The organism is Streptococcus oriscaviae (assembly GCF_018137985.1).
GTDB lineage: Bacteria > Bacillota > Bacilli > Lactobacillales > Streptococcaceae > Streptococcus > Streptococcus oriscaviae.
Genome location: NZ_CP073084.1, coordinates 980,418 through 1,038,088, shown reverse-complemented (window position 1 = coordinate 1,038,088; position 57,671 = coordinate 980,418). Strand labels below are relative to the sequence as shown.

Genomic DNA, 57,671 nt, shown 5'->3' with positions numbered 1-57,671 from the left:
ATTTTGTTTAATGATGTTTCGCATTTTTTTAGATAAACGGATGGAGTAAGGAATGCGAGTCAAGTCTTCCATCAGGACAATATCAGCAGATTCTATCGCAATATCTGTACCGCTTCCCATGGCATAGCTGACATCGGCCTGAGCTAAGGCGGGTGCATCATTGATCCCATCGCCGACCATACCAACGGATGAAAATTCTTTTTGTAGGCTCTGAATGACAGAAGCCTTATCTGTTGGCAGGCAGTTGGCAATCACGCGTTCAATTCCCAGCTGCTCAGCTACATAGCGGGCTGTTTTTTCTTGGTCGCCCGTCAGGAGAATAGGTGTCACCCCCATTTCTTTCAACTGAGCAACGAGCGTCTTGCTCTCAGGTTTTAGGCCATCTTCCACCAGAAAAATAGCTACCAGCCTATCGTTTTGGCTGACATAGACCAGGGTTTTGCCACTGCTTTCAGCGTCGTGAATAGTCTGAGCAAGCTCATCTGACGGTGGGTTTATCAGGTCCTTCCCTACAAAATCCTTCTTGCCGATTTTCCAGAAATCCCCCTGATAGCTAGCTGTAAACCCATTACCAGTGATGTCTTGGATGGTGTCAAGGGGAATGGCAGAGCTGTCAACGGTGTAGGCGAGCAGAGCTTGAGCGATAGGGTGGCTGGATTGTTTTTCAACAGCTTGAACAAGCTGTTTGATAACTTGTTGGTCCCCCAGATAGATGGCATTTGTGACTTGGGGTTTCCCTAGGGTAAGTGTTCCTGTCTTGTCAAAGACGATGGCCTCAAGATTGGCGATTCTATCTGCAATGTTGCCACCTTTGATAATCATACCTTTTCGTGCAGCACGACTGATGGCAGAAAGTGTCGCCGGTGAGGAACTTGCAACGAGCGCACATGGAGAGGCAATCGTCAGAAGAATCATGCCGCGATAAAAAGCGGTCAGCCAATCCCAGCCGAGTGCAAAGTGGACAAAGAGAATAAAGAGGGGAACGATGAGCAAGACTGCCTTGACATAGCTGTCTTCCATATTTTCAATGAAGGTAGCTGTTTTGGACTTGGATTCTTGGGCGTTTTCAACCATTTGAACGATTTTGTCAAAGAGGGCATCCCCTTTTTCGGCGGTAACTTGAATGGTAATGGTCGGACCTTGGTTGATGGTTCCGCCAGTAACCGCCGCACCTTCTGTCTTCTCAGCAGGTAGGGGTTCACCTGTAATCATGGATTCGTCAAAGACGGAGTGGGGGCTCAGGAGGGTGCCGTCCATAGGCACAGTGTCTCCTTTGCGGACTTGCAGGAGGTCTCCGATATGGATGGCATCTGTTTCGAGGACACTGATTTTGCCGTCAGCTTCAATCTTGCGGGCTGTTGGGGGTGTCAGGTTCATGAGGGCAGCAATGGCGTTGCGACTTTTTTCCATGGCCAACTCTTCTAAGGTTGAAGATAGGGAAAAGATGAAGATGAGGAGAGCTCCCTCCATCCAGTAACCGATGATACCAGAGCCAATGGCTGCCAAAATCATAAGCAGATCGACGGAGAGATGCTTGTCAACTAGTAATTCAGTTATCCCTTCCTTGGCGGATTGGTAGCCTCCAATGGCAAAAGCGATGATGAAAAACATCGCTGCAGTACTATCGGAAGTGGTCTGTAAGAGCGCAATGCCGATTAAGATGAAGAGGAGGCAGATGCCGGTTGTTAAGATATGTAGGTGTTGTTTAATCGATGAAACGAGTGTCATGAGTTGTCTCCTTAATTAGAACAATTCTTGTTAATTTAATTATAACAATTATAAATAAAAAGCCAAGTTATTTTAGAATTATTCTAAATAAGATTTGTCAGACATTTTTTAGAAAAAGAAAAAGGCCCCTGATAAGGGGCGTTGGCAAGGGATACAGAATGTATATCAGACTGGCTATCCACCGAAGAGAAAGTTTAACTCTCCAAGGCTTGGCATTCAGGGCAGATACCGTAGATGGTCAAGAGTTCCTTGGTGATGCGGTAGCCTGTCTGCTCATGAGCTTCTCGTTTGAGGCTGGGAATTTCTACGTCCATGAAGTCAGTAATCTTTCCACAACGTTCACAGATAACGTTGAGGTGTTCATGTCCCATGAAGTCGTAATAGGTCGTGTTATCATTGGCCCGTTTGAGTTCAGTGACAAAGCCTTCTTCCAAGAGAACCTTGAGGTTATTGTAGACGGTTGCAAGACTCATGTTGGGATAATTGGGCAGAAGGTCTTTATAAATCATTTCTGCACTAGGGTGGTCGTCGCTATCGATAATATACGACACAACCGCTTTTCTGGTTTCTGTGATGCGGATACCTTTTTCTTTCAGATGGCTAATAACGTGCTAGTAGGCTGTTTGGTTGTCAGCGTTGAGATGAGAGTGGAGTTCCATGTCTGCCTCCCTTTCCATAGATTTTTATAAAGATTCTAATCTGGTAGTTTCTTTCATTATACACCTTTTTTTTCAAAAGTGCGAATGAAAATTTTCCTGACATCTGTGCTAGGACAGATGATGGATTTTTGACTATATTTGAAGGTCTATTCATGATACAATCAGACCATGACAAGATATAAAGCTATTATTTCCTACGATGGGTACAACTTTGCAGGTTTTCAACGCCAGCCTAATGCCCGTACGGTTCAGGAAGAGATTGAAAAAACATTGCAACGGCTCAATCGTGGTCAGGCGGTGACCATTCATGGAGCGGGACGGACAGACAGCGGGGTTCACGCCTATGGTCAGGTCATCCATTTTGATTTGGAGGGCGAGCGGAATGTGGAGAAGCTCCGCTTTGCTCTGGATACCCAGACGGCAGAGGATATTGATGTGATAGCGCTGGAAGAGGTGGCGGATGATTTTCATTGCCGCTATGCCAAACACAGCAAGACCTATGAATTCTTGGTGGATATTGGTCGACCAAAAAATCCTATGATGCGTCATTATGCAACCCACTATCCCTATCCTTTAGATTTTTCTCGCATAGAAGAGGCTATCGGCTATCTGGAGGGGACACACGATTTCACAGGTTTTACCGCTTCTGGAACAGCTGTTGAAAACAAGGTTCGCACCATCACAGCTGCTAAGGTTCGGTTGGATAGAGAACGCAATTTTTTGATTTTTACCTTCACAGGAAATGGCTTTCTTTATAAGCAGGTTCGCAATATGGTGGGAACCCTCTTGAAAATCGGAAACAATCGGATGCCGATTGAACAAGTAGAGCGTATCTTGGACGAAAAGGATCGGAGTCTTGCGGGGCCGACAGCAGCAGGCAATGGTCTATACTTAAAGGAGATTATCTATGAAGAATAACTATATCTTAGCCTTGTCCGGCAATGATATTTTCAGTGGTGGCGGACTTCATGCTGATTTAACGACTTATACGGTTAACAAGCTGCATGGTTTTGTCGCAGTCACTTGCCTGACAGCCATGACAGACAAGGGATTTGAGGTCATTCCAGTCGATGAAGAGGTGTTTTCTCAGCAGTTAGCTAGTTTGAAGGATGTTCCTTTTTCAGCTATTAAGATTGGGCTTTTGCCAAATGTTGACATAGCAGAGCAGGCCTTGGAATTTATTCAGGCTCATCAGGAGATTCCAGTGGTGTTAGATCCGGTTTTGGTCTGCAAGGAAAGTCATGATACGGAGGTTAGCCAGCTACGGGATGAACTCTTGCGCTTCTTTCCTCATGTAACCATCATCACGCCAAATCTGGCAGAAGCTCAGCTATTGACCCAAAAGGACATTAAAACGGTGGAGGAGATGAAGCAGGCGGCCCATGCCTTGTATGAACTGGGAGCAAAATATGTGGTCATCAAAGGTGGCAATCGCTTGAACAAAGATAAGGCCACAGATGTTTACTACGATGGTCGAGAGTTTCTTGTTTTGGAAACTCCAATCTTGGCTAGCAACAATATTGGAGCAGGTTGTACCTTTGCCTCCAGTATTGCCAGCCAGTTGGTTCTGGGAAAAGAACCGCTTGAAGCGGTTCGGTTATCGAAAGAATTTGTTTACCGCGCCATTGAGGCGTCTGATGAGTATGGGGTGATTCAATATGAGAAATAAGAAAACACAGGAATTGGTTTTACTAGCAATTTTGACAGCTGTAACAGTCGCTTTGGCCTACTTCCATGTGCCAACGCCAACGGGCATGGTTACCTTATTAGATGTGGGAGTCTATTTTACAGCCTTCTATCTAGGTTCAAAAGAGGGAGCCATTGTTGGGGGCTTGGCAGGGCTGTTGATTGACTTGTTGCTGGGCTACCCTCAGTGGGCCTTCTTCAGTCTGCTTTTCCACGGTGCTCAAGGTTACTTTGCCGGTTGGACAGGAAGGAAACGACTTCTAGGACTCGTGCTTGCAGCAGTGAGTATGGTAGGGGGCTACTTCTTAGCGGGCAGTATCCTCTACAATGTGGCAGAGGCTTCTCTCAGCTTGTTGGGGAATACCATGCAGAACCTAGTTGGCTTAGCGGGAGGTTATCTTCTGGCTCAAGCTGTTGAAAGGATGGGAGCAAGAAACCATGCAGTTAATCGGCATTAAGGAACAAACACGCGCACTAGCAGAAGAAGTCTTGGATTTGAGTCAGTTGCAGTCGGGTCAAATTTTTGTATTGGGTCTATCTTCCAGTGAGGTTATCGGTGGCCATATCGGTAAAAACTCCAGTCAAGAAGTGGGGGAGGTAATTGTAGATACGTTATTGACCGTCTTGCAACCGAGAGGGATTTACCTAGCGGTTCAGGGCTGCGAACACCTCAATCGTGCCTTGGTGGTTGAGCGAGAGTTGGCCGTTCAAAAAGACTTGGAAATCGTCAATGTCTTACCGACCCTTCAAGCAGGCGGATCAGGTCAACTTGCAGCCTTCAAGTACATGAAGGACCCCGTAGAAGTGGAATTTATCACAGCCCATGCAGGAGTGGATATTGGTGACACAGCTATCGGCATGCACATCAAACATGTTCAAGTACCCTTGCGCCCCTCCATCCGCTCAGTCGGTCAAGCCCGTGTGACAGCTCTGGCTAGCCGACCAAAACTCATTGGTGGCGCGCGTGCGGGTTATTTGGCAGATAGGATAAGGAAGGATTAGGGAGTCAGCTAAGCTGGCTTTTTTTCTACACGGAAAGGCTCTATAATATAGCAACTTATGCTATAATATAACCAAGAAATCGTATTTAACCCCTCAAAGGAGGTTTTCATGAAAAAACGAACAAAAATAATCGCAGTTGTCGTTGCCCTAATCGGAGGAGGCATTATGCTTAACAATAATTATAAAATTAACGGGAATATATTTGATTTTACCTCCCGAGAAGACCGCCAGCTAGCCTATCTCAAGGAACATGAGCAGGAGATTATTGATTTTGTGAAATCAGTAAATCCTAAAGTGGAGTCAGTTCAGATTGACTGGAATGATGTCCGCTGGGGAAAAGGTGGACATATGTTTGAAACCACCTATACTATCAGTATTTATGGTGGATTTAATAATATTGACGATTCTAGTTGGGGAATCTTTGTTTTTTATAACAATGATAACGGAGAAATTGATATGAATACTCTCAGTCAAGGTGGGCATTTGAGAATTGGAGGTGAGATATTTGAATAATTTACAAAATTTTAATAATCTTTATCTTAACTTAGCACAAGGGGCTTACCCTGAAACACCTAAACAATTTCCCGTAGAAAAATTGAACTCTAGAGAACAATATATATTAAAATCAGGACAATCTTTGCAATTCAATTTTTCAAGTGATGCTATTACTGACAACGGCCAAACCATCCCCGGCGGTCAGCCCCTCCCCAATGATGGGATTGTCTATTTACAGCCGGATGTACAGCTGAAAGCCATCCCCGTTCAAGATGGCGTTACGATTCAAAAAGGGCTTCTTACCGATCAAATGGCCGGATTCAACGCTTACTTTCTGACCGACACAGCTGAATTAAATGCAGAAACCCGAAATACCTATCTAACCATCCGAGGAAGTGATGGGAGTTTCAATATCCTAGACCCCATCAACTGGAATGACTGGCTGGGAAGTAATCTGGTTTTCACCTTGGGGGATAAACAGGTACCTCCAAACAAAAACGTTTAAACAAATCATCCTCTTAAGCTAGCAAAGCTTATTTTTTTATGCTATAATATTAACAAGAAATCGTATTTAACCCCTCAAGGAGGTTTCCATGAAAAAACGAACAAAGATAATGACAGTTGTCGTTTCCCTAGCCCTAATCGGAGGAGGCATTATGCTTAACAATAATTATAAAATTAACGGGAATATATTTGATTTTACCTCCCGAGAAGACCGCCAGCTAGCCTATCTCAAGGAACACGAGCAGGAGATTGTTGATTTTGTGAAGGCGCAAAATCCCAAGATAGAATCGGTACAGATTGATTGGGATGAAACTTTTTGGGGAAAAGGTGGAGGTATGTTTGAAACCACCTACTATATTCGAGTTTTTGGAAAATTTAATAATATTGAAAATTCTAGTTGGGGAGTACAAATTTATTACAGCAATGAAAGTGGAAAAATAGACATGGATACACTCGGACAAGGGGGACATATAAGGATTGGAGGAGATATTTTTGAGTAATTACTTAGCAAATTTTAATAATTTATATTTAAACCTTGCTCAGGGTGCATATCCTGATGCACCTGTATTTTTTCCTCTTGATGACCTAGAATTCAAGGATAGAGACCAATTACTATCTGGAAATTCACTACCATTCGACTTTTCAAAAAGTAAGAACCATAATGGGCATCATTACCCCGGCGGTCAGCACCTCCCCAATGATGGGATTGTCTATCTACAGCCGGATGTGCAGCTGAAAGCCATCCCCGTTCAAGATGGCGTTACGATTCAAAAAGGGCTTCTTACCGATCAAATGGCCGGATTCAACGCCTACTTTCTGACCGACACAGCTGAATTAAATGCAGAAACCCGAAATACCTATCTAACCATCCGAGGAAGTGATGGTAGTTTCAATGCTCTAGACCCCAGTAACTGGAATGACTGGCTGGGGAATAATCTGGTTTTCACTTTGGGGGATAAACAGGTACCTCAATCTCATCTAGCAACCGAAGGGATGAAGGCAAAGATTGCGGAACTCAGGCAGCGCGCTCCCAATGCCAAGCTCAATATTACCGGACATTCCTTGGGAACGATGGTTTCCGTTCATGGTTTGGCAGGTCTAAGTATGGACGAACTTGAGATGGTAGAGGAAGTCGTCCTTTTTAATGGCCCAGATACACTGAACAGCCTGAACCAGATGGGTGTTTCTTCCGAGAAAATCAAGGCTATTTCAGAAAAGGTAACCTATTATGTCAACCCCTTTGATATGGTCAGCATGCTTAACCGAACAGAGCCTTTTGAACAACAACTTGGAACGGTCAAGGTGATTATTCCTCTACATTTCACGAGTTCCTTTGACAATCCGAGCTCACATATGTTTGGAGGCTACCAGCTAGATGCTTTTGGCAATCCTTTAGTGGCTTCGGAAACTTTTCATCCGGAGTTTCTCGTAGCAGGACAAAAATTGGCCAAATTGAATCAAACAGCCATTACCCTCCTGCGCTCTCAAGGTGTTTCAGATGATATGAGGAATTTTCTTTTTCGCGGAAGGCTTGACTATAAGTTACTCTTTGGTGCAGAACTCTATGACTACTATCAAAAGGAGTATCAAGCTATTATCGCTGAAACTAGGTTAGCAGCAATCAAATGGAACAAGGAAAACATTCCGCTTTACCATAGTCGCATCCGTTCTGCCACAGGGAGCCAAAGAATTCAATTGCGCTCTGAGCTGCTTCAAATCTCTGCCCAACAAGCAATTTTTGAAAGTGAAGATCAGGTTAAGGCTACGAAACAGCTGGTTGCTCAGGCGAAAGAGGAAGTCCAAGCTCTTATACAAGACACCTACACACAGGTTTATTCTATGACGAACTATCTCAGTGCTTGGGAAATTGAGAATATCCTGTCTAGCTTTCAACTAGATGATGTTTGGAATCACGGGATTGAAATGGAAACCATAGCAGAGGCAGAACGCTATGGCCGAGATGTATCAGAATTTTCCAGTCGCTTGGTCACTGCAGCTGAGAGGTTGGAAGAGGTCGACCGCCAAGGGGCCATATTTTTTTCTTCTTAAGGAGAAAGGTTATAAATGAATGGATATGATAATTACAACAGCTGGTTTAGTCGATATGAAGAATACTTCATCCAGCAGATGAAAATACAAGAAAGGATTGCCGTTCAAGCTGTGGCTCAGGCAAAGCAACAACAGTGCATAGTGAAGGGAATCCAACTAAGTCTGTCATTGGAGGAGGAAGCAAGGAAGATGAAAGACTATGTATCGAGAACCTTTGTAGCAAACATCCAAGAAGGGTTTGAAGGAGCCGCTGCGGACAGAGCCCAAGAATACCTGAAGCAAGAGATGAAGAAACCGGTGTTGAAAAATCCGATTACCCCTTAGGAGGAAGGGAATGGTTGATTATAAAAAACTTCAAGCTATGGAAGCAGCCTATGATAGCAGACAGCGCATGTTTAAACAGATTGAAGATGGTTTGGAAGATTTTCAGCGTCACTTTCGGATGAGAACCGATTTTTTAATTGACCAAATCTACGATGCTTATCGAGGAGAAGAGATTCCTCAAGATAGTCATCATTTTGTCTATCAGTTGCAAGACAGGGTAGACATCTTCTATCGCGATACCATGACAGAACACGATCTCCTTGACGAGCAGCGGCAGGTTGAAAAGAAACGCTTTGAGTATGAACTAGAAGAAGCCTATCGGGAAAAGGAGGATGAATGATTTGTTTTATTCCAAGTAAATGACTTAGTACTAAGAAACTAGTACTCTGCCCTTTCCCAAAAAGGGAGTCATAAAATCGTTGAAAACGTGGGCTTTTGTGATATAATAAAGAGTATGCAAAAAAATTTTAAGGAGTATGACGGAATGTCAGTATCATTTGAATCAAAAGAAACCAACCGTGGTGTTTTGACGTTTACAATCGCTCAAGACGCTATCAAACCAGAATTGGATCGCGTTTTCAACAAAGTTAAGAAAGATATCAACCTTCCAGGTTTCCGTAAAGGTCACCTGCCACGCGCTGTCTTCAACCAAAAATTTGGTGAAGAAGCTCTTTATCAGGATGTAGTGAATGCTCTCTTGCCAAACGCTTATGAAGCAGCGGTAGCAGAAGCTGGACTTGAAGTGGTTGCACAGCCAAAAATTGATGTTGTATCAATGGAAAAAGGTCAAGACTGGGTGATTACTGCTGAAGTAGTTACCAAACCTGAAGTAAAATTGGGTGACTACAAGAACCTGACAGTTTCAGTAGAAGCAACCAAAGAAGTATCTGATGAAGAAGTTGATGCGAAAATCGAGCGCGAGCGTAACAACTTGGCTGAGTTGACCCTCAAAGAAGGGCCAGCAGCAGAAGGCGACACCGTGGTTATCGACTTTGTTGGCTCTGTTGATGGTGTTGAATTTGACGGTGGAAAAGGTGAGAATTTCTCACTTGGACTTGGTTCAGGTCAATTTATCCCAGGTTTTGAAGCACAGTTGGTTGGTCATGCAGCTGGTGAAGAAGTAAACGTTGAAGTAACCTTCCCAGAAGACTATCAAGCAACTGATCTTGCAGGTAAGCCAGCCCTCTTCGTGACAAAAATCCATGAAGTAAAAGCAAAAGTAGTTCCTGCGCTTGACGACGAGTTGGCAAAAGACATCGATGAAGAAGTAGAAACATTGGATGAGTTGAAAGCGAAGTACCGCAAAGAGTTAGAAGCAGCAAAAGAAGCAGCTTATGAAGATGCGGTAGAATCAGCAACGCTTGAATTGGCAGTAGAAAATGCTGAAATCGTAGATCTTCCAGAAGAAATGATTCACGAAGAAGTACATCGTGCGATGAATGAATTCTTGGGTGGCATGCAGCAACAAGGTATTTCACCAGACATGTACTTCCAAATCACTGGTACTACAAAAGAAGACCTTCACAAGCAATACGAAGCGGATGCAGCAAAACGTACTAAGACCAACTTGGTTGTTGAAGCAGTAGCAAAAGCAGAAGGTTTTGAAGCAACAGAAGAAGAAATCAACAAGGAAATCGAAGACTTGGCAGCAACTTACAAGATGGAAGTGGCACAAGTTCGTACCCTTCTTTCTCCAGAAATGCTCAAACACGACATCGCTGTGAAGAAAGCTGTTGATGTGATCACAAGCACAGCTAGTGTGAAATAAATCGAACCATGATGAAAGGAACAGTTCCGAAAGGGGCTGTTCTTTTTTGCTAGTGGCTTGTTCAGATTAACTAGCATTTTTCCAAGACATTCAAGTGAAGAAGAGATTTAGCAATTTTTTCTCAAAAAACTTGACTGGTTAATAGTTAAGTGGTATAGTTAACTGGTTAATCTGAAAAGGAGAAAAAATGAAACAAGGCATATGCAGGCTCATTGTGGCAGGTTTTAGTTTGTTGTTGTTGGCTGCTTGTCAAACAATAGAGCAGAAAGAAGAACTAGATTCAGGGTTGCGGATTGTAACCAGTTTTTATCCTGTTTATTCGATGGTTAAGGAAGTGTCGGGTAATCTGAACGATGTACGGATGATTCGTTCAGGCACAGGAATCCATTCATTTGAGCCGTCAGCAAGTGATATTCGGGCAATTTATGATGCGGATGCTTTTATTTATCATTCCCATATCTTGGAGTCATGGGCGGGTCGTTTGGATCCAAACTTGGAAGGCTCAACCGTTCGAGTGCTAGAGGCAACAGAGGGCATGGCTTTGTCCCGTGTTGCTGGCTTGGAAGAGGTAGAGGTAGCAGAAGGGATGGATGAGTCCAATCTCTATGATCCTCATACCTGGTTGGACCCTAGCTTGGTGGGAGAAGAGGCGGAGAAAATCGCAGAACTCTTAGCACAACTGGATCCGAGCAACGAAGAGAGTTATCGTAGAAATGCTGCGGATTTGAAAGCAAGAGCCGAGAGTTTGGTAGCCAGATATCAGCCACTTTTTGCTCAAGCCAAAACCAAAACCTTTGTCACTCAACACACAGCCTTTTCCTATCTAGCCCGACGTTTTGGGCTGACACAGCTAGGGATAGCGGGCGTTTCTGAGGAAGAACCTAGTCCCCGTAGGCTGGCTGAGATTAAGGATTTTGTGGATCGCTATCAGGTGAAGACCATTTTTACAGAACGTGGCGTTTCTGAAAAATTAGCACAATCCCTAGCCAGCTCCACCGGAGTGCGCCTACAAGTGTTGGATCCATTGGAGGCTGACCCCGCCAATAATCTGACCTATTTGGAAAATTTGGAAGGTGTGCTGGAAACGCTGGTAAAAGAGCTAAGTAAATAGGAGGAAAAGATGAAGAAGAAACTGTTAATCGGCGCCGCAGCAACCCTGCTGGTGGGCTTGAGTCTTTATGCGTATCACTTGATTAGCTACCAGTCAATGGAAGAAACAAAGAACCGGGTAGCCTATGTTGAACCAGAAAAGTCTAGTGCCAGCCAGTCCTCTCAGACAGAGGAGCTGACCCCAGATGAAATATCCGCAAAAGAGAAGATTGATGCAGAGCAGATTGTCGTGAGCATAAACGACCAGGGGTATGTTACCTCACACGGGGATCATTATCATTACTATAACGGTAGCCTTCCTTATGATTCGATTTTCAGTGAAGAGTTGTTGATGACGGATGCGGAATATGTGCTTAATGAGGAACATATTGTTCAGGAAGTTCAAAACGGCTACATTATTAAAGTGGAGGGGACTTATTATCTCTATTTGAACGACCCATCTCATCGTGATACTGTTCGAACCAAGCAAGAGATAGAAGACCAAAAGAATGAGGGCTAACAAACAAGAACTTGTGTTTGGAAAATTCCGGCAAAATGTCGGATTTTTTCTTTTTCTTTTCTTTATTTTGTTCTGATGGGCAGGTGTTTTTCGACCCAAAATAGCCAATAAGAGATACAACGTTTGCTTTTTATTCAATAATCAGAATATTTAGATTGTTTGATAGGCGCTTTCATGGTATACTGGTTCTTGTATTATTGTTAAAATAATCAAAAAATTATCAGGGAGGTTATGGTCTATGAACAATCATAGATTTGGTGGTTATGCTAAGCTAGGATTCTTAGCAGCGCTACTTGTATCCATGAATGTAGGACTTGCAACGGTTCATGCGACAACAGAGACAACAACGACTGCAGATGCTGTTACAACAACATCCAGTCTGACGACAGAAGTTCCGACAGTGACTCTGGCAGCAGAAGTTGAAAGCCCTAGTTCAACAGATACAGAAAATGGAACAGTTCTTACTGATGAAACCAGTCCTGCTACTGGGACAGAACTTTCTTCAGAAGAACCTGCATCATCGGAAAACCAGCCGACGACCACTGGTACAGAAACGACAGTTTCTGGATCGGTGTCTAGTCAAGCAGCGACTGAAGAACCCTATTCTCATGAGAGCAATGCCCTTATCAATGTTCCGACAGTTTGGGAAGCTGGGAACAAAGGTGAGGGGATGGTTGTCGCTATCGTGGACTCTGGGATTGACGTTGAACACGATGCCTTTCGTCTAACTGACCCAGAAAAGGCGAAGTATAAGACAGAAGCTGATTTTAATGCTGTAAAGGAAGCGGCGGGAATCAACTACGGCCAATGGCAAAATGAGAAAATTGTCTTTGTTTACAACTATCTGGATACCAACACAGAAGTCAAAGAGAACAAGGAAGCCTCTCACGGAGCCCATGTTGCAGGGATTGCAGCCGGTAATCCTTCGCAAGAGGATAGTAGTGGTTCTAAGATTGTCGGGGTTGCGCCAGAAGCTCAGCTCATGTTCATGCGTGTCTTTTCAGATAATTTTGGAGGCGGCAGTGGTACCCAACCCTTCCTCTACATCCGCGCTATTGAAGACGCGGTTAAATTGGGAGCAGATGTTATCAACCTTAGTTTGGGTTCGGCAGCTGGTTCCCTGATTGATGCCAGCGTCGCCCTGAATCAGGCAATTGAAGATGCCAAGAAAAAAGGGGTTTCGGTCGTTATCGCGGCTGGAAATGATACCGCTTGGGGCGAAGGTCAAGGAAATCCTCTGGTAGCCAATCCAGATTATGGACTGGTCGCTTCTCCTGCGGCTGCCAAAGACTCAATCGCTGTGGCTTCTTACAATAACTCACACGTTACCAAAGAAGTCTTTCAGGTTCTTGGGATGGAGAATAAGCCAGAGTTTGACAATGGTTTGGGAACCTTTACCAAGCCGAGCGGCCTTGCTCAAGATTTTGTTGCTGGCAAGGAGTACGAGTATGTGTTTGTTGGCCTTGGAAAACCAGAAGATTTTACTGGCAAAGCATTGACTGGTAAAGTGGCTCTTATCCAACGTGGCGCGATTTCTTTCAATGACAAAATTGCAACAGCGAAGAAAAACGGTGCTGTGGGAGCAGTTATTTTTAATAACGTTGAAACTGGAAATGACCTCTCAATGGCGGTAACGACTCGCGATGCGCGTGCCATTCCATCTATCTTCATTCCGATGAAGCTAGGTAAAGAATTAGCAGCTCAGTCAGATGCGGGCGTTTATAAGCTCGTTTTTAACAAAAAGACAGCTCTTTTGCCCAACCCAGAAGCCAATCAAATGTCAGACTTCACCAGCTGGGGCTTGACAGCAGACGGTGAATTGAAACCAGATGTAACAGCACCTGGTGGCGCGATTTACTCTAGTATCAACAATGGCAAGTATGCTAGCATGAACGGAACCTCGATGGCTTCTCCTCATGTGGCGGGTGCTATTGCTTTGGTTAAGAAAGCGTTGCTTGAAAAATACCCAGATTTATCGTCAGAACAACTGCAAGAGCGGATCAAACAAGTTTTGATGAGTACGGCTCGTCCTCACTTCGATCAGGCTTCTAATGCCTATGTTTCTCCTCGTCAGCAGGGGGCAGGGCTGATTGATGTGCCTGCTGCGATTGCAAGTTCTCTCTATGTGACAGGATTGGAAAACTATCCAAGCATCTCTCTTGGAAATGTCCAGGACCAATTTGATGTGACGGTGGTTCTAACGAATACTTCTGACAAGGAGCAGACAGTACGCTATCTGACCCACCTCAATACGGATGAAGTCAAAGACGGACGCTTCAGCCTGAAGCCTCGCCAGTTGGCTCAGGTAGAAGGGGAAACTATTATACTGGCAGGTCAGTCTAGCAAGACCATCACCATTCGTTTGGATGCCTCTAGCTTCGCATCTGAATTGACGTCCTTGATGCCAAACGGCTACTATCTTGAAGGATTTGTCCGTTTCCTTGATGCAGTCGAAGGCATTGACCTTGTAAGTATCCCGTTTGTTGGTTTCCGCGGTCAATTCCAAAACTTGGCTGTTCTTGAGAAATCTATCTATGACTTTACAGGTCAAGAAACGCCATTCTATACAGAAAATGGCTTTTCTGCAGATGGAAGTCTGACTCTAGATGAGAGAAACTTCTACACTGCCCTTGTTTCCAGCAAGGCCGAATTCAATCACGAAACTGGTGAGCACGGGGTGCAATCGCCTCTTGTTCTAGGAACATTCGATGATGGAAACGGCAATTTCCTTATTAAACGCGATGAACAAGGCCGACCAATCCTTGCCCTTTCACCAAACGGTGATGGCAACCGTGATGCCTTGATGTTCCGTGGTGTTTTCTTGCGGAACTTCCGTAACCTGACTGCGACAGTCTACAAGGCTGATGACACAGATCGTAGCAATCCGCTATGGATTAGCGAACCAATCTCAGGTGGTAAGAATTTCTACGCTGGCAGAGAATCCAATCCTCGTGCCCACCTCTTAGAAACAACCATTTGGGAAGCAAAAGATGCCAACGGAAAAGATGTGCCAGATGGCACCTACCACTATGTGATTTCCTACCTCCCAACCACGGCTGGTAGCCAATTGCAAACCATGGAATTTACCATTCAGGTAAGCCGAGTGCGTCCAGCCATCACGACCGGTATTTTGGATGTAGACAATATGACCTTTAAGCCACGTTCACCAATTGCTTACGGCCTGCCAATTTACCGTCAGCGGGTCTACTACATCATCCCAACCAAGGATGAAAATGGCAACCCAATCGAATTGGAAGATCCGAACAATATCGGACCGAGCGGCCGTCCGCTCAAAGAGGTTTTGACACAGGCAAAACGCATCTATGTACCGGTGGACGAAAACGGTGTATACACCTTGCCAAGCAAGGATATTCTCGGGCGTGACTTGGATGTTTCAAGCTTCTTCTATGCAGTGGAAGATTTGGCCGGAAATGTCCTGAGTGCCAACCTTGCAGAATTTGCAGATCTCCCAAGCGACCATGGTATTGTCGTGGTTCAAGTGATCAACGACCAGACAGGAGAAGAACACCCAACCGGTTACAACTACCTGATTCGTGATGCGGATGGAAATGTTATTGCAGAATTGGTAAAACCAGGCGGCCCGCTTAGCAACCTGCAGCTCTTGCCGTTCGGTACCTACACTGTTGAGTTGCATCTGCTAGATAAGGATGTTTCCCGTCTAGTTGATGGGGAGCCAACCATTAAGACCTTTACTGTTTCAGAGGAGAATAGTCTCTTGGGTGTATCCTTCCGTGTAACACCACTTGTCCGCTACCCAGTTATGGCAGATTTTGGTGGACTTGCTCCAGAGGGGACAAAGATTTTCCTCATCAATCAGTACGGTGAAGAAATTGAATTGACTCGTGCACGTTATGCACCAGAAGTTTTTGAGCGTCTGATTAACCAAGGAACCTACACCATCCGTGTAGAATTGCCTGCTGGCTATCAAGCGCTTGACCTTCCTCAAACCTATGAAGTAGAAAAAGCAGTTCGCAATCTCCTCAACCTGACGTTGACTAGCAAGGGAGAAGCGCTCACGACAGAAGCTCCACCAGCCTTTGATTTGTCAGTTGATACAGACGGCGATGGCTTTAGCAACCAAGAGGAATTGTTAGCAGGAACAGACTATGCAGATCCAACATCTGTACCGCTTGTGACGGCTAAGGGCGAAGAGGCGACAGCAGTTGCTCCTCCTGTAGGTCATATTGACCTAAAAGGCAGCTCAGTAACTGCGCCTGTCCTTCCAGCCTTTGATTTGTCAGCTGATGCGGACGGCGACGGCTTTAGCAACCAAGAGGAATTGTTAGCAGGAACAGACTATGCAGATTCAACGTCTGTACCGCTTGTGACATCTAAGGTAGAAGCGCTTCTGACGGAAGCCCCACCAGCCTTTGATTTATCAGCCGATACAGACGGCGACGGCTTTAGCAACCAAGAAGAGTTGTTAGCGGGAACTGACTACACCGACGCATCTTCTGTACCGCTTGTGACATCTAAGGTGGAAGCGGCCTATGCTGATGCTCTACCAGCCTTTGATTTGTCGGCAGATACAGACGGTGACGGCTTTAGCAACCAAGCAGAATTGCTAGCAGGAACAGATTACACTAATGCGGCTTCTGTGCCACAGGCAACTGTTAAGGGAGAAAGCGTGAACACCGCTGTTTCAGCACCGACAGACAAAGTCACTTCGCCAGCACCAATTCTTTCTCTGGTGACAGGTGAGCGTGTTGCAGCAGCAGAAATTGCAACTGCCTCAAGTAGCCAATTGCCACATACGGGTTCTGTTGAGGATTCAATGGCCTATTTGGGAGCAATGATTCTTGTTTCACTTTCAGGACTTCTTCTTTTGAAAAAGAAAGAAGCTGCTTAAGAAAGACTAGACATTATCAAACAGATCTGGGGAAGTCCGCCCCAGGTCTGTTTTTTGTCTATTTTTTGACTGAGAAAGAAGTATAGAGACGGTTTGTTCGCCTTATTCTCCGGTCAATGAAAAGCAAGCAACCCTTGAAAGAATGAAATTGGGAAAAATCAGCAAGAGATAGCAGAAGAGAAGGGGTGTATCTTGAAATGAAGCTATAATTATGATACAATATATCATTGAACGAAAATAATTATAGGATGACTGATATGGTAACAAATATACTTCGTTCTCTCGTTGAAAATGACAAGGGAGAATTGAAAAAATTAGAAAAAATGGCAGATAAGGTTATTGCCTATGCAGATGAGATGGCAGCCCTGTCTGATGCGGAATTGCAGGCCAAAACAGATGAATTTAAACAGCGCTATCAAGCAGGCGAAAGCCTAGACAGCCTCCTTTACGAAGCTTATGCGGTGGTGCGGGAAGCATCAAAACGTGTTCTCGGCCTCTACCCTTACCCTGTCCAAATCATGGGAGGTATTGTCCTGCATAACGGGGATATTCCTGAAATGCGTACGGGAGAAGGAAAAACCCTGACTGCGACCATGCCAGTTTACCTCAATGCACTAGCTGGCGAAGGGGTTCACGTTGTAACAGTTAACGAATACCTAGCTACTCGTGACGGTGAAGAAATGGGGCAACTCTACTCCTGGTTGGGCTTGTCTGTCGGTATTAACTTGGCGGCTAAATCTTCTTTTGAGAAACGCGAGGCTTACAACTGCGACATTACTTACTCTACCAACTCGGAGATTGGTTTTGACTACCTTCGTGACAACATGGTTGTTCGGGCTGAAGACATGGTACAGCGCCCGCTCAACTTTGCCTTGGTCGATGAGGTAGACTCTGTATTGATTGACGAAGCACGAACACCGTTGATTGTTTCAGGCCCACAAAGTTCAGAAACCAACCAGCTCTACTTCTTGGCAGACAACTTGGTTAAGTCACTGAATCAGGATGACTACATCATCGATGTTCCGTCCAAAACGATTGGTCTGTCAGACTCAGGGATTGACAAGGCGGAAAGTTTCTTCCGTTTGGAAAATCTGTACGACATTGAAAACGTAGCATTGACCCACTTTATCGACAACGCCCTTCGTGCTAACTACATCATGACCTACGATGTGGACTACTTGGTCAATGAAAACCAAGAAGTCATGATTATCGATCCATTCACAGGTCGTACAATGGAAGGCCGTCGCTATTCAGATGGTTTGCACCAAGCCATTGAAGCAAAAGAAGGCGTACCTGTTCAAAATGAATCGAAGACCAGTGCCTCTATCACCTACCAAAACCTTTTCCGTATGTATAAGAAATTGGCAGGGATGACCGGTACTTGTAAGACCGAAGAAGAAGAATTCCGTGAAATTTACAACATCCGCGTTGTTCAGATTCCTACCAACCGTCCAATTGCCCGCGTTGACCACGAAGACTTGCTTTATCCAAGTTTGGAATACAAATTCAATGCAGTCGTAGCAGATGTGAAGGCTCGTTATGAAAAAGGCCAGCCTGTCCTCGTTGGTACAGTAGCCGTTGAAACTTCTGACTATCTTTCGAAGCGTTTGGTGGCAGCAGGAGTTCCTCACGAAGTGTTGAACGCGAAGAACCACTATCGTGAAGCGCAAATCATTATGAATGCCGGCCAACGAGGTGCCGTGACCATTGCGACCAACATGGCCGGACGTGGTACAGACATCAAGTTGGGCCCAGGTGTGCGTGAATTGGGCGGACTCTGTGTCATCGGTACAGAGCGTCACGAAAGCCGTCGTATTGATAACCAGCTTCGCGGACGTTCAGGACGTCAAGGAGATCCAGGAGAATCGCAATTCTATCTCTCACTTGAAGATGAATTGATGAAGCGATTTGGTTCTGAGCGCATCAAAGCCTTTATGGAGCACATGAACTTGAGCGAAGAAGACTCCGTAATCAAATCTCGTGTCTTGACTCGTCAAGTAGAAAGTGCCCAAAAACGCGTGGAAGGAAACAACTACGATTCTCGTAAGCAAGTCCTTCAGTATGACGATGTGATGCGCGAACAGCGTGAGATTATTTACAGCCAACGTCAAGACGTCATCACTGCTGACCGCGACCTGGCACCAGAAATCAAAGCTATGATCAAGCGGACGATTGAACGTCAAATCGCCTCACATAAAGTGGGCTCGCGTGAAGAAGCCTTGGATGCCATTCTGAAATTCGCTCACATGAACCTCGTTGCAGAAGACAGCCTAAGTCTAGCAGACTTGGAGAGTCTCAATTACAACGAAATTGAAGAAGAACTCTACAACCGAGCTCTGCAGGTTTACGACTCTCAAGTTGGAAAACTGCGTGATGAAGAACGCATCAGAGAGTTCCAAAAAGTCTTGATTCTCCGAGTAGTAGACAACAAATGGACCGATCACATTGATGCCATGGACCAGCTGCGTAACGCAGTCAGCCTTCGAGGCTATGCTCAAAACAACCCAGTTGTGGAGTATCAGTCGGAAGCCTTCAACATGTTCAACGATATGATTGGAGCTATTGAGTTTGACGTGACCCGTCTGATGATGAAAGCTCAGATTCATGACAATATCGAACGGGAGCGCGCAAGCCAAGAAGCTCACACAACAGCTGCTAAAAACATCATTCCAGCAAAAGGAAATCAAGCAGGTAAAAATGTATCCTTTGAAGGTGTTGAGCGCAATGCCCCATGCCCATGTCAGTCAGGAAAGAAATTCAAGAACTGTCACGGCCGCAAATAAACAAATAGAAACAGGTCTAGGAAGTATTTCCTGACCTTTTTTGGAAGAGATATGATAATAGGACATGGTATCGACCTGCAGGAACTAACTGCAATTCAAGAAGCGCTCCAAAAACATCCTCGGTTTGTGGACAAGGTGCTGACTTCTAGGGAAAAAGAACACTTCGACAAACTCAAGGGCAAGCGCCAGTTGGAATATTTAGCAGGACGTTGGTCAGCTAAGGAGGCTTTCGCAAAAGCCTTGGGAACAGGTATTGGCAAGCTTCGATTCCAAGATATGGAAGTACTAAATGATGCCAAAGGGGTACCCCGCCTGAGCCAATCTCAGGTAGCAGCCAAGGTTTGGCTCAGTATTAGCCACTCAGGAAATTTTGTTCAAGCCAGTGTCATTTTGGAGGAAGCAGATGAAAGCAAGTAGGCATAGACCGACCCAGATTAGTATAGACCTTGAAGCCCTTTCTTACAATTTACAGCAAGTGACGAAGCCCCTGCCTATCCGGACTCAGGTCTACGCGGTGGTAAAGGCTAACGCTTATGGGCACGGTGTTATACCAATCGCTAAACAATTGGCAGATCAGGTTGCAGGATTTTGTGTTTCCAATCTGGATGAGGCCTTGGAGCTACGACAGGCCGGCATCGAACATCCCATTTTGGTCTTGGGGGTTGTGCCGATTGACGGTATTTCCTTAGCCAAACAAGCCAGTATCAGTCTGACAGTAGCTAGTTTAGAATGGCTGGAACAGGCAGTGGCAGCCGCATTAGACCTGGCGGATGTTGCCTTTCATATCAAGGTGGATACGGGAATGGGCCGGATTGGTGTGCGTGACAGCCAGACAGTCAACCAACTTGTTGACCTACTTGACCAGCAAGAAGCGAAGTTTGAAGGAATTTTTACCCACTTTGCGACTGCCGATCAGGCTGACCAGACCTATTTTGACCAGCAATTAGCTCTTTTCAAGGACATCTTGGTGGACTTGCCAGAGATGCCTCGCTTGATTCATGCCAGCAATTCTGCCACCAGCGTCTGGCATGCAGATACGGTTTTCAATATGGTACGGCTGGGCAATGTTCTCTACGGGCTCAATCCGAGCGGTAGAGAGTTGGAACTCCCCTATCCGCTAAAACCCGTCTTGAGCCTGACCTCTGAATTGGTACACATTAAACAATTGCCCAAGGGAGCCAATATTGGCTACGGAGCGACCTATACCAGTCCATCAGAAGAGTACATCGGCACCCTTCCAATTGGGTATGCAGATGGTCTTGTTCGTGCCATGCAGGGCTTCTCTGTCCTAGTGGATGGTCAGGCCTGCCCCATCGTTGGCCGTGTTTCCATGGATCAGATCACCATTCGCCTGCCCAAGGCCTACCCTCTTGGCACCCCAGTTACTCTAATCGGGCAAGACCAGGGGATGGAGCGAACCGTTCAGGATTGGGCGGACTATCTTGGCACCATCAATTACGAAGTGGTCTGTTTATTGTCTGACCGCATTCCCCGCTATCATGAATAAAGCAGAGCTACTTTGCTGAACAAGGTTCAGGAGAGTGGCTTTTTTCCGTTTTGTTAGAAAAAAACTTGACAATCTCTGTAAAGAGATTTACAATAGAGGAAGCAATGGTTATAACCAGTAAAAATATTAGTATATTAAAGTCCAAAGAAAGGAGAGCTTATGACACGCTATCTACATGCGAAGTCCATTATTCTATCCGATAGAGAAGTAGAAAATGCCTATTTAGAACTACGAGAAGACGGAACTTTTGGACAGATTTTGGAGGAAAAGCCTGCGGGCGACATCCTCGATTACTCAGCCTACCACATCGGGCCTGGACTGGTAGATACCCACATCCACGGCTACGCTTCGCACGATGTTATGGACAATGACTTTGAAGGGATTAAGGTGATTTCAGAAGGCCTGCTCGCTTGCGGTGTAACCTCTTGGTTGCCGACAACCCTGACCGATTCTACGGAAAATTTGGACGCTGTTTGCCAGACTATCGGCCAGCATGCCGGCCAAGAAACAGGAGCTAAGATTCAGGGGATATTCTTAGAAGGCCCCTTCTTCACAGAAAAATACAAGGGAGCACAAAATCCCAAGTATATGAGCGACCCTTCCATTGAAAAACTGGACAAGTGGCACCAACTTTCCAAGGGCTTGGTCAACAAGATTGCCATCGCTCCAGAGCGTGCTGGCGTGAAGGAGTTCATCTCCTTTGCCAACAGTAAAAACATTTGCACAGCCCTAGCGCATAGCGATGCAACCTATGCCCAGGCAGAAGCAGCCGTTGAAGCAGGGGCATCCATATTTGTCCATGTCTACAATGGTATGAGCGGCCTTCATCATCGGGAACCAGGCATGGTCGGAGCAGCTCTCAATCTCAAGGATGTCTTTGCAGAGATTATCTGCGATGGTCATCATGTTCATCCAGCGGCTGCCGATATTGTCGTCAAGGCTCGTGGAGTTGAGGGTACCGTATTGATCACGGATTGCATGCGTGCCGGAGGCCAAGGTGAAGGAGATTCACGTCTTGGGGAATTTGAGGTTATCGTGAAAGACGGCACAGCCCGCCTCAAGCACAATGGCAGTCTAGCAGGTTCTATCTTAGAATTGATTCAGGCTGTTGAACATATCGTAGACTGGGGTCTGGCTAGTCTGCCTGATACCATTCGTATGGCATCGCTAGCTCCTGCCCGTTCGGTTCATATTGACCATATCTGTGGTCAAATCGCAGAAGGCCGAGCAGCAGATTTTATCGTCGTAGATGACAAAGGACGCCTGCAAGCGACCTATCTCGATGGCATCAAACGTTTCGGATAATATTCCTTAGGAGGAAGAAAATGACAAAACTACAACTCTCTCAGGCAAAATTTGACCACCTATCCCGCCTATCAAATGGCGAGCAGGTCATTGCTGCTCTGGCAATCGACCAACGCGGCGCTCTCAAGCGACTCTTGGCAGCGGCAGCAGGCGGTGGCGAATTTGGTGATGAGATTCTCATTGATTTCAAAAAAGTCATTTCCAGTGACTTGACCCCTTACGCCAGCTCTATCCTTTTGGATGCTGAATACGGTGTGCCTGCCTCAGAACTCCGCCATGCGGATTGTGGTTTTATCGCAGCCTATGAAAAAACAGGCTACGATGCTTCTACACCAGGTCGCCTGCCAGACCTTCTGCCAAACTGGTCTGCCAAACGGATCAAGGAATTGGGTGCAGATGCAGTCAAAATCCTACTCTACTACGATGTGGATGACAAACCTGAAATCAATGACATCAAGCACGCCTGGGTTGAGCGCATCGGCAGTGAGTGTGTGGCAGAAGACATTCCTTATTTCGTAGAAATCTTGACCTATGATGCCAGCGATATGGACGTCACTTCTCGTGAATATGCAGCCCTCAAACCGCACAAGGTCAATGGTGCCATGCGTGAATTTAGCAAACCACGCTACAATGCAGATGTCCTCAAGGTTGAAGTGCCAGTCAACATGAACTTTGTAGAAGGCTACACAACCGAGGAGCCAGTTTACACAGCCCAAGAAGCCAAAGCCTTCTTCAAGGAGCAAACGGAAAGCACCCACCTGCCATTTATCTACCTGAGTGCAGGTGTTTCCGCAAAACTCTTCCAAGAAACCCTTGTGTTCGCCAAAGAAGCAGGTTCAAGCTTCAATGGAGTCCTCTGTGGTCGTGCCACCTGGAAAGATGCGGTAGCTATCTTCGCCAGTCAAGGCGAAGCAGCAGCCAAGGCCTGGTTGGCAGACCAGGGCCGTCAAAACATGGAAGAACTCAATGCAGTTCTAGCTGAAACAGCCCGCCCATGGACAGAAAAAGTAGAAGTTGTCTAGGAGTATAGAAAATCCCTCTCGGTAGAACGAGAGGGATAATTTTATGCTTCAGTCTTCTCCTCAAAAAAAGCATGGTAGAGGGCTTTGAGGGCCTGTTTCTTTTCTTCTGTTTTGACAACAAACATGACGGAAACTTCGCTGGCACCTTGGGAAATCATGGCCAGGTTGACATTCTCTTTGGAGAGGGCTGCTGTCGCTGTGGCAGTCACACCAACATGGCTCTTCATGTTTTCACCTACAATCATGATGATGGACAAACCGTGTTCAATTTCAGCCTTATCAACTTCCAGTTTGTGGTTGAGCTGGCGAAGAATCTCCTCTTCCTTGATTGGAGTTAGCTCTCGCTCGCGGACTACCAAGGAGAGGTCGTCGATACCTGTTGGCATGTGTTCCCAGCGGATGTTGAGGTCTTCGAGGACTTGGAGAACCTTGCGACCAAAACCAACCTCACGGTTCATCAGATATTTGGACATGTTGATGCTGACAAAGCCATCATCTGCTGCGATACCGACCACTGGAAGGGTTTCAGCAGTATGCTTGTGAACGATACGAGTGCCCGGATGAGAAGGATTGTTGGTATTCTTGATAACCAGAGGAATCCGGCCGCGGTAGGCAGGCAGTAGAGCCTCGTCGTGAAGGACAGAGAAGCCTGCATAAGCCAATTCTCGCATCTCACGGTAGGTTAATTCCTTGATAGAATGTGGATTTTTGATAATGCCAGGGTGGGCTGCAAAAATCCCGTCAACATCGGTAAAGTTTTCATAGAGGTCCGCTTTGACGCCTGCTGCTACGATAGAGCCAGTAATATCTGACCCGCCACGAGAAAAGGTGCAGACCTGATTGTCCACTGTCACACCAAAGAAGCCGGGGATAACCAAGACCTCATCGGAGTTCCGTAATTCTTCGATCTTATCATAACTAGATGGAAGAATCCGAGCGTTACCAGGCTCTGAGCTGACGATAATGCCAGCTTTTTTAGGGTGGATATAGCGAGCAGGCAGACCTTTATAGGTGAAGTATTCGGCGATCAGCTTGGCATTGTTATCTTCGCCGGCTGCCAAAAAGGCATCGTAGAGAAAGTCGTTGTCTTCGATGGGAAGGTTGGCTAGAGAGATAATGCTCTCAGCAATCTTGTTAATGGATTTTGAGGTGAAGCCCAATTCGTCTACCATAGCTTGGTAGCGGTTGATAATCCAGTCTTGGCTGTCAGATACATCCTTACCGTTGATATACTCTTTGTAGTACTTAATCAGGGCATCTGTGACCTTGGTATCTTCTGCGCTGCGTTTGCCAGGGGCAGAAACCACCACGAAGCGGCGTTCAGGATCCGACTGGACAATGTTGAATACTTTTTCGACCTGAGTGGCAGAGGCCAGTGAGCTTCCCCCGAATTTGGTTACTTTCATACGGTCTCCTTAATATGTTTTTTACAATTATAGCAAAAATCTTAGGGTTTGTCAGTAGATTTTAGCTAATATAGGTCATGATTGTTCGGATTTTTTCGGCTGTGACACTTTTTTGCGGTAAAAAAGATGACAGGAATTTTTAATATGATAAAATGGGAGTAATTTGATGAACTGTTTTGATGTTCAAAGTTTTAAAATAAAGGAGAATCCTGATGACCTACTCAACCATTCGTTTTGAAGTTAAAGATCAAGTGGCTATTTTGACCTTCAATCGTCCAGATGTGTCCAATGGTTTCAACATTCCCATGTGCGAAGAAATCCTAGATGCTATTGAGCAAGTTGCCAAGGATGAACGCGTCGTTATCCTTCAGATTCAGGCGGAGGGAGCGGTCTTTTCAGTCGGGGGCGACTTGGTTGAGATGAAGCGAGCAGTAGATGAAGATGATATTGAGTCTTTGGTGCGGATTGCCGAATTGGTAAACGAGATTTCCTTTGCACTTAAAAGACTGCCAAAAGTAGTCATCATGGTAACGGACGGCGCAGTAGCTGGTGCAGCAGCCAATATGGCCGTTGCAGCAGACTTTGTCATCGCTTCTGAAAAAACAAAATTTATCCAAGCCTTTGTGGGGGTTGGACTAGCACCGGATGCGGGAGGCCTCTTCCTCTTGACCCGCTCTATTGGCGTTAGCCGTGCCACCCAGTTGGCCATGACAGGCGAAGCACTTTCAGCAGAAAAAGCCCTAGACTACGGCCTAGTCTACCACCTTGTTGAGCCAGAAAAATTGGAAAAAACCACCCAGCAAGTTATCAAACGACTCTTGCGTGGCTCCATCAACTCCTATCGTGCCATCAAGGAGATGATTTGGAAGAGCGAATTTGAAAACTGGGAAGCCTATCAAAGCTTAGAACTGGAGCTACAACGCAGTCTTGCTTTCAAAGAAGACTTTAAAGAAGGGGTTATTGCTCATTCGGAACGTCGTCGTCCGCAGTTTACAGGAAAATAAACGTTTTTTATAGAAAATATTTGACAATCAAACTGTTATAGAGTATACTTTGAGAGTCAAAGTAAGGGGGTGCCTGTTTTGGAAGATCCAAAAATCAATGAATATTTGACAGCAATTTTTAATAATGTCTTGGTTATTGAAGAAATGAGTCTTCGAGGCAGTCGCTTTAAAGATGTTTCAATCAAGGAGATGCATACCATTGATGTGATTGGAGATAAAAAGGGGGCAACCCCGAGTGACATCGCCCGAGCTTTGATGGTGACACTTGGAACAGTGACAACCAGCTTGAACAACTTGGAGCGTAAGGGCTATATTGAGCGCGTGCGTTCGACCAAGGACAGACGGGTGGTTCACCTCTATCTGACCAAGAAAGGTCGGCTCATCTACCGTTTGCACCAACGCTTCCATAATGAAATGGTTCGCCAGATTACAGACGGCATGGATGAAACAGAGTACCAAGTGATGAAAAAGGGGCTCTTTAAACTCTATAACTTCTTGGAGGGATTAAAATGAGAACCTTTGCGAAAATCAGTCAGGTTGCTCACTATGCGCCCGAGCAGGTTATCAGCAATGATGACCTCGCCAACATCATGGACACCAATGACGAATGGATTTCCTCTCGGACAGGGATTCGCAGCCGTCACATTGTCCAAGACGAGCAAACGAGTGACTTGGCCACAAAGGTTGCGGACCAACTCCTGACAAAAGCAGGGATTGGTGCAGAGGAAATTGATTTTATTATCGTAGCGACCGTTACACCAGACTCGGCTATGCCTTCCACAGCAGCCCGAGTCCAAGCCAATATTGGTGCTGACCAAGTCTTTGCCTATGACCTAGTAGCAGCTTGTTCAGGTTTTGTCTTCGCCTTGTCCACGGCAGAAAAACTGATTGCTTCTGGCGTCTATCAAAAGGGGCTTGTGATCGGGGCTGAAACCCTGTCTAAGGCAGTCGATTGGAGCGATCGGAGTACGGCTGTACTGTTCGGTGATGGAGCCGGCGGAGTCTTGCTAGAAAGTAGCGACACGCCTCACTTTCTAGCAGAGAAAAACCGAACCGATGGCAAGCGAGGCCAAGGGCTGACCTGCGGTTTAACAGGTTTGAGCTCACCGTTTTCTACAAAGGGTGACAATGACCCTTATATCAAAATGGACGGACGGGCTATCTTTGAATTTGCCATTCGAGATGTGACCAAGACCATCGCAGGCCTATTGGACAGCCAAGGTGTGGCAGCAGATAGTATCGATTACTTCCTACTTCATCAGGCCAACAGCCGAATCTTGGACAAAATGGCTAAGAAATTGGGTGTTGAGGTGGACAAGTTCCCAGCTAATATGATGACCTATGGGAACACCAGCGCAGCTAGCATCCCGATACTGCTCTCAGAGTGTGTAGAGAACGGACTCATTCGCTTAGATGGTAGCCAGACGGTTCTGATGAGTGGTTTTGGCGGAGGCCTCACTTGGGGGGCAATGCTTCTTAAACTTTAGTTAATGACCTGTGGCAACGCAGTTATTAAAAAATTTTTTATCCAAAAGGAGAATACAATCATGGCAGTATTTGAGAAAGTACAAGCAATCATCGTTGAAGAACTTGGTAAGGACGCTGAAGAAGTGCAACTTACAACCACCTTTGAAGATTTGGATGCAGATTCATTGGATCTTTTCCAAGTAATCTCAGAAATCGAAGATGAGTTCGATATTCAAATTGATTCAGAAGAAGGCTTGTCAACAGTTGGTGACTTGGTTGCCTATGTAGAAGCGCAAACAAAATAAGTTACAAGATGAAGGAAATGCTGGTTCAGCATTTTTCTTCATTGCAATAGTTTGAAACTCAAAACATTGATATATCAAACTATTGCAAGGGAGTGCCCTTGGCGCTCCTTGTTTAGGTAATCGTTTGAGGGTCAAATGATTACTTAAGCAATTATAGAAAAAGAGGATTCTATGCAAACAAAAATTACAGAGCTATTAAATATTAAATACCCAATCTTTCAAGGCGGCATGGCCTGGGTTGCGGACGGTGACCTGGCTGGTGCGGTGTCAAATGCTGGCGGTCTAGGTATTATTGGTGGAGGAAATGCTCCAAAAGAAGTGGTTAAGGCTAATATTGATAAGGTAAAAGCCATCACAGACAAGCCTTTCGGAGTGAACATCATGCTTTTGTCACCATTTGCAGATGACATTGTTGATTTGGTCATTGAAGAAGGTGTCAAGGTTGTTACCACTGGTGCAGGTAACCCTGGTAAGTACATGGAGCGTCTTCATGCGGCTGGAATTACCGTTATTCCTGTTGTTCCAAGCGTTGCCCTTGCCAAGCGCATGGAAAAACTTGGTGTGGACGCAGTGATTGCAGAAGGCATGGAAGCTGGCGGTCACATCGGTAAGTTGACCACGATGACCTTGGTACGCCAAGTCGTAGAAGCTGTATCTATTCCTGTTATTGCTGCAGGTGGTATTGCAGATGGCCATGGTGCTGCTGCTGGCTTTATGCTGGGGGCTGAGGCTGTTCAGGTTGGAACGCGCTTTGTGGTAGCTAAGGAATCCAATGCCCACCAAAATTTCAAGGATAAGATTCTCAAGGCTAAAGACATTGATACGACTGTATCTGCTTCTATCGTAGGTCACCCTGTCCGTGCTTTGAAGAACAAGCTTTCCACAGCTTATGCTGGTGCAGAAAAAGATTTCTTGCGCGGTCTTAAGAGTGAGAAGGATATTGAAGAATTGGGAGCAGGTGCCCTTCGCAATGCTGTAGTAGATGGCGATGTGGACAATGGTTCTGTCATGGCTGGTCAGATTGCCGGCTTGGTCAGCAAGGAAGAAACCTGTGAAGAGATTTTGAAGGATATTTACTATGGAGCTGCAAAAGTGATTCAAGAACAGGCAGCTCGTTGGGCAAACATCGGAGAATAAAATGACAAAAACAGCATTTTTGTTTGCAGGTCAGGGAGCCCAGAAATTGGGCATGGCTCGTGACCTCTACGACCAGTTTCCAGTTGTCAAAGAAACCTTTGATACAGCCAGTCAAATTTTAGGCTATGATTTGCGTGAATTGATTGATCAGGATGAAGCCAAACTCAACCAGACACGCTATACCCAGCCAGCCATTCTAACCACCTCAGTTGCCATTTACCGCCTGCTGACGGAAAAAGGAGTCAAGGCTGATATGGTAGCAGGGCTCTCCCTAGGCGAGTATTCGGCCTTGGTAGCTTCTGGAGCGCTTGCTTTTGAGGATGCTGTAGCCCTGATTGCTAAGCGGGGTGAATTTATGGAAACTGCCGCACCAGCAGGAGTTGGAAAGATGGTGGCTGTTATGAATGCAGATGTGCAGCTGATTGAAGACATCTGTAAAGAAGCTTCCCAACATGGTCTGGTTTCACCAGCCAATTACAACACACCTGCTCAAATTGTTATCGGTGGTGAGGTGGCAGCGGTTGATGCTGCTGTTGAGGGCCTGCAGGCAGCAGGAGTGAAGCGGCTGATTCCTCTCAATGTATCAGGCCCCTTCCATACTGCCTTGTTAAAACCTGCTTCAGATAAGTTGGCACAGGCTCTGGAAACAGTTGAATTTGCTGATTTTGCTCTTCCTTTGGTGGGCAACACTCAGGCAGAGGTGATGAAAAAAGAGGAGATTAAGTCACTCTTGACCCGTCAAGTTATGGAGCCGGTTCGCTTCTATGAGTCGATTGAGGTCATGAAAGAGGCTGGAGTGACAAACTTTATTGAAATCGGTCCTGGCAAGGTCTTGTCTGGTTTTGTGAAAAAGATTGATAAAACTGCGACAATGGCTGGCGTTGAGGATCTTGCAAGTTTAGAAAACCTGCTCGAAGTACAGTAAGGAGTCAAGATGGAACTGAAAAATAAAAATGTGTTTGTAACAGGTTCAAGCCGAGGCATTGGTTTGGCGATTGCTCATAAATTTGCAAGTTTGGGAGCGAACGTTGTCCTCAATGGCCGCGGTCAAATCGGTGAAGAAACCCTAGCAAGTTTTTCTGATTATGGTGTCAAAGTTCTTGCTATCTCTGGAGATATTTCCAATCAAGCAGATGCTAAGCGGATGGTTGCTGAAGCGACTGAAGCCTTGGGAAGCGTAGATGTCTTGGTGAACAATGCTGGCGTGACCAAGGACGGCATGGCTATGAAAATGTCTGAGGAAGATTTTGAGGCTGTCTTGAAAATCAACCTGACAGGAACCTTCAATATGACCCAGGCTGTTTTGAAACCAATGACCAAGGCGCGTGAGGGAGCGATTATCAACCTTTCAAGTGTTGTTGGTTTGATAGGAAATGCCGGTCAGGCAAACTATGCAGCATCCAAGGCAGGCGTTATTGGATTTAGTAAATCCATTGCCCGCGAGGTTGCAGGTCGCAATGTCCGTGTCAATGTCATCGCCCCTGGATTTATCCAATCAGATATGACAGATGTTCTTTCGGACAAGATTAAAGAAGCGATGATGGGACAAATCCCAATGAAACGCTTTGGTTTGACAGAAGAAGTAGCAGATGTTGCAGTATTTCTTGCCCAGCAGGAATATGTAACAGGACAAGTGATTGCCATTGATGGCGGTCTGTCAATGTAAAACGGTTTTTCTAAGCAAGGTAAAGGAGCAAAGCAATGACAAAACTTAATCGTGTAGTGGTTACAGGCTACGGTCTGACTTCCCCAATCGGGCACACTCCGGAGGAATTCTGGAACAGCTTGAAGACAGGACAAATTGGAATCGGAAAGATTACCAAGTTTGACACCAGTGCCTATACTGTTCACAATGCGGCTGAATTGAAAGATTTTCCTTTTGACAAGTATTTTGTTAAGAAAGATACCAACCGCTATGATAACTACTCTCTCTATGCTCTCTACGCTGCGCAAGAGGCAGTTGCGAATGCTCAGTTGAACACAGAAGCGGTAGACAGCGATCGATTTGGTGTTATCCTATCGACAGGTATCGGTGGTATTTTGGAAATCGAAGAGCAGGTTGCTCGTATGAATGAAAAAGGGCCAAAACGCATTCGTCCGATGGCTCTTCCAAAAGCTTTGCCAAATATGGCAGCCGGGAATATCGCTATGCAGGTAGGGGCAAATGGTGTATGTAAATGTGTTATTACAGCCTGTGCTTCATCAAATGACGCTCTAGGAGAAGCCTTCCGTGAAATCAAGTTTGGTTTCCAAGATGTTGTCTTGGCAGGTGGATCAGAAGCAGCGATTACTCCGTTTGCAATCGGTGGCTTCCAAGCCCTAACAGCTATGTCTACAACAGAAGACCCAACTCGTGCTTCCATCCCATTTGACAAGGATCGCAATGGTTTTGTCATGGGTGAGGGCGCAGCAGTCTTGGTACTAGAGAGCTTGGAGCATGCGGAGGCGCGCGGTGCAACCATTCTGGCAGAAATTGTTGGCTATGGAAATACTTGTGACGCCCACCATATGACTTCGCCACATCCAGAAGGTCTGGGTGCTATCAAGGCAATGAAACTGGCTATCTCAGAAGCAGGCCTTGAACCAGCAGATATTGACTACATCAATGCACACGGAACATCCACTCCAGCAAATGAGAAGGGTGAAAGCCAGGCCATTGTTTCAGTCTTTGGCAAGCATACCCCTGTATCTTCTACGAAATCCTTTACTGGTCACTTGCTGGGTGCCGCAGGCGCCATTGAAGCGGTTGCCGTGATTGAGGCGATGAAACATTCGCACGCTCCTATGACTGCAGGTACGACAGAAGTATCTGATTACATCGAAGCAGATGTTATCTTTGGCCAAGGTCGTGATATGGAAATCCGTCATGCGATTTCAAACACCTTTGGATTCGGAGGACATAACTCTGTTATCGCCTTTAAACGTTGGGAGGCCTAAGTGAATATTACAGAAATAAAAGACCTGATGGGTCAGTTTGACCAGTCCAGTCTGCGTGAGTTTTCCTATACCAATGGCAGTGAGCAACTGCACTTCAGCAAAAATGAAGCAGTTGCAGTGCCAGCTCCCGTAGAGCTTGCTCCGACTGTTTCTTCCTTACCAGCAGCACCAAGTGCTACTTCTAGTCCTAATCCAGAACCTGCCTCAGAAGCGCCTGTTGTATCTGCACCTGTTGTGGAGGCAGAGGGTGAAGTGGTTGAAAGTCCTCTGGTAGGGGTTGCCTACCTCTCACCTGCACCGGACAGACCAGCCTTTGTGTCTGTGGGTGACAGTGTCAAAAAGGGACAAACCTTGATGATTATCGAAGCGATGAAGGTGATGAATGAAGTACCTGCGCCGCGTGATGGTGTTGTTACCGAGGTTTTGGTTGCTAATGAAGCGGTTATCGAATTTGGACAAGGATTGGTACGCATCAAATGATTGATATTGTAAAGATTAAAGAGGCTTTGCCTCACCGTTATCCCATGCTCTTGGTAGATCGGGTTTTGGAAGTTTCCGAAGACCAAATTGTAGCTATTAAGAATGTGACAATCAACGAACCGTTTTTCAATGGACATTTTCCAGAATACCCCGTGATGCCTGGCGTGCTGATTATGGAGGCGCTGGCTCAAACAGCGGGAGTACTCGAGCTGTCTAAGGAAGAAAACAAGGGCAAGTTGGTTTTCTATGCTGGAATGGACAAGGTTAAGTTTAAAAAACAAGTGGTTCCAGGAGATCAACTGGTGATGACAGCTACATTTGTCAAGCGCCGTGGGACCATCGCCGTAGTTGAAGCCAAGGCAGAGGTAGATGGCAAATTGGCTGCATCAGGTACCTTGACCTTTGCGATTGGTAGCTAGTTGTAGAATTTACTTGATGAGAGGGGCGTTGACTCCAAGTCTTCGTCCCCTTGTTTCTATTCCTATCAACTTTTTGACAGTTGTGACATTGAACACGTTCTAGGAAACTAGGAGTATTGTCAAGAAAAGGAGACGATTGAAGAGTGTTTAATAAGATTTTAATTGCGAATCGTGGTGAAATTGCGGTGCGGATTATCCGTGCGGCTCGTGAACTGGGAATTGCGACAGTAGCCGTTTATTCGGAAGCAGACAAGGACGCCCTCCACACCATGTTGGCAGATGAGGCCATCTGTATCGGTCCAGCTCGTTCGACAGATTCCTATCTCAATATGAATGCCGTCATTTCAGCTGCCGTTGTAACAGAGGCACAGGCTATTCACCCGGGTTTTGGCTTCTTGAGTGAAAACTCCAAATTTGCGACTCTCTGTGAAGAAGTTGGGATTAAATTTATCGGCCCTTCTGGCAGTGTCATGGACACTATGGGAGATAAAATCAATGCCCGTGCAGAAATGATTAAGGCTCAAGTTCCAGTTATTCCAGGCTCAGATGGCGAGGTCTATACGGCAGAAGAGGCACTGGAAATTGCAGAGAAGATTGGTTATCCGGTTATGCTTAAGGCTTCTGCCGGCGGAGGCGGTAAAGGTATCCGTAAGGTAGAGAGCCAAGCAGATCTGGTTGCAGCCTTTGAATCAGCTTCAAGCGAGGCCAAGGCTGCTTTTGGCAACGGGGCCATGTATATAGAACGTGTGGTCTACCCAGCCCGCCATATTGAGGTGCAGATTTTGGCTGACCAACATGGACACGTTATCCATCTTGGAGAGCGGGATTGTTCTTTGCAGCGCAACAACCAAAAAGTCTTAGAAGAAGCGCCATCGATTGCTATTGGTCACACCCTGCGCAGGGAGATTGGTCAGGCAGCGGTTCGAGCTGCTCAGTCGGTTGGCTATGAAAATGCGGGAACGATAGAATTTCTTCTGGATGAAGCCAAGGGCGAGTTTTACTTTATGGAAATGAACACCCGTGTGCAGGTGGAACACCCAGTTACAGAGTTTGTAACAGGCGTGGACATTGTTAAGGAGCAAATCAAGATTGCTGCAGGTGAAGAATTAAGTGTGAGCCAGGATGAGGTTGTCATCAGAGGGCATGCGATTGAGTGTCGGATCAATGCTGAGAATCCAGCCTTCAATTTTGCGCCGAGCCCAGGTAAAATTACCAATCTCTATTTACCAAGCGGCGGTGTCGGTTTGCGAGTTGACTCGGCTGTTTATCCGGGCTACACCATTCCGCCTTATTATGATTCGATGATTGCCAAGGTTATTGTCCATGGAGAGAATCGTTTTGAGGCCTTGATGAAGATGCAGCGCGCTCTATTTGAATTGGAAATTGAAGGAGTAGTGACCAATACTGACTTCCAGTTGGATTTGATAGCGGACAAGCGTGTGGTAGCTGGTGATTATGACACTGCTTACCTCATGGAAGAGTTCTTGCCACAGTATACCCAATCTCTGGAATCCTAGGAATAGGGTGGGTTCCACTCAGAAATATGACAGATGTAAATAGGAGAATATTGCATGGCTTTGTTTAGAAAAAAGGATAAGTATATCCGTATCAATCCGAATCGATCGGCCCACCAAACACCTCAAACAAAGCCTGAGGTGCCAGATGAGTTGTTTTCCAAGTGTCCTTCTTGTAAGAGGATGGTTTACCAAAAGGATTTGGGCTTGGAAAAGACCTGTCATTTTTGCTCGTACAATTTTCGGATAACAGCACAGGAACGCTTGGCCTTGACGGTCGATGAAGGTTCCTTTAAAGAAATGTTTACCGGCATTGAAACCAAAAATCCTTTGGATTTCCCCAATTATATGGAGAAGCTGGCTGAAATGCGGGCTAAAACGGGCTTGGACGAAGCTGTGATGACTGGAACGGCCTTGATAGAAGGGCAAGAAGTTGCACTTGGGATCATGGATTCTCATTTCATTATGGCGAGTATGGGAACAGTCGTAGGAGAAAAAATCACCCGACTTTTTGAGTATGCGAAGCAACACGGTTTGCCAGTCGTCTTATTTACAGCCTCTGGTGGCGCACGGATGCAAGAAGGAATCATGAGCTTGATGCAGATGGCTAAGGTATCCGCGGCGGTGAAACAACATTCCAATGCAGGACTGTTTTACCTGACCATTCTAACGGATCCTACAACAGGTGGTGTTACTGCAAGTTTTGCCATGGAAGGTGATATTATTTTGGCAGAACCACAAACGCTAGTCGGTTTTGCAGGACGGCGTGTGATTGAAACGACAGTTCGTGAAACCCTGCCAGATGATTTTCAGAAGGCTGAATTCCTGCAGGAGCATGGTTTTGTAGATGCTATCGTGAAACGGCAGGATTTGCGCCAAACGATTAGTAAGTTGGTTCGATTGCATGGAGGTGTAAGATGAGTGAAGTTAGTTCAATTATTCGTCAGGCGCGTGATCAGGCACGTCTGACGACTCTGGATTACGCAGGACTCATCTTAGATGAGTTTATGGAACTGCATGGGGACCGTTCCTTCCGTGACGACGGAGCTATTGTTGGCGGTGTCGGCTTTTTAGCAGGTCAGCCAGTTACCTTGGTGGGGATCCAAAAGGGAAAAAATCTGCAGGATAATTTGAAACGCAATTTTGGTCAACCTAATCCTGAGGGATACCGCAAGGCCTTGCGTCTGATGAAGCAGGCTGAAAAGTTTGGTCGCCCAGTCATCACCATTATCAATACGGCAGGAGCCTATCCAGGTGTTGGTGCTGAAGAGCGGGGGCAAGGAGAAGCGATTGCCCGTAACCTGATGGAGATGAGCGACCTTAAGGTGCCAATTATCGCGATTATTGTTGGTGAAGGCGGTTCAGGTGGAGCCTTGGCCCTTGCGGTTGCAGACCGCGTTTGGATGCTGGAAAACTCCATGTATGCCGTTCTCAGTCCAGAAGGTTTTGCGTCCATTCTATGGAAGGACGGAAGCCGGGCCATGGAGGCGGCCGAGTTGATGAAAATCACATCGTACGAACTGCTCAAGTTGGACGTTGTGGACAAGGTTATTGCTGAGCATGGCCATTTCGCCAAAGAAGTAGCCCAGATTCTCAAGGAAGAACTGATTGCAGAATTTGCAAAACTCCAAGCCTTGCCACTGGAAGAATTATTGGCTCAGCGTTATGCTCGTTTTAGAAAGTACTGATGCTTCAGTACTTTTTTAGTTTCACTCATCAGTCGGAAAAGATAAAAATCGGTCTTAAGGCGGATGAAAAATAGTAGTGGGAAGGGTATACTATCATTAATCCTAAATATTTTTCATAATCTCCTTAAAAACACCAGTCGCCAAGCTGGTGTTTTTTTGTGGGTTGACAATCTATCTTTTGTAATGTATAATTGTATTATAAAAATAATACAAATTGGAGATGTGAATGCTGACAGAAAAAATGAAACAAGTCTGGGAAAAGTTATGGATTTTATTGCGAGCCTTTGGTTTACTCATCATTTGCTATTTGCCAGCCATTCTATTAAGTAGTTTTAAGAGCTTGGGGCTAATTGAATTTCAGCAGTTGGTCTTTTTAGCCATTGGTGTTCTGGTAGCACTAACCACTTGGTTTTTCTGGTGGCGGGCAGAGAAGAATGGCTTGCAAATATGGGATTCTCAGTTTTTTAGTTGGAGAGGTTTGGGGATTGTTCTTCTTGGATATACGGTCATGTTTTGCTGCGATTCATTAGCGCTGTATTTGATGAATGTGCAGGGAGTTGATACAACTGCAAATCAGAAAGAGATCGTTCAACTGTTTGCGGGCCTTCCTTTCTGGCTGGCCTTTCTGCTTACAACGCCTTTACCAGCTCTGGCAGAGGAAGTAGTCTTTCGAGGCTATCTTTACAAGAAGTTATTTGGGGAATATCGCCTAGTTGGATTGCTGTTAACTAGTTTTCTCTTTGGCCTCCTGCATGGGCCAACTGATTGGCTGTCTTGGTTTATCTATTCGAGCAGTGGTTTTGTTTTGGGTTATGTCTATTACCGGACTGATTACTTGGTTTATCCTCTTGCTATTCATTTGATGAACAATGGCATTGCAACGATTGTACACTATTTCTTTACGAAATGATAATATGCTTGGTTTAAAGAAAGCCTGTTTGCATGATTTTGTCAATGATTGATGCAAGTTGCCTTGTGTTTCATGCTAAAATTAGCTGGAGAGTATGATTTTGTTGTTCCTTATGTGGCAGGCGGCGATTATGAATAAAAAAGAAGGGGCCGATATTGGTCCCTTCGGATACTTGTTTCAATGAGTTGGGAATCCAGCTCATTTTCTTGTTAATTTGCAGAAATAACTTCTACCCCACCCATATAAGGTCGAAGAACTTCTGGAATGGTCACAGAGCCATCTTCATTTTGATAGTTTTCAAGAATGGCTGCGACAGTGCGGCCCACGGCCAGACCAGAACCGTTGAGGGTATGGGCCAGTTTGACCTTGCCATCTGCTTCGTCACGGTAGCGGATTTGGGCCCGTCGAGCCTGGAAGTCTTCGGTGTTGGAGCAGCTGGAGATTTCGCGGTAGGCATTCTGGGCCGGAATCCAGACTTCTAGGTCATAGGTTTTAGCGGCTGAGAAGCCCATGTCACCTGTACAGAGGGCCAAAACACGGTATGGAAGACCCAGTTTTTGCAGGATATTTTCTGCGTTAGCGGTCATTTTTTCAAGCTCTTCGTAGGACTGCTCTGGTTTGGCAAACTTGACCATTTCTACCTTGTGGAATTGGTGAAGGCGGATGAGGCCTCGGGTATCACGGCCAGCAGAACCAGCTTCAGAACGGAAGGATGGGCTCATGGCTGTAAAGTTGATGGGCAGGTCCTTGCCATCTAGGATTTCATCCCGGTAGTAGTTGGTTAGGGGTACTTCAGCTGTTGGGATGAGGACGAAGTTAGTGTCTGCCAGCTCAAAAGTGTCTTCTTTGAATTTTGGATATTGGCCAGTGCCAAACATGGAATCATGGTTGACGATATAGGGAGGAATGACCTCTTGGTAGCCTTCTGCCAAGTGCTCATCCAACATGAAATTATAGAGGGCCCGCTCTAGTCTAGCACCCAAGTTTTTGTAGAAGAGGAAACGGGCTCCGGTGACCTTGGCACCCCGCTCCCAGTCCAGAATCTTCAAGTCTTCTCCTAGGTCCCAGTGGGCTTTTGGCTCAAAGTCAAAGGCTCGAGGGGTCCCCCAACGGCGAACTTCCACATTGTCTTTTTCGTCTGCGCCGATTGGGACAGAATCGTGGGGCGTATTGGGCAGGACGGTGATGATGGCAGTAAGCTGGTCATCAATCTCTGCCAATTCTGCATCGAGGGCCTTGATATCTGCAGAGAGAGCCTGCATGGCTGCAATCTTGTCGTCCGCATTTTCCTTGTTGCGTTTGGCTTGGGCAATTTCAGCGGAAACGGTATTGCGCTTGGCTTTGAGTTCTTCAACGGTGACTAGGATTTGGCGGCGTTTTTGGTCTAAGTCCTTGATTTGATTTAAGGTCTGGGCAGCCACACCGCGGTGGGCTAATTTGGCTGCAACAGTGTCAAAGTCTGCGCGAATTCGTTTAATATCTAGCATAGAAGCCTCCTTTGGAATAAAAAAACACAGAATGAGAGATGCTGGAGCGATGAGTACCGCGGTTCCATCCAGCTTCACATTCTGTGCACTTGATTGTATTTTGATATGTTAACAACGGTAGAATTTCACATCTTTTTCCTATCTGCTCACAGCGACCGCAGACTTTCTGAAAGGAGCCAGAGGCTACTTATCCGCTACAACCATTATACCTAAAAATGACAAGAATGTAAAATGAATGTTAAGATTTTATAATCGGTGTTCTTTGTGCATTGTCCGATCTACAATGGTTGCACGTAAAAAAAGAAGAAAAGACATGTTTTCGGCACTGCACCCCACTAATGTGATGTCATTTCTGACAATATTTGGTATACTATCTTTGTTATACTATCTTTGTTGAAGTCTCTCCTCTTTCGGAAACAGAAGGGAGACAGCGGTTAAAAGACTGAACAAATAGCTGGATAGAAAACAGGTTGTCAGAATGGTTACGATAAAATTAGGCTGCGTAAGTGATGAGGTGTCAAAATGAACATACACTATAAAAAGCTGACAGAAAATGAGTTGGATATATTTATTGAAATGCGTGTCCTACAACTCCGAGAGGAAGGTGCAAAGGAAGATATTGACCTTGTTCCTGCTCTGAAGGATTATTACAATCGCCATATGGCTAATGGAACTTTCGTTTCTTGGCTGGCCTTGGAAAACGATAAAATCATCGGTACAAGTGGGATGTCTTTTGTTGAGAAACCTCCCTACTTTGGCTGTCCAAATGGACGAGTTGGCCTCTTGTCAAGTATGTATACGGAGCCCAGCTATCGTCGCAAGGGGATTGCAAAAGAGCTACTTACAAGAGTGATTAATGAAGCAAGGCTGTACGGTTGCGGCACAGTGCAGATTACGGCATCGGACAAGGGAAGGCTCTTGTACACGGATTTTGGGTTTGTGAAACACGAGAACTTTATGCACTATAAGTTGTAAAATACTTGAAACATTTGTTGCTGTGTTTTCATACGATTTATTCCGCTTGATATGGGCTTGGTTGCCAAGGGCATCCTGTCTCAGACCAGGTTTTTTAGGTGTTCGAGTGGAAAATGATCATCATTTTCGTATAGACTCCGTGAAAGACCTGCCTTGGTTGAATCATTACCTGTATTATCAAAATAAGAGGCTGGACAAAATGTCCAGCCTCCTTTTTCTGAGTTTGTGCGAACCCTTGACGCAGTGGGTGAGAGGCAAATTTGTTTCTGTTCTGCCCCACTCATCAAATCAAGGGAATAGAGTCTGATGGTGCGATTTGAAGTGTATGAGTTGCTAATAGCCCCTGCTCAACTTTATTTTTTTCTCTTTAGTTTCCCTAAGATAATCTGAACCAGAGTAGGCAGGCGGACAATTTTTTCGTTGCCGAGATGCTCACGGGCCACCTTTAAAATTTTGCCCGAGTCTTTGGAGGCAAAGAGAAATTTTCCGCTGTCAGTGTAGACTTCGAAATGGCGGCTGATTTTTCTGCCAGACACATTGGCACCAATTTTATCGATGTGGTCCCAGGGGATTTGAACGTAGTTTTCCACGTTGTTGTCCGCGTAGAATTCAAGAGCGACATCTCCTAGCAAGAATTTGCCAACAGAGCTGCCTGCCAGATTGAGATAGGAAACGCCAGTGGTTGAGAGTTCAACCGTATGGTTTAATGATTGTGCCATAAGGATAAGGACCTCTTTCGTGTGTAATGCTCAGCCATTTGAATTGGAAGAACAGCCGATTCAAACGACTCTATTATACCATAAAACCCCACCGAAGTGGGGTCTTTAATTACATGATACCAACGACACGAGCGAGGATACCGAGGGCGAACAAACCAACGATGATGGTGATTGGAGAAACTTTTTTCTTGAGCAACCACATGCAGAGGAAGGTCAGAAGCAAGCTCATGAAGCCTGGAATCAGACCATCTAAGTTTTGTTGGAAGGTTGTTACCTTGGTTGGGGTTTGAGATAAGCCTTGTCCAACCAATTCAAAGGCTTTTTGAATCCCTTCGTAGCCTTCAGGCAGTTGATCCCATTGAATGTAGGCACCTTCAGCCAATGGAACTTCTGAGACGTCGAAGTTGAAGCCAATGGATACCCAACGCTGAGCGAGGACCGCTAGGATGAACATACCGAGGATAGAAGCACCTTTAGTGATGTCTTGGAGGATACCACCAGACATGTCTTTAGTGATTTCTTTACCAGATTTGTAACCAAACTCTTGTGTATACCAGAGGAAGGCCATACGGATAGCGTTCCAGCCGATGAAGAAGAGGAGTGGGCCGATGATGTTTCCGCCGATAGCAAGAGATGCACCGAGAGCGCCGAGGATAGGACGTACTGTAAACCAGAATACTGGGTCACCGATACCGGCAAGAGGCCCCATCATACCGATTTTCACACCCTGGATTGCTGCGTCATCGATGTCAGCACCGTTTGCGCGCTCTTCTTCAAGGGCAAGGGTTACACCGACGATTGGAGCAGCCACATATGGGTGAGTGTTGAAGAATTCCATGTGGCGCTTAAGAGCTGCAACTTGGTCTTCTTTCTTGGTGTAGAGTTTTTTGATAGCTGGGACAAGGGCATAGCACCAGCCCAAGTTTTGCATACGCTCATAGTTCCAAGATGCTTGAAGGAAGGTTGAACGCCAGCAAACTTTTTTACGATCGCTTAATGAAAGTTGAATTTTTTCTGTCATGATTGTGTTCTTCCTTTCTTCTTAGTAGTCTTCTAAGATATCGCCGATTGGATCATTAGATCCAGCGCCGCCACCGTTTCCACCTTTTTTAGAAAGGTTAAGGTAGATGAAGGCAAGGGCAACACCGATTGCACCGAGGGCGATAAGAGTCAAATCGCTAACTGCTGCAAGTGCAAAACCGATAGCAAAGAATGGCCATACTTCGCGAGTTGCCATCATGTTGATAACCATGGCAAAACCTACGGCAACAACCATACCACCGCCGACAGCCATACCACCTGACAACCAAGCTGGCATTGCTTCAAGAGCAGCTTGTACAGCTTCGGTTGGGATAGCAAGGAGGAGGGCAGCAGGGATTGCGATACGAAGACCTTGAAGAGAAAGAGCAACCAAGTGGTAGCGCTCAAGGGCAGCAAAATCACCTTTTTCAGCAGCAGCATCCGCACCGTGCACAAGGGCAACGGAAGCAGTACGAACAAGCATGGTCAAGAAGAGACCAGCAACTGCAAGAGGAATAGCAAGAGCTTGCGCTACTGAGATAGCTTGAGGAGAGAAGTCGCCACCTTTTACCAAGATGATAGCCGCTGCAACAGAGGCAAGAGCCGCATCCGGAGCAACCGCCGCACCGATGTTTGCCCAACCGAGGGCAACGAGTTGGAGGGTACCTCCAAGCACAACACCAGCAGTGAGGTTACCGGTAACGAGACCAATCAAAGTACAAGCTACGATTGGTTGGTGGAATTGGAATTGGTCAAGGATACCTTCCATACCTGCTAAGAAGGCAACGATGACAACTAAAATAGCAGAAATAATTGAAATATCTGACATGTTGAAATCCTTTCTTTAAATACAGACCAGTTTACTGAACGTTGGCTTTCTTGATCAGCTCGAACAAGTCTTTCTTAGAGTCGTTTGGTACTTTACGAACGTCAAATTGTACGCCCAGATCACGGAGTTTTTCAAAGGTTGCAACATCGTCTTTGTCCATAGACAATACGTTGTTGACCATTGTTTTACCAGTAGAGTGGGCCATAGAACCAACGTTCAATTCCTTGATTTCAACGCCACCTTCAATCGCTTTCAGAGCTTCTTGAGGTGTTTCAAAGAGAATCAAGGCATGTGTGTTACCAAAGCGAGGGTCTTTTGAAACCTCAATCAATTTCTTGATTGGGACAACGTTCGCTTTTACGTTACCAGGTGCAGCTTGTTTGATGAGTTGCTTACGCAATTCGTCTTGAGATACTGTATCTGAAGCAACGATGATACGGTCTGCTTTTGAAGCAGGAGTCCAACCAGTCGCAACTTGACCATGCAAGAGGCGAGTGTCGATACGAGCCAAGTTGATTTTCAACTTGCCATCTCCAATGACAGTCCCTGGTGGGATAGCACCTTTTGGAGCGGCAGGAGCGGCAGCAGCAACAGGAGCTGCTTCAGCTGGTTGCAGTTCTTCTGGAAGAACTTTCACACCATCCTTGGCTTCCTTGATGATGTTTGCCGCTACTTTTTCAACGCCTGCAGACGCATCCATCATGCGCTCTGTGTAGGCTTGAATCAGCATTGGCAAGTTAAGACCTGTGATGATGGCAAACTTACGGTCTGGATTTTCACCAGCTACGCGGCTTGCTTGGTTGAATGGCGAACCACTCCAAAGGTCGGCCAATACCAAAACTTCATCATCGGCATCAAATGAGTCAACGGCTGCATTGATCTTAGCATAGAGATCATCTGGACCTTCGCTTGGCATAAAAGTAACAACTTGTACTTTTTCTTGTTCGCCAAAAATCATTTGTCCAGACTGATGAATGCCAGCTGCAAATTCACCATGACTTGCAATAATGATTCCAATACTCATTATTGTTCCCCCTAAATTTTTTCTTGTTGAAACGAGTCCTCTTTTTTGAAGAGGCTTACATTTCGAACTAACTTATTATAAACCGCTTTCATGACATTTGTCAAGTAGATTTGTGACATTATGACAGAAATTTTTTCAGAAACTTTCAGAAATTAGCATATTTTTCTTGGAAATCATTCAGAATTCTTTAAGAAAAACTTAGGAATCCTTTAAGTTTTTAAGGCTAAAATGGGCTTACATCAAGCGAAGTAACCTTCCTTGAGTCTACTATTGACGGTTTTTAAAAAGGAGAAAAACATGAAGGCATCCACACTTAAAAAAACAATGGCTCTAGTTGGCTTGTTGTCCACCATGACCTTGGCGGCTTGTAGTGGAAACAGCAATTCTTCGACAGCCAACTCGACGGCAACGGCGAGTAGCAGCTATTTTACAGACAGTGACTTTGACTCCAGTTATGATACAGCAACAGCGGCAACGATTGACCTTTCTGGTTCCTCTGCAACTGTTTCGGGTTCAGGAGTTAGTGTATCAGGTTCCACTGTCACCATCTCTTCGGAAGGGACATATATCATTTCAGGCTCTTCTGAAAATGTGCAAATTCTCGTAAAAGCAGCTGACTCAGCCAAGGTGCAGCTGGTTTTGGACAATGTGACGATGACTGGCGACCAAGCTGCTATCTATGTTGAAGAAGCAGATAAGGTCACTCTAACCTTGGCAGAAGGGTCAACCAACAGCATCTCAGACTCGGTGGCTAACAGCAATGCGACGGTGGATGCGGCTATTTACTCTAAGAGCGATTTGACCTTTAATGGAGAGGGACAGTTGACTGTGAAAGGGAATTACAACAATGCTATTGAATCCAATGATGATCTGCGAATAACTGGCGGAACCTATATCGTTTCTGCAGTCGGACATGGTTTCAATGTTAACGATGCCCTAAACATTGCCAATGCGATCATTGATGTTACGGCGACAGAAGATGCCCTTCATTCCGACAATGATGAAGAAAGCAATATGGGCAATCTCTACTTGCAGGATGCTACGATTACAGCCAGTGCAGGAGATGATGGCTTCCACGCTTCGGGTGCGCTGGTGGTTGATGGAGGTTCTTACACGGTCAGCCAGTCAACAGAGGCCTTGGAGGGGACGATAGTTCATATCCTGAGTGGAAGTCTTGATTTGACAGCGACAGAAGATGGAATCAATGCCGCGGATGCCTCCAGCTATTCAGAGGCTAGCCTGACGATTGATGGAGGCGACATTAGCCTGACGGCAGGAGGAGATGGTTTGGACTCAAATGGGAACATTGCCATCAAGGGCGGAAGCGTCACTGTCATCGGAGCTAAGTCTGACGGAGATGGAACTATTGATTACGAAGGAGAGGCAACCATTACAGGTGGAGAAGTCTTTGTGGTCGGAAGCTCTGGTATGACTCAAGGGTTCAGCTCAAGTTCAACTCAGGCTTCTATTCTAGCTACTGCTATCAGCGGAGAAGCTGGTGCAACCATTACTGTGAAAGATGCTTCTGGTCAAACCCTCGCTAGCTACACGGCTACCCAGTCCTTTGACAGTGTACTGGTTAGCTCATCAGCCATAAAGGAAGGGGAAAGCTACACCATAGAAGTGAACGGTCAGTCCATAACGGCCACAGCTAAGCTTGAAACTGGCGCTATGAATCAGACGAGTCAATAAAATATGAAAAGCGAAACGGGTTCATTGTTGCCATTTCGCTTTTTGTCTATTTATAGGAAGAGTTTTTCCAATTCACGCGCCACTCCATCCTCGTGGTTGCAGTATTCGGTCAATCGGTCTGCATAGGGAAGCAGGGTTTGGCTACAATTTTTCATGCCATAGCCAATACCAGCCAGCTCCAGCATTTGTGTGTCGTTGTGTTCATCTCCAAAGGCAATCAAATCTTTGCTGCTAGCTTGATAGAGGTCCAGGAGGTAGGTCAGGGCGGAAGCCTTGGTCACACCCTTGGCACAGGTTTCAAGGATATTCAAAGGCCCTCCCCATGTGTTGATCTCAATCTCATCTTTGAAATAATCCTTCATTTCCTTGGCCAAGGCATATTTGTCCTTGGCTCTGGTCTGCATAAGGATAGAATGGGGATCGCTGGTGATGCGTTCAGGCTGAATCAGTGTGTCAGGCGTAATCTGGTCAACACCCATCAGGGCAGGGTCTACCTTGTCAAGGTTGTTTTGAGTGATGAAAAACTTGTTTTTGTACTCACCTGCTATAAAGTCTGCTTCAAATCGTTCTTCCTCCTTGAGGAAATCCAAGAGATAGCGTTTGTCAATGAGAATATTTTGTTCCCATTCCCACCTTTGGTTTGGAATGTGGGTCAATGAACCGTTGAAATTGATCATGGGGGTATCCAGTTCAAGTTGCTGGTAGTATTTTACCGCCATGCGATAGGGACGTCCAGTTGCAATGAGAACCGTGTGGCCTGCTTGACGGACTTTTTTGATTGTCTGAATAGTATAGTCTGTGAGTTGGCTCTCTTGATTTAAGAGGGTGCCGTCTAAGTCAAGGGCGATGATTTTCTTATCCATGTAAGTTTCTCCGTTTCGAGCAAATGTACTACCTAGTATAGCAGAAATAAAGAAAGACGCAAAATAAAACATGTAAGATTTTTTGGCGAAAAGAAGAAAGAAGAGAGGAATGTTCGGTTTTTACTGCCTATATACTTTGCAAATAAGGATAATTTAAAAAATCAAAGCATTTTCGGAACATTCTCCTTGAAACCGGAACATGTTTGGTGTATAATGGGTCTATCGTTCGTAAAAAAAGGAGATTTTTGAAAAAATGGACAAATTTTTTGGTCTAAAGGAACATGGAACGACTGTTTCTACTGAAATTATGGCAGGTCTTACGACTTTCTTTGCTATGAGCTATATTTTATTTGTAAACCCAAGCATCCTCAGTGTTGCAGGTATGCCCTCACAGGCTGTTTTCTTAGCAACAATCATTGCCAGTGCAGTTTCTACCCTTATCATGGGGTTGTTTGCCAATGTTCCCTATGCTCTGGCACCGGGAATGGGGCTTAATGCCTTTTTCACCTACACAGTAGTTGTCGGTCTTGGTTTCTCTTGGCAAGAGGCCTTGGCTATGGTCTTCCTCTGTGGTCTCTTTAATATCTTTATCACCGTAACCAAAGTGCGTAAGAGCATTATCAAGGCTATTCCAGTCAGCCTTCAACATGCGATTGGCGGTGGTATTGGGGTTTTCGTGGCCTACCTTGGTTTTAAGAATTCCAACTTGATTACATTTTTGACCTCTGGTTCAGATATTATTACTGTCAATGGTGTAGCTCCTGCTGATGCTACGGCAGACACCTTCGCAAATGGTGTGTTCTCAGTCTTTGCCGGTGGTGGCGTAGTTCCGTCTATTTCAACCTTTACTGAGCCAAGCGTCCTTTTGACTGTTTTTGGTTTGATTTTAACTGCGGTCTTGGTGATTAAAAATGTGCGCGGAGCGATTTTGATTGGGATTATTGCAACGACCCTTGCAGGTATTCCAGCTGGTGTGGTTGATCTTTCATCTATTGACTTGGCAAACAACAACATCGGTACAGCTTTCGGTGAGTTGTCAACCACCTTCTTAGCAGCTTTTGGCGGCTTGTCCTCTCTCTTTAGTGATTCTAGCCGTTTGCCTTTGGTATTGATGACCATCTTTGCCTTCAGTTTGTCAGATACCTTTGATACCATTGGTACCTTTATCGGAACAGGACGCAAGACTGGTATCTTCTCTGCTGAAGATGAGCAGGCTCTTGAAAACGGGAAAGGATTCAACTCCAAAATGGATCGCGCCCTCTTTGCAGATGCGATTGGTACTTCAATCGGGGCTCTCTTTGGTACATCCAATACGACTACTTATGTTGAGTCAGCAGCGGGTATTTCTGCAGGCGGACGGACTGGTTTGACCGCTGTGTCAACGGCTGTTCTCTTCCTCTTGTCTATCCTTATCTTGCCATTTATCGGTATTGTGCCTGCAGCAGCGACAGCACCTGCCTTGATTATTGTCGGTGTGATGATGGTTTCCAGCTTCTTGGATGTGGATTGGAGCCAGTTTGAAGATGCGCTTCCAGCCTTCTTTGCAGCCTTCTTCATGTCACTTTGCTTCTCTATCTCATACGGTATTGCGGCAGCCTTCATCTTCTATTGCTTGGTGAAAGTTTCAACAGGCAAGGCAAAAGAAATTCACCCGATTCTCTGGGGAGCAACAGCCCTCTTTATCATCAACTTTGTGATTCTTGCCTTCTTATAATCAACTGAAAACTGGGCTTTTCCCAGTTTTTTGTTATGGGCCAAAGTATGACAAAAGCCTGCTACTGTGATATAATGTAGGGTATGTACAGTCAAAATGAAAGTGAATTGATTGCTCTTGGACAGGCAATTGGGAGTCAGCTTCAAGCTGGAGATGTTCTGGTTTTATCGGGAGATTTGGGGACTGGAAAGACGACGTTGACCAAGGGCTTAGCTAAAGGGCTTGGAATTTCTCAGATGATTAAAAGCCCGACCTATACTATCGTGCGGGAGTATGAGGGGAACCTGCCACTCTATCATTTGGATGTTTACCGCATTGGGGATGATCCTGACTCGATTGACTTGGATGACTTTCTCTACGGAGATGGCGTGACCGTCATCGAGTGGGGAGAACTCTTGGGTTCTGGTCTTCTGAGTGACTATTTAACCATTAGCCTAGCCAAGGCTGGTGAGGGAAGAGAGCTTACGTTTACAGCTCATGGTGATCGTAGCCAGCAACTTCTGGAGGAACTTGGCTATGATTAAAAAGGAAATCTTTTTTACAGAAGCGGAAGCCACAGATGCACCAGCTTTTATCACTTTTATGAATCAGGTTGCGACTGAAACAGACTTTTTGGTGATGGACGATACAGGTTTTCGCTTGAGTCGTCAGGAGATGGAAGTCATCTTTGAAGCCAATCTGTCAAATCCTCGTCAACTTTGTTTGTTGGCTAAGTGTGGTGAGGAGGTCATCGGAGCAATCAATGTCAAGACAGCCTCCCCCTCTCGAATCAATCATATTGGCGGTATCTTTTTAGCCGTCCGAAAAGATTATTGGGGCCACGGACTTGGCAGCATCTTGCTGGAAGAAGTCCTTGCCTGGGCTGAGGAAGGACAGGTTCTGGGGCGTTTGGAATTAACCGTTCAAATCCGCAATGAGCGAGCTGTTCAGCTTTATCAAAAGGTCGGTTTTGAGATTGAGGGGATACAAAAGCGTGGTGCTAGAACAGATGCCGGAGAATGGCTGGATTTGTACTATATGGGAAAACTAATAGGTGACAAATGAAAATAGGAACAAAAATTATCATTATGCTCTTGTCGCTTGTCTTTTTGACGGTGGGAGCAGGAGCTCTGTATGCAACAACCTTGCTCAATTATTCAGATGAGGCGATTGCTAAGACCTATAAGTCCTTAGGTGGTTCAGAGGAAGAGAGTGACGTGATTGCTGCGACAGAACCCTTGACCATCCTTCTTATGGGGGTGGATACGGATCAGGCGACGCGTGGCTTGGATTGGGAAGGTGGACGAAGTGACACCATGATACTAGTAACTGTCAATCCTAAGACCAAGAAGACGACCATGATGAGTTTGACCCGCGACATCATGGTAGAGATTGCCGAGGCAAATGGTGAGTCATCTGGTACGGTTGAAAAACTCAATCACTCATACAGTTATGGTCAGGCACCCATGGCCGTTGCCACTATTGAAAAATTGATGAATATCAATATCAACCACTATGTAGAAATCAACATGGATGGCTTGGTTGAGCTGGTCGATGCTATCGGGGGCATAACGGTCAATAATACGCTTGGCTTCCCTATTTCGATTGAGGAGCAAGAGCCTGCTTATACAGCAGTTGTTCCAACAGGAAAACAATTGGTAAATGGCGATCAGGCTCTGGTCTATGCCCGTATGCGCTATGATGATCCTGAAGGAGACATCGGCCGTCAAAAACGCCAGCGCGAAGTGATTACTGCCATTGTCAAAAAACTTCTGCAATTGGATGGGTTCACTCAGTACAAGAAAATCTTAGATGCCATCTCTAACAATATGCGGACAGATGTTGTGATTTCGACTAAAACCATGCCGAGTCTTTTAGGCTATAAGGACTCGTTGGCTAGTTTGTCTTCCTATCAGTTAGAAGGGGAAGACCAGATGGTCAACGGTATCTCTTACCAAATTCCAGGAAGCGAGCACCTGCTTGAAATGCAGAATGTGTTGCAGACCTCTCTAGGCCAACCAGCCTATACAGAGCTAACCACCAATGCAGAGGTCTTGGAACTTCTTCTTGGCTATGAAAGTCTTGTTACGGTGTTAGACGCTTATACTGGCTACCTTAAGGAATCAAGAAGTCAACTGGCTCCTGTCAATACAGAAGCAGAAGTCTACGAACCTGTCTATACAGAAGATTATAGCGGACAATAAAACAAAGCCTCGTCTAGGGATTAGACGAGGTTTCTTCTTGATATTTTTCCTGAATGGCCTGGATTTGGGCTAAATTTCCAGCGATGCTTTGCTGGTAGACGCGCAGTTTGTATTGGAAATCGGTAGCCATTTCTTGCAGAGGCTCTTTGTAGCTTTGGATGATAGCCAGTTGGTCTTGGATGTTGCTGAGGTTTGCTTGAATCCCTTGGACCTGTTCCAGATTGTCTTCGATGGACTGAGCGATTTTATCTCGGTTCTTGACAGCTAGATAGGCCAAGGTAGCAGCAGTACCTGCTGCGATAAGGTTACTGAGTTTCATATTATTCTCCTAGATAGAGGTCTTGTGCCAGTTGAGCCAAAGCAGGGAAGTCCGGTTGATTGGTTGTAAAACCGAGGGTCAAACCGTCAGTATCGTCAAAGCGTGGGAGAAGATGGACATGGGTGTGGAAGACAGTTTGGCCAGCTACGGGTTCATTATTTGCGATGATGTTTAGACCCTTGGCGGCCAGTTTGTCCTTGAGTTGGCGGGCGATTTTAGGAACTGTCTCAAAGAGGGTCGCAGCTGCAGAGCCATCCATTTCGAGGAGGTTGCGGTAGTGATTTTTTGGAACGACCAAGGTGTGCCCCTTCGTTACCTGGGTAATATCTAAGAAGGCTAGGACTTGTTCGTCCTCATAAACCTTGGAAGCTGGAATTTCTCCAGCGATAATCTTACAAAAGATACAATCTGACATAAACTCAACCTCTTTCTTGAAATTCTGATATAATGATTATATCAAATTACGGGAAGAAATGTATGCTAGAAATAAAAAAACTGACAGGGGGCTATGCGAATATCCCTGTCCTAAAAGGTGTTTCTTTTGAGGTGGCTGACGGAGAATTGGTCGGTCTGATCGGTCTGAATGGTGCAGGAAAATCAACGACTATCAAGGAAATTATTGGTCTTTTGACCCCCTATCAGGGAGAAATTAGCATTGACGGGAAGACCTTGACTCAGGATAGGGAGGGATACCGACGAAAGATCGGTTTTATCCCTGAAACTCCTAGTTTGTATGAAGAATTGACTCTCAAGGAGCATTTGGAAGTGGTGGCTATGGCCTATGAGCTGGACTGGGAGCGGGCCTTTGAGCGTGCAGAACGTCTTCTTGGTCTGTTTCGACTCAAGGAAAAATTAGACTGGTACCCGGTTCATTTTTCTAAGGGAATGAAGCAGAAGGTCATGATTATCTGCGCTTTTATGGTAGAGCCTAGTCTTTTGATTGTGGATGAGCCTTTTTTGGGGCTGGATCCCGTAGCGATTGCAGATTTGATTGCTCTTTTGGAGGAAGAAAAGGCGCGTGGAACCTCTATTCTTATGTCCACCCATGTGCTTGATTCGGCTGAAAAAATGTGTGATCGCTTTGTCATTTTGCATCAGGGACAGGTGCGGGCAGAGGGAGATTTGGCTAGTTTGCAGCAGGCCTTCGGTCAAGAAGGGGCTAGTCTTAATGACATTTATTTAGCCTTGACCAAAGAAGGAGAACGGGCATGAAGCAAATCTTTCAGGAACGACGGCAGGTCTTTTTAGGGTCGTGTCTGCGTTATCTCCGCTATGTGTTAAACGATCACTTTGTCTTGGTTTTGTTGGTCCTGTTGGGGTTTGTATCCTTGCAATATCAGCAGCTCCTGCAACATTTTCCTGCCCAGCCTTGGGCAGTTTACCTCTTGCTTCTGGTAGCTACTAGTCTGCTTTTTTTCACAGGAAGAATTGCGACCTATTTGGAGCCTGCTGACCAAGTGTTTTTGTTGGCTCAAGAAGGCGTGGTGTTAGCTTGGTTAAAAGCGGCTTCTTTGCGCTCCTTTCTTATCTGGGGTGGCTTTCAACTGGCGGGTCAGCTGATTCTGCTTCCTCTTTATTTGAGGTTGGGTCTGCCCTTGTGGGGATTCATAGGCCTTAATCTGGTGTTGCTGGTTGGCAAGTGGTTCGTTTTTCAGCAGCAAGTGACAACTTATCTGCGGGATGGGAAGTTGGATTGGGATAAGGCTATTGCGGCAGAGAGTCGCAGGCAGCAGTCCATCCTACAATTCTTCTCTCTCTTTACCAAGGTCAAGGGAATTACGAGCGGTATCAAGCCAAGACCTTATCTAAATGGTCTGCTTAATCTGGTCAAAAAGAGTCCTGCGACCACTTGGGATTACCTCTATGTGCGAGCTTTTGTGCGGTCGGGAGATTTTTTTGCTTTGACCCTGCGCTTGCTCTGTCTTAGTCTTGTAAGTATGCTCCTTGTCGAAAGGAGCTGGTTGGCAGTTGGCCTGTCCCTTCTTTTTCACTACCTTCTGCTCTTTCAGCTCTTAACCCTTTTTCGAGTGTATAATTATCAGTATTTGGCAGGGCTTTATCCTTTGTCTTCAGCTCAAAAATTGCAGGGCTTTAAACGGGTTCTGAGGGGGCTGCTCTATGGACTCCTTGCCTTAGAACTTGTGGTTGGTTTCTTGGTTCTAGAGGAAAAAATGAGCCTATTAGCCCTAGTTGGTTTTGGGTTCTTGCTCAATCAATTTTACTTGGATATAAAATCAAAGAAATTGATTGACTAATGGCATGAAAATTAGTAAAATAAGAAGGAATTTTTAAAGGAGGAATGGCATGCAGTTTGATACGAGTAACTTGCAGTTGCAATCAATTGCAGGAAATAGCGGTAAAGCATTTAAGGGCCTACGGTCAGACGGAACGCCTGTTTTTGTCAAGTACGAAATGCCTCCTATTGTGCCTGCCTTGGCAAGAGAGCAGATTACTCCGCCTGTTTTAGCAAATAACAATGAAGTGGGTGTGGGTCAACGCATCGAGCAAGAGTGGTTGAATGGTCGCACCTTGACGCGGCAAGATATGTCGAGTAAGCAGGTGCGTCAGATTTTGATGCGGATGCATTTTTCACGCATCTTGCTTAATCAGGCCTTGCAATTGAACTACACTTATCTTGAGCCGCAGGATTTGGTGTATCGTTGGCAAAAAGAGGCTCCGACTCGTTTGGGGCAAAATGGCTATTTGCAGTCTGTTTGTCAGGATTTGTTGTCCAATCTGCCATCTTTTCGTCAGGAAGTGGCGACCTTTGTTCATGGGGATCTGCATCATAAGAACTGGGTGGAAACAACTAGTGGTTTGGTCTATCTGACAGACTGGGAAACAGCTTGTTTGACTGATCGAATGATGGATGTGGCCTACCTTTTGACCCATTATATTCCACGTCCGATGTGGGAGGATTGGCTCAAGGAATATGGCTACAAGTACAACCGTACCGTCCTCAACAAGATTTACTGGTATGGTCAACTTGGCTACTTGAACCAAATTACCAAGCACATTGAAAGCTACGATGTGGAAGCAGCCAATAAAGAAATTTATGCTCTGCGTCAGTTTCGTCAGAGTTTTTACAAGGAAGTATGAGAGTTAGAAATCGTAAGGGAGCCAGCGAACTCCTAGCCAATAATCCTCAGTATGTCATCTCTAATCTGGAGGAGTGCAAGGGGAAATGGTCGCAAATTTTTGGGAATGATCATCCCATCCATGTCGAAGTTGGATCGGGTAAGGGGCGCTTTATCACAGGGATGGCTGCCCAGCATCCGGAAGTTAACTACATCGGCATCGATATTCAGATGACAGTTTTAAGCTATGCTTTGGACCGAGTGCTTGAGGCGGGCTTGCCTAATATCAAACTGCTTCAGGTTGATGGTTCTAGTCTGAGCAATTATTTCTCAGAGGCTGAGATTGATCGTCTGTATTTGAATTTTTCAGATCCATGGCCCAAGAAGCGCCATGAGAAACGTCGGCTGACTTACAAGACCTTCTTGGATACCTACAAGGAGATTTTGCCAGAAAAAGGTGAAATTCACTTTAAGACGGATAATCGTGGGCTCTTTGAATACAGTCTGGCCAGTTTTTCCCAGTATGGGATGATTCTGAAGCAGGTCTGGTTGGATTTGCATGCTAGCGACTTTGAAGGCAATATCATGACCGAGTATGAGGAGAAGTTTTCTAGCAAGGGTCAGGTTATCTATCGGGTTGAGGCTCAGTTTCAATAAGTATCAAAACTGAAACGAGGTAGTGTAAGACTATCTCTTTTTTAGTTATTCTATTGGCATGTAGCTCCTTTTTGCATAAAAACCGCTTACAGCGGGCTTTTTGCGTCGTTTTCCTTTACAAATGGGCGTTCCTGTGCTAGAATAGGTTACAGAAATAGGAAGAAAAGGGGTTGGCGCAAGTCAACCCTTTCAGTATGAAGAAGGAGGTGCCTATGGCTACAATCGTTGATGTGGTTACTGAAGCCATTGCTCCATCTATTCAGGCTCCCTTTGAGCTGGTGGATGTAGAGTACGGTAAGATGGGCGGTGACTATGTACTCTCCATTTTTGTGGATAAGGAAGGAGGAATCACCTTACAGGACACGGCTGACCTGTCTGAACTCATCAGCCCAATCTTGGATGGAATCAAGCCGGACCCCTTCCCCGATCAATATATGCTTGAGGTGACCAGTCCAGGATTGGAACGACCGCTCAAAACAGCAGACGCTGTAAAGAAGGCGGTTGGTCAATACATCCATGTAAAACTCTATCAGGCCATTGACAAAGTTAAGGTCTTTGAAGGAACCTTGCTGTCTTTTGAGAATGATGAGTTGGTTTTGGAATATCTGGACAAGACCCGTAAGAAAGAAGTAACCATTCCCTATCAGACGGTGGCAAAAGCCCGTCTGGCTGTAAAAATCTAAAAAAGAAAGGACCTTTTTCAAAAAAGGAAAACATCATGAGTAAAGAAATGCTAGAAGCCTTCCGCATCCTAGAGGAAGACATGGGTATCAACAAAGAAGACATCATTGAGGCAGTAACAGAGTCACTTCGCTCCGCCTATAAGCGTCGCTATGGTCAGGCAGAGTCTGTTGTCATCGAATTTGATGAGAAAAAAGGAGACTTCCATGTTTTCACTGTGCGTGAGGTCGTTGATGAAGTCTTTGATAGCCGTTTGGAAATCAGTCTGAAAGACGCTTTGGCCATCTCTTCTGCCTATGAATTGGGTGACCGCATCAAGTTTCCAGAATCACCTGCTGAGTTTGGTCGCGTAGCAGCCCAGTCTGCAAAACAGACCATTATGGAAAAGATGCGCAAACAAAAGCGTGCGATTACTTACAATACCTACAAGCAGCACGAAAGTGAAATCATGTCAGGTACCGTTGAGCGCTTTGACAATCGCTTTATCTATGTGAATCTTGGCACGATCGAGGCTCAGTTGTCCAAACAAGACCAGATTCCTGGAGAGGTTTTCCAGTCCCATGATCGCATTGAGGTTTATGTTTACAAGGTAGAAGACAACGGCCGTGGAGTCAACGTCTTTGTTAGCCGCAGTCATCCAGAGATGATCAAACGCTTGATGGAGCAAGAAATTCCAGAAGTGTACGATGGAACGGTTGAGATTATGAGCGTGGCTCGTGAAGCTGGCGATCGCACCAAGGTTGCGGTTCGTAGCCACAATCCAAACGTAGATGCTATCGGAACCATTGTCGGTCGTGGCGGAGCTAATATCAAGAAAATCACCAGTAAGTTCCACCCAGCACGTTACGATGTTAAGAGCGATCGCATGATTCCAACTGAGGAAAACATCGATGTTATTGAGTGGGTTCCAGATGCAGCGGAATTTATTTACAATGCTCTTGCACCGGCAGAAGTTGACCAGGTTATCTTCGACACAGAGGATGGCAAGCATGCAACGGTTGTTGTTCCAGATGACAAACTATCTCTTGCTATCGGCCGTCGTGGACAAAACGTACGCTTGGCAGCTCATTTGACAGGCTTCCGCATCGATATTAAGTCTGCAACAGAGTATGAGGCAATGGAAGAACAATTTGACTTTGCACAGGATGATGTAGCAGAAGAAATCCTCACCGAAGAAGAGTAAGCTTGGTAGGAGGTCATTATGGCAAAGGCTAGAAAAATACCTTTACGCAAGTCAGTGGTTTCTGGAGAAATCATTGACAAACGAGACCTGCTCCGTATTGTGAAAAACAAGGAAGGGCAAGTGTTCATTGATCCAACAGGCAAGGCCAATGGTCGCGGAGCCTATATCAAACTCAACAATGAAGAAGCAGCCATGGCTAAGAAAAAGCAGGTTTTTAACCGCTCATTCAGTATGGAAGTGGTGCCCGAATTTTATGACGAATTGATTGCTTATGTCGACCATAAGGTTAAGAGGAGAGAACTTGGACTCGACTAAAAAACAGAAGATTATGCAGTTGCTGGGCTTGGCCCAACGGGCTGGTCGCCTGATTTCAGGTGAAGAGCTTGTTGTAGAAGCCATTCAGAAAGGACAAGCGCGTCTGGTCTTTTTAGCTGAGGATGCAGCTGCCAATTTAAGCAAAAAAGTAACTGACAAAAGTCAAACCTATCAAGTAGAAGTTGTAACCGCGTTTTCAACGCTGGAATTAAGCGCCGCAGTTGGAAAGGCCAGAAAGGTCTTGGCTGTAACGGACGCTGGATTTACAAAGAAGATGAGGTCTATTATGGAATAGAACAGGAGGACAAGATATTGTCTAAGAAGAGATTGTACGAGATTGCCAAAGAATTAGGCAAAGAAAGCAAGGAAGTAGTTGCCATGGCAAAAGAGCTTGGCGCAGATGTTAAAAACCACTCTTCCAGTGTTGAGGAAACCATCGCTCAACGGATTGTAGAGAGATTGACTGGAACAAAAGAGGCGGTTGTCAAAGCTGCTGACAGCACTGAAAAAGCTGTCGCAAAACCAGAAACAAAACCGACCTCTCAACCAGAAACCAAGCCAGCAGCTACCAAGGAAGAAACGAAACCAGCTGCCGCTCCAAGCCAGCAGGTAAGCAAGCCTGTGGTCGCTCGTCCACAGAGCAGAAACTTTAAGGCGGAGCGTGAAGCCCGAGCGAAAGAGCAGGCAGCAAAACGCGCTCAGGGACAAGGGCAGCGCCAACAAGACAGAAGTCAGAAAGAGCGCCGTGACAGCCAACGGGAAAACCGTCGTGATCGTGGCGAGCGTCGCGATTTCCAAGGAAATCAGGACCGTCGCCGTGACCAACGTTCAGACAATCGTCAGAACAAGCAGGCTGGATTTGGCCAGCAAGGACGGCCTCAACAAGAAGCCCATCGAGCACCAGTGGCCAAGATTGATTTCAAGGCGCGTGCGGCAGCTCTAAAAGCAGAGCAGAATGCCGAATATGCCCGTACCAGCGAGGAGCGCTTCCGTCAGGCTCAGGAAGCTAAGAAGCAACCGAAAAAGCCAAAAGAAATCAAGTTTGAAGAACCGGTGGTGGAAAGCAAGCCAGTGGTCAAAGAACCAGCTGCCCCAGTTCCAGCAAGTGTGGAACAAACAGCAGTGGATACCCGTCGTAAGAAACAGGCTCGACCAGACAAGAAATGTGACTTTAACAGTGACGAAGAAGATGGTCCAAGAAAACAACAAAGAAATCGAAATAGTCAAAATCAAGTGAGAAATCAAAGAACAAGCAACTGGAATACCAACAAGAAAAATAAAAAAGGCAAAAACAATCAACCTGCTAAGCCGGTCACTGAGCGCAAATTCCATGAATTGCCAACTGAGTTTGAATACACAGCAGGCATGACTGTCGCTGAAATCGCAAAACGCATCAAGCGCGAGCCGGCTGAAATTGTCAAGAAACTCTTTATGATGGGCGTGATGGCTACTCAAAACCAATCGCTTGACGGCGATACCATCGAACTCCTCATGGTGGACTATGGTATTGAAGCCAAGGAAAAGGTGGAGGTGGACAATGCCGACATCGAGCGTTTCTTCGTCGAAGAAGGCTACCTCAATGCAGATGAAATGGTGGAGCGTCCGCCAGTTGTCACCATCATGGGACACGTTGACCACGGGAAAACCACCCTCTTGGATACCCTTCGCAACTCCCGTGTCGCAACAGGAGAAGCTGGTGGTATCACCCAGCATATCGGTGCCTACCAAATCGAAGAAAATGGTAAGAAAATAACCTTCTTGGATACACCAGGACACGCGGCCTTTACATCCATGCGGGCCCGCGGTGCCTCAGTGACCGATTTGACCATCTTGGTCGTGGCTGCGGATGACGGCGTTATGCCACAGACCATCGAGGCCATCAACCACTCCAAGGCTGCCAATGTTCCAATCATCGTTGCCATCAACAAGATTGACAAACCAGGTGCCAACCCAGAGCGTGTTATCGGGGAGTTGGCGGAGCATGGTGTCATCTCAACTGCCTGGGGCGGTGAGTCTGAATTTGTGGAAATCTCAGCCAAATTCAACCAAAATATCGATGAATTGTTGGAAACCGTTCTCCTTGTGGCGGAAATTCAAGAACTCAAGGCTGACCCAACAGTGCGTGCTATCGGTACGGTTATCGAAGCCCATTTGGACAAAGGAAAAGGTGCGGTTGCGACCCTCCTTGTGCAACAAGGAACCCTCAACGTTCAAGATCCTATCGTTGTCGGTAATACCTTTGGTCGGGTTCGTGCCATGACCAATGACCTGGGCCGCCGTGTCAAGGTTGCTGGACCATCTACGCCAGTTTCCATCACAGGTCTTAACGAAGCACCAATGGCGGGTGACCACTTT

57 protein-coding genes and 3 pseudogenes (2 of these 60 cut by a window edge) are annotated in these 57,671 nt (G+C 45.8%); 49 read left to right on the top strand and 11 right to left on the bottom strand.

The features are described from left to right. Positions 1–1,728 carry the 5' portion of a heavy metal translocating P-type ATPase gene (locus INT76_RS05230; protein WP_212572924.1) on the bottom strand. It extends 144 nt beyond the left edge of the window, so the window shows 1,728 of its 1,872 coding nt (coding positions 1–1,728); it begins with the start codon at positions 1,726–1,728; the stop codon falls past the left edge of the window. A 194-nt stretch (positions 1,729–1,922) separates the two neighbouring features. Then, positions 1,923–2,333 (bottom strand): Fur family transcriptional regulator, encoded by a 411-nt coding sequence (locus tag INT76_RS05225; RefSeq protein ID WP_249116198.1) that lies wholly within the window; start codon positions 2,331–2,333, stop codon positions 1,923–1,925. Between the two features lie 222 nt (positions 2,334–2,555). Between INT76_RS05225 and truA the strand changes: the two genes are divergently transcribed. The 19 genes and pseudogenes from truA to lacD all read left to right on the top strand — a co-directional run bounded on the left by truA (position 2,556) and on the right by lacD (position 23,311). Continuing rightward, positions 2,556–3,305 (top strand): tRNA pseudouridine(38-40) synthase TruA, encoded by a 750-nt coding sequence (gene truA / locus INT76_RS05220; RefSeq protein ID WP_212572922.1) that lies wholly within the window; start codon positions 2,556–2,558, stop codon positions 3,303–3,305. Then, positions 3,295–4,056 carry a bifunctional hydroxymethylpyrimidine kinase/phosphomethylpyrimidine kinase gene (locus tag INT76_RS05215; RefSeq protein WP_212572920.1) on the top strand — a complete coding sequence of 254 codons (762 nt, stop codon included), beginning with the start codon at positions 3,295–3,297 and terminating at the stop codon, positions 4,054–4,056. The genes truA and INT76_RS05215 overlap by 11 nt, the downstream gene beginning before the upstream one ends. Then, positions 4,046–4,531 (top strand): ECF transporter S component, encoded by a 486-nt coding sequence (locus INT76_RS05210; RefSeq protein WP_212572918.1) that lies wholly within the window; start codon positions 4,046–4,048, stop codon positions 4,529–4,531. The genes INT76_RS05215 and INT76_RS05210 overlap by 11 nt, the downstream gene beginning before the upstream one ends. Then, positions 4,512–5,075, top strand: a complete 564-nt coding sequence (locus INT76_RS05205) for a TIGR01440 family protein (RefSeq protein WP_212572916.1) — start codon at positions 4,512–4,514, stop codon at positions 5,073–5,075. Before INT76_RS05210 ends, INT76_RS05205 begins: the two co-directional genes overlap by 20 nt. A gap of 108 nt (positions 5,076–5,183) precedes the next feature. Next, entirely contained in the window at positions 5,184–5,588 is a 405-nt protein-coding gene (locus INT76_RS05200) for a hypothetical protein (protein WP_212572914.1), read from the top strand. Continuing rightward, on the top strand, positions 5,581–6,075 hold the full coding sequence (locus INT76_RS05195; protein ID WP_212572912.1) for a hypothetical protein: 495 nt from the start codon (positions 5,581–5,583) through the stop codon (positions 6,073–6,075). Before INT76_RS05200 ends, INT76_RS05195 begins: the two co-directional genes overlap by 8 nt. An 88-nt stretch (positions 6,076–6,163) precedes the next feature. Then, positions 6,164–6,574 carry a hypothetical protein gene (locus tag INT76_RS05190; protein ID WP_212572910.1) on the top strand — a complete coding sequence of 137 codons (411 nt, stop codon included), beginning with the start codon at positions 6,164–6,166 and terminating at the stop codon, positions 6,572–6,574. Further along, positions 6,567–8,123 carry a cutinase family protein gene (locus INT76_RS05185; RefSeq protein WP_212572908.1) on the top strand — a complete coding sequence of 519 codons (1,557 nt, stop codon included), beginning with the start codon at positions 6,567–6,569 and terminating at the stop codon, positions 8,121–8,123. The genes INT76_RS05190 and INT76_RS05185 overlap by 8 nt, the downstream gene beginning before the upstream one ends. 15 nt (positions 8,124–8,138) lie before the next feature. Next, complete coding sequence (locus INT76_RS05180) at positions 8,139–8,447, top strand: hypothetical protein (RefSeq protein ID WP_212572906.1); 309 nt, start codon at positions 8,139–8,141, stop codon at positions 8,445–8,447. A gap of 10 nt (positions 8,448–8,457) precedes the next feature. Next, the gene (locus INT76_RS05175; RefSeq protein ID WP_212572904.1) at positions 8,458–8,787 is read left to right on the top strand and encodes a hypothetical protein; all 330 of its coding nucleotides are present in this window, start codon (positions 8,458–8,460) and stop codon (positions 8,785–8,787) included. A 144-nt stretch (positions 8,788–8,931) separates the two neighbouring features. Next, positions 8,932–10,215, top strand: a complete 1,284-nt coding sequence (tig, locus tag INT76_RS05170) for a trigger factor (protein WP_212572897.1) — start codon at positions 8,932–8,934, stop codon at positions 10,213–10,215. Positions 10,216–10,402: 187 nt separating this feature from the next. Next, complete coding sequence (locus INT76_RS05165) at positions 10,403–11,326, top strand: metal ABC transporter solute-binding protein, Zn/Mn family (protein WP_212572895.1); 924 nt, start codon at positions 10,403–10,405, stop codon at positions 11,324–11,326. A 9-nt stretch (positions 11,327–11,335) separates the two neighbouring features. Beyond that, a pseudogene (locus tag INT76_RS05160) lies at positions 11,336–11,818 on the top strand (pneumococcal-type histidine triad protein); the annotation flags it as partial. Between the two features lie 244 nt (positions 11,819–12,062). Beyond that, a complete protein-coding gene (locus INT76_RS11160; RefSeq protein ID WP_212572891.1) occupies positions 12,063–16,694 on the top strand; it encodes a S8 family serine peptidase in 4,632 nt (1,543 codons plus the stop codon). A gap of 257 nt (positions 16,695–16,951) precedes the next feature. Next, on the top strand, positions 16,952–19,477 hold the full coding sequence (gene secA / locus INT76_RS05150) for a preprotein translocase subunit SecA (protein ID WP_212572889.1): 2,526 nt from the start codon (positions 16,952–16,954) through the stop codon (positions 19,475–19,477). Between the two features lie 51 nt (positions 19,478–19,528). Further along, the gene (gene acpS / locus INT76_RS05145) at positions 19,529–19,894 is read left to right on the top strand and encodes a holo-ACP synthase (RefSeq protein WP_212572887.1); all 366 of its coding nucleotides are present in this window, start codon (positions 19,529–19,531) and stop codon (positions 19,892–19,894) included. Continuing rightward, positions 19,881–20,984, top strand: coding sequence for an alanine racemase (alr, locus tag INT76_RS05140; RefSeq protein ID WP_212572885.1), 1,104 nt, complete (start codon positions 19,881–19,883; stop codon positions 20,982–20,984). Before acpS ends, alr begins: the two co-directional genes overlap by 14 nt. A 159-nt stretch (positions 20,985–21,143) precedes the next feature. Next, on the top strand, positions 21,144–22,289 hold the full coding sequence (gene nagA / locus INT76_RS05135) for an N-acetylglucosamine-6-phosphate deacetylase (RefSeq protein WP_212572883.1): 1,146 nt from the start codon (positions 21,144–21,146) through the stop codon (positions 22,287–22,289). A gap of 20 nt (positions 22,290–22,309) precedes the next feature. Further along, positions 22,310–23,311: a tagatose-bisphosphate aldolase gene (gene lacD, locus INT76_RS05130; protein WP_212572875.1), complete on the top strand. Its 1,002-nt coding sequence runs from the start codon at positions 22,310–22,312 to the stop codon at positions 23,309–23,311. 41 nt (positions 23,312–23,352) lie between these two features. Here lacD and INT76_RS05125 read toward each other — a convergent pair whose 3' ends face one another. Continuing rightward, positions 23,353–24,717 (bottom strand): aspartate kinase, encoded by a 1,365-nt coding sequence (locus INT76_RS05125; protein ID WP_212572873.1) that lies wholly within the window; start codon positions 24,715–24,717, stop codon positions 23,353–23,355. A gap of 212 nt (positions 24,718–24,929) precedes the next feature. Between INT76_RS05125 and fabM the strand changes: the two genes are divergently transcribed. The 14 genes from fabM (at position 24,930) to INT76_RS11025 (ending at position 36,578) form a co-directional block, all read left to right on the top strand. Continuing rightward, complete coding sequence (gene fabM, locus INT76_RS05120; RefSeq protein ID WP_212572871.1) at positions 24,930–25,721, top strand: trans-2-decenoyl-ACP isomerase; 792 nt, start codon at positions 24,930–24,932, stop codon at positions 25,719–25,721. 78 nt (positions 25,722–25,799) lie between these two features. After that, positions 25,800–26,234 carry a fatty acid biosynthesis transcriptional regulator FabT gene (gene fabT, locus INT76_RS05115; RefSeq protein ID WP_212572862.1) on the top strand — a complete coding sequence of 145 codons (435 nt, stop codon included), beginning with the start codon at positions 25,800–25,802 and terminating at the stop codon, positions 26,232–26,234. Then, positions 26,231–27,208: a beta-ketoacyl-ACP synthase III gene (locus INT76_RS05110; RefSeq protein WP_212572860.1), complete on the top strand. Its 978-nt coding sequence runs from the start codon at positions 26,231–26,233 to the stop codon at positions 27,206–27,208. The genes fabT and INT76_RS05110 overlap by 4 nt, the downstream gene beginning before the upstream one ends. 60 nt (positions 27,209–27,268) lie before the next feature. Then, complete coding sequence (locus INT76_RS05105) at positions 27,269–27,493, top strand: acyl carrier protein (protein WP_212572857.1); 225 nt, start codon at positions 27,269–27,271, stop codon at positions 27,491–27,493. A gap of 171 nt (positions 27,494–27,664) precedes the next feature. Beyond that, entirely contained in the window at positions 27,665–28,630 is a 966-nt protein-coding gene (gene fabK / locus INT76_RS05100) for an enoyl-[acyl-carrier-protein] reductase FabK (protein WP_212572855.1), read from the top strand. Between the two features lies 1 nt (position 28,631). Further along, positions 28,632–29,555 (top strand): ACP S-malonyltransferase, encoded by a 924-nt coding sequence (fabD, locus tag INT76_RS05095; protein WP_212572853.1) that lies wholly within the window; start codon positions 28,632–28,634, stop codon positions 29,553–29,555. Between the two features lie 9 nt (positions 29,556–29,564). After that, on the top strand, positions 29,565–30,296 hold the full coding sequence (gene fabG / locus INT76_RS05090; RefSeq protein WP_212572851.1) for a 3-oxoacyl-[acyl-carrier-protein] reductase: 732 nt from the start codon (positions 29,565–29,567) through the stop codon (positions 30,294–30,296). 35 nt (positions 30,297–30,331) lie between these two features. Next, positions 30,332–31,567, top strand: coding sequence for a beta-ketoacyl-ACP synthase II (gene fabF / locus INT76_RS05085; RefSeq protein WP_212572849.1), 1,236 nt, complete (start codon positions 30,332–30,334; stop codon positions 31,565–31,567). Continuing rightward, complete coding sequence (gene accB / locus INT76_RS05080; RefSeq protein ID WP_212572847.1) at positions 31,568–32,047, top strand: acetyl-CoA carboxylase biotin carboxyl carrier protein; 480 nt, start codon at positions 31,568–31,570, stop codon at positions 32,045–32,047. It abuts the gene before it with no gap. Continuing rightward, positions 32,044–32,466 (top strand): 3-hydroxyacyl-ACP dehydratase FabZ, encoded by a 423-nt coding sequence (fabZ, locus tag INT76_RS05075; RefSeq protein WP_212572845.1) that lies wholly within the window; start codon positions 32,044–32,046, stop codon positions 32,464–32,466. Before accB ends, fabZ begins: the two co-directional genes overlap by 4 nt. Before the next feature lie 143 nt (positions 32,467–32,609). Then, on the top strand, positions 32,610–33,983 hold the full coding sequence (locus INT76_RS05070) for an acetyl-CoA carboxylase biotin carboxylase subunit (RefSeq protein ID WP_212572843.1): 1,374 nt from the start codon (positions 32,610–32,612) through the stop codon (positions 33,981–33,983). 54 nt (positions 33,984–34,037) lie between these two features. Further along, a complete protein-coding gene (accD, locus tag INT76_RS05065) occupies positions 34,038–34,901 on the top strand; it encodes an acetyl-CoA carboxylase, carboxyltransferase subunit beta (protein WP_212572841.1) in 864 nt (287 codons plus the stop codon). Further along, positions 34,898–35,668: an acetyl-CoA carboxylase carboxyl transferase subunit alpha gene (locus INT76_RS05060; RefSeq protein ID WP_212572839.1), complete on the top strand. Its 771-nt coding sequence runs from the start codon at positions 34,898–34,900 to the stop codon at positions 35,666–35,668. Before accD ends, INT76_RS05060 begins: the two co-directional genes overlap by 4 nt. 226 nt (positions 35,669–35,894) lie before the next feature. After that, on the top strand, positions 35,895–36,578 hold the full coding sequence (locus INT76_RS11025; protein ID WP_249116188.1) for a CPBP family intramembrane glutamic endopeptidase: 684 nt from the start codon (positions 35,895–35,897) through the stop codon (positions 36,576–36,578). Positions 36,579–36,787: 209 nt separating this feature from the next. Here INT76_RS11025 and serS read toward each other — a convergent pair whose 3' ends face one another. Beyond that, positions 36,788–38,065, bottom strand: a complete 1,278-nt coding sequence (gene serS / locus INT76_RS05050; RefSeq protein ID WP_212572837.1) for a serine--tRNA ligase — start codon at positions 38,063–38,065, stop codon at positions 36,788–36,790. Between the two features lie 522 nt (positions 38,066–38,587). Between serS and INT76_RS05045 the strand changes: the two genes are divergently transcribed. Beyond that, positions 38,588–39,040, top strand: a complete 453-nt coding sequence (locus tag INT76_RS05045) for a GNAT family N-acetyltransferase (RefSeq protein ID WP_212572835.1) — start codon at positions 38,588–38,590, stop codon at positions 39,038–39,040. A 353-nt stretch (positions 39,041–39,393) separates the two neighbouring features. Here INT76_RS05045 and INT76_RS05040 read toward each other — a convergent pair whose 3' ends face one another. The 4 genes from INT76_RS05040 to INT76_RS05025 form a co-directional block, all read right to left on the bottom strand. Beyond that, a complete protein-coding gene (locus INT76_RS05040) occupies positions 39,394–39,759 on the bottom strand; it encodes a DUF956 family protein (RefSeq protein WP_212572834.1) in 366 nt (121 codons plus the stop codon). Positions 39,760–39,868: 109 nt separating this feature from the next. After that, positions 39,869–40,780: a PTS system mannose/fructose/sorbose family transporter subunit IID gene (locus INT76_RS05035; RefSeq protein ID WP_212572832.1), complete on the bottom strand. Its 912-nt coding sequence runs from the start codon at positions 40,778–40,780 to the stop codon at positions 39,869–39,871. A 21-nt stretch (positions 40,781–40,801) separates the two neighbouring features. After that, positions 40,802–41,608, bottom strand: coding sequence for a PTS mannose/fructose/sorbose transporter subunit IIC (locus INT76_RS05030; protein ID WP_212572830.1), 807 nt, complete (start codon positions 41,606–41,608; stop codon positions 40,802–40,804). 31 nt (positions 41,609–41,639) lie between these two features. Beyond that, entirely contained in the window at positions 41,640–42,632 is a 993-nt protein-coding gene (locus tag INT76_RS05025; protein ID WP_212572828.1) for a mannose/fructose/sorbose PTS transporter subunit IIA, read from the bottom strand. 297 nt (positions 42,633–42,929) lie between these two features. Between INT76_RS05025 and INT76_RS05020 the strand changes: the two genes are divergently transcribed. After that, positions 42,930–44,324, top strand: a complete 1,395-nt coding sequence (locus tag INT76_RS05020) for a carbohydrate-binding domain-containing protein (protein WP_212572826.1) — start codon at positions 42,930–42,932, stop codon at positions 44,322–44,324. Positions 44,325–44,374: 50 nt separating this feature from the next. On the opposite strand, the gene INT76_RS05015 is transcribed toward INT76_RS05020, so the two are convergent. Continuing rightward, positions 44,375–45,187 (bottom strand): Cof-type HAD-IIB family hydrolase, encoded by an 813-nt coding sequence (locus tag INT76_RS05015; RefSeq protein WP_212572824.1) that lies wholly within the window; start codon positions 45,185–45,187, stop codon positions 44,375–44,377. A 253-nt stretch (positions 45,188–45,440) separates the two neighbouring features. Here INT76_RS05015 and INT76_RS05010 point away from each other — a divergent pair, with 253 nt between their 5' ends. The 4 genes from INT76_RS05010 (at position 45,441) to INT76_RS04995 (ending at position 49,084) form a co-directional block, all read left to right on the top strand. Continuing rightward, positions 45,441–46,901 carry an NCS2 family permease gene (locus INT76_RS05010; protein WP_212572822.1) on the top strand — a complete coding sequence of 487 codons (1,461 nt, stop codon included), beginning with the start codon at positions 45,441–45,443 and terminating at the stop codon, positions 46,899–46,901. Positions 46,902–46,984: 83 nt separating this feature from the next. Further along, positions 46,985–47,425, top strand: a complete 441-nt coding sequence (gene tsaE / locus INT76_RS05005; RefSeq protein ID WP_212572820.1) for a tRNA (adenosine(37)-N6)-threonylcarbamoyltransferase complex ATPase subunit type 1 TsaE — start codon at positions 46,985–46,987, stop codon at positions 47,423–47,425. Beyond that, positions 47,418–47,945 (top strand): GNAT family N-acetyltransferase, encoded by a 528-nt coding sequence (locus tag INT76_RS05000; RefSeq protein ID WP_212572812.1) that lies wholly within the window; start codon positions 47,418–47,420, stop codon positions 47,943–47,945. Before tsaE ends, INT76_RS05000 begins: the two co-directional genes overlap by 8 nt. Beyond that, complete coding sequence (locus INT76_RS04995; protein ID WP_212572811.1) at positions 47,942–49,084, top strand: LCP family protein; 1,143 nt, start codon at positions 47,942–47,944, stop codon at positions 49,082–49,084. The genes INT76_RS05000 and INT76_RS04995 overlap by 4 nt, the downstream gene beginning before the upstream one ends. A gap of 13 nt (positions 49,085–49,097) precedes the next feature. On the opposite strand, the gene INT76_RS04990 is transcribed toward INT76_RS04995, so the two are convergent. Together INT76_RS04990 and INT76_RS04985 are read right to left on the bottom strand one after the other, a co-directional pair. Beyond that, a complete protein-coding gene (locus INT76_RS04990; protein ID WP_212572809.1) occupies positions 49,098–49,403 on the bottom strand; it encodes a chemotaxis protein in 306 nt (101 codons plus the stop codon). A 1-nt stretch (position 49,404) separates the two neighbouring features. Then, positions 49,405–49,818 (bottom strand): HIT family protein, encoded by a 414-nt coding sequence (locus INT76_RS04985; protein ID WP_212572807.1) that lies wholly within the window; start codon positions 49,816–49,818, stop codon positions 49,405–49,407. A gap of 62 nt (positions 49,819–49,880) precedes the next feature. On the opposite strand from INT76_RS04985, the gene INT76_RS04980 reads away from it, so the two are divergent. From INT76_RS04980 to infB, 10 genes and pseudogenes are all read left to right on the top strand, one after another. Further along, the gene (locus INT76_RS04980; protein WP_212572805.1) at positions 49,881–50,615 is read left to right on the top strand and encodes an ABC transporter ATP-binding protein; all 735 of its coding nucleotides are present in this window, start codon (positions 49,881–49,883) and stop codon (positions 50,613–50,615) included. Further along, positions 50,612–51,658, top strand: coding sequence for an ABC transporter permease (locus tag INT76_RS04975; RefSeq protein ID WP_212572803.1), 1,047 nt, complete (start codon positions 50,612–50,614; stop codon positions 51,656–51,658). Before INT76_RS04980 ends, INT76_RS04975 begins: the two co-directional genes overlap by 4 nt. Positions 51,659–51,707: 49 nt before the next feature. Continuing rightward, on the top strand, positions 51,708–52,502 hold the full coding sequence (gene ccrZ / locus INT76_RS04970) for a cell cycle regulator CcrZ (protein ID WP_212572802.1): 795 nt from the start codon (positions 51,708–51,710) through the stop codon (positions 52,500–52,502). Then, positions 52,499–53,137 (top strand): tRNA (guanosine(46)-N7)-methyltransferase TrmB, encoded by a 639-nt coding sequence (gene trmB, locus INT76_RS04965; protein WP_212572800.1) that lies wholly within the window; start codon positions 52,499–52,501, stop codon positions 53,135–53,137. Before ccrZ ends, trmB begins: the two co-directional genes overlap by 4 nt. A 212-nt stretch (positions 53,138–53,349) precedes the next feature. Beyond that, positions 53,350–53,820, top strand: a complete 471-nt coding sequence (rimP, locus tag INT76_RS04960) for a ribosome maturation factor RimP (protein WP_212572798.1) — start codon at positions 53,350–53,352, stop codon at positions 53,818–53,820. 35 nt (positions 53,821–53,855) lie between these two features. Continuing rightward, complete coding sequence (nusA, locus tag INT76_RS04955) at positions 53,856–55,001, top strand: transcription termination factor NusA (protein ID WP_212572796.1); 1,146 nt, start codon at positions 53,856–53,858, stop codon at positions 54,999–55,001. An 18-nt stretch (positions 55,002–55,019) separates the two neighbouring features. Next, positions 55,020–55,316 carry an RNase P modulator RnpM gene (rnpM, locus tag INT76_RS04950; protein ID WP_212572794.1) on the top strand — a complete coding sequence of 99 codons (297 nt, stop codon included), beginning with the start codon at positions 55,020–55,022 and terminating at the stop codon, positions 55,314–55,316. A 13-nt stretch (positions 55,317–55,329) separates the two neighbouring features. Further along, a complete protein-coding gene (locus INT76_RS04945) occupies positions 55,330–55,611 on the top strand; it encodes a YlxQ-related RNA-binding protein (protein WP_249116196.1) in 282 nt (93 codons plus the stop codon). 17 nt (positions 55,612–55,628) lie between these two features. Continuing rightward, positions 55,629–55,752, top strand: a pseudogene (locus INT76_RS11240) (translation initiation factor IF-2 N-terminal domain-containing protein); the annotation flags it as partial. Positions 55,753–55,943: 191 nt separating this feature from the next. After that, a pseudogene (gene infB, locus INT76_RS04940) lies at positions 55,944–57,671 on the top strand (translation initiation factor IF-2); its annotated part runs 741 nt beyond the window's last position; the annotation flags it as partial.

Bases quoted from the DNA above. Each gene is read 5' to 3' on its own strand.
- INT76_RS04980 (WP_212572805.1), top strand. From the start codon at position 49,881: ATGCTAGAAATAAAAAAACTGACAGGGGGCTATGCGAATATCCCTGTC.
- INT76_RS04975 (WP_212572803.1), top strand. From the start codon at position 50,612: ATGAAGCAAATCTTTCAGGAACGACGGCAGGTCTTTTTAGGGTCGTGT.
- INT76_RS05010 (WP_212572822.1), top strand. From the start codon at position 45,441: ATGGACAAATTTTTTGGTCTAAAGGAACATGGAACGACTGTTTCTACT.
- INT76_RS05000 (WP_212572812.1), top strand. From the start codon at position 47,418: ATGATTAAAAAGGAAATCTTTTTTACAGAAGCGGAAGCCACAGATGCA.
- INT76_RS04995 (WP_212572811.1), top strand. From the start codon at position 47,942: ATGAAAATAGGAACAAAAATTATCATTATGCTCTTGTCGCTTGTCTTT.
- INT76_RS05210 (WP_212572918.1), top strand. From the start codon at position 4,046: ATGAGAAATAAGAAAACACAGGAATTGGTTTTACTAGCAATTTTGACA.
- nusA (WP_212572796.1), top strand. From the start codon at position 53,856: ATGAGTAAAGAAATGCTAGAAGCCTTCCGCATCCTAGAGGAAGACATG.
- INT76_RS05175 (WP_212572904.1), top strand. From the start codon at position 8,458: ATGGTTGATTATAAAAAACTTCAAGCTATGGAAGCAGCCTATGATAGC.
- INT76_RS05110 (WP_212572860.1), top strand. From the start codon at position 26,231: ATGAGAACCTTTGCGAAAATCAGTCAGGTTGCTCACTATGCGCCCGAG.
- INT76_RS05180 (WP_212572906.1), top strand. From the start codon at position 8,139: ATGAATGGATATGATAATTACAACAGCTGGTTTAGTCGATATGAAGAA.
- INT76_RS05165 (WP_212572895.1), top strand. From the start codon at position 10,403: ATGAAACAAGGCATATGCAGGCTCATTGTGGCAGGTTTTAGTTTGTTG.
- fabF (WP_212572849.1), top strand. From the start codon at position 30,332: ATGACAAAACTTAATCGTGTAGTGGTTACAGGCTACGGTCTGACTTCC.
- truA (WP_212572922.1), top strand. From the start codon at position 2,556: ATGACAAGATATAAAGCTATTATTTCCTACGATGGGTACAACTTTGCA.
- rnpM (WP_212572794.1), top strand. From the start codon at position 55,020: ATGGCAAAGGCTAGAAAAATACCTTTACGCAAGTCAGTGGTTTCTGGA.
- INT76_RS05125 (WP_212572873.1), bottom strand. From the start codon at position 24,717: ATGAAAGTAACCAAATTCGGGGGAAGCTCACTGGCCTCTGCCACTCAG.
- fabM (WP_212572871.1), top strand. From the start codon at position 24,930: ATGACCTACTCAACCATTCGTTTTGAAGTTAAAGATCAAGTGGCTATT.
- INT76_RS05200 (WP_212572914.1), top strand. From the start codon at position 5,184: ATGAAAAAACGAACAAAAATAATCGCAGTTGTCGTTGCCCTAATCGGA.
- INT76_RS05190 (WP_212572910.1), top strand. From the start codon at position 6,164: ATGAAAAAACGAACAAAGATAATGACAGTTGTCGTTTCCCTAGCCCTA.
- tsaE (WP_212572820.1), top strand. From the start codon at position 46,985: ATGTACAGTCAAAATGAAAGTGAATTGATTGCTCTTGGACAGGCAATT.
- acpS (WP_212572887.1), top strand. From the start codon at position 19,529: ATGATAATAGGACATGGTATCGACCTGCAGGAACTAACTGCAATTCAA.
- INT76_RS04990 (WP_212572809.1), bottom strand. From the start codon at position 49,403: ATGAAACTCAGTAACCTTATCGCAGCAGGTACTGCTGCTACCTTGGCC.
- fabZ (WP_212572845.1), top strand. From the start codon at position 32,044: ATGATTGATATTGTAAAGATTAAAGAGGCTTTGCCTCACCGTTATCCC.
- INT76_RS05020 (WP_212572826.1), top strand. From the start codon at position 42,930: ATGAAGGCATCCACACTTAAAAAAACAATGGCTCTAGTTGGCTTGTTG.
- INT76_RS05045 (WP_212572835.1), top strand. From the start codon at position 38,588: ATGAACATACACTATAAAAAGCTGACAGAAAATGAGTTGGATATATTT.
- accD (WP_212572841.1), top strand. From the start codon at position 34,038: ATGGCTTTGTTTAGAAAAAAGGATAAGTATATCCGTATCAATCCGAAT.
- fabD (WP_212572853.1), top strand. From the start codon at position 28,632: ATGACAAAAACAGCATTTTTGTTTGCAGGTCAGGGAGCCCAGAAATTG.
- INT76_RS04945 (WP_249116196.1), top strand. From the start codon at position 55,330: ATGCAGTTGCTGGGCTTGGCCCAACGGGCTGGTCGCCTGATTTCAGGT.
- serS (WP_212572837.1), bottom strand. From the start codon at position 38,065: ATGCTAGATATTAAACGAATTCGCGCAGACTTTGACACTGTTGCAGCC.
- alr (WP_212572885.1), top strand. From the start codon at position 19,881: ATGAAAGCAAGTAGGCATAGACCGACCCAGATTAGTATAGACCTTGAA.
- INT76_RS05105 (WP_212572857.1), top strand. From the start codon at position 27,269: ATGGCAGTATTTGAGAAAGTACAAGCAATCATCGTTGAAGAACTTGGT.
- INT76_RS04985 (WP_212572807.1), bottom strand. From the start codon at position 49,818: ATGTCAGATTGTATCTTTTGTAAGATTATCGCTGGAGAAATTCCAGCT.
- INT76_RS05060 (WP_212572839.1), top strand. From the start codon at position 34,898: ATGAGTGAAGTTAGTTCAATTATTCGTCAGGCGCGTGATCAGGCACGT.
- secA (WP_212572889.1), top strand. From the start codon at position 16,952: ATGGTAACAAATATACTTCGTTCTCTCGTTGAAAATGACAAGGGAGAA.
- INT76_RS05025 (WP_212572828.1), bottom strand. From the start codon at position 42,632: ATGAGTATTGGAATCATTATTGCAAGTCATGGTGAATTTGCAGCTGGC.
- INT76_RS05215 (WP_212572920.1), top strand. From the start codon at position 3,295: ATGAAGAATAACTATATCTTAGCCTTGTCCGGCAATGATATTTTCAGT.
- INT76_RS05035 (WP_212572832.1), bottom strand. From the start codon at position 40,780: ATGACAGAAAAAATTCAACTTTCATTAAGCGATCGTAAAAAAGTTTGC.
- rimP (WP_212572798.1), top strand. From the start codon at position 53,350: ATGGCTACAATCGTTGATGTGGTTACTGAAGCCATTGCTCCATCTATT.
- trmB (WP_212572800.1), top strand. From the start codon at position 52,499: ATGAGAGTTAGAAATCGTAAGGGAGCCAGCGAACTCCTAGCCAATAAT.
- INT76_RS05205 (WP_212572916.1), top strand. From the start codon at position 4,512: ATGCAGTTAATCGGCATTAAGGAACAAACACGCGCACTAGCAGAAGAA.
- fabK (WP_212572855.1), top strand. From the start codon at position 27,665: ATGCAAACAAAAATTACAGAGCTATTAAATATTAAATACCCAATCTTT.
- nagA (WP_212572883.1), top strand. From the start codon at position 21,144: ATGACACGCTATCTACATGCGAAGTCCATTATTCTATCCGATAGAGAA.
- tig (WP_212572897.1), top strand. From the start codon at position 8,932: ATGTCAGTATCATTTGAATCAAAAGAAACCAACCGTGGTGTTTTGACG.
- lacD (WP_212572875.1), top strand. From the start codon at position 22,310: ATGACAAAACTACAACTCTCTCAGGCAAAATTTGACCACCTATCCCGC.
- INT76_RS11160 (WP_212572891.1), top strand. From the start codon at position 12,063: ATGAACAATCATAGATTTGGTGGTTATGCTAAGCTAGGATTCTTAGCA.
- ccrZ (WP_212572802.1), top strand. From the start codon at position 51,708: ATGCAGTTTGATACGAGTAACTTGCAGTTGCAATCAATTGCAGGAAAT.
- INT76_RS11025 (WP_249116188.1), top strand. From the start codon at position 35,895: ATGCTGACAGAAAAAATGAAACAAGTCTGGGAAAAGTTATGGATTTTA.
- INT76_RS05030 (WP_212572830.1), bottom strand. From the start codon at position 41,608: ATGTCAGATATTTCAATTATTTCTGCTATTTTAGTTGTCATCGTTGCC.
- INT76_RS05015 (WP_212572824.1), bottom strand. From the start codon at position 45,187: ATGGATAAGAAAATCATCGCCCTTGACTTAGACGGCACCCTCTTAAAT.
- INT76_RS05040 (WP_212572834.1), bottom strand. From the start codon at position 39,759: ATGGCACAATCATTAAACCATACGGTTGAACTCTCAACCACTGGCGTT.
- fabG (WP_212572851.1), top strand. From the start codon at position 29,565: ATGGAACTGAAAAATAAAAATGTGTTTGTAACAGGTTCAAGCCGAGGC.